Origin of the sequence: Rhizobium aethiopicum (genome assembly GCF_014197535.1) — a bacterium.
Taxonomy (GTDB): Bacteria; Pseudomonadota; Alphaproteobacteria; order Rhizobiales; family Rhizobiaceae; genus Rhizobium; species Rhizobium aethiopicum_A.
In genome coordinates this window covers 56078-104036 of the sequence record NZ_JACIFV010000024.1, presented here as the reverse complement: position 1 = coordinate 104036, position 47959 = coordinate 56078, and the positions used below count along the sequence as shown (strand labels likewise).

At 62.2% G+C, this 47959-nt stretch carries 50 protein-coding genes and 1 pseudogene (1 of these 51 only partly in view); 23 read left to right on the top strand and 28 right to left on the bottom strand.

Annotated elements, in window-relative coordinates; all coding sequences use genetic code 11:
• Positions 1–138: 138 nt before the first annotated feature.
• Complete coding sequence (locus GGD53_RS25310; RefSeq protein ID WP_184459493.1) at positions 139–600, bottom strand: DUF2231 domain-containing protein; 462 nt, start codon at positions 598–600, stop codon at positions 139–141.
• A 1-nt stretch (position 601) separates the two neighbouring features.
• Positions 602–808 carry an HVA1 family protein gene (locus GGD53_RS25305; protein ID WP_184459500.1) on the bottom strand — a complete coding sequence of 69 codons (207 nt, stop codon included), beginning with the start codon at positions 806–808 and terminating at the stop codon, positions 602–604.
• A gap of 376 nt (positions 809–1184) precedes the next feature.
• Between GGD53_RS25305 and GGD53_RS25300 the strand changes: the two genes are divergently transcribed.
• A complete protein-coding gene (locus tag GGD53_RS25300; RefSeq protein WP_184459492.1) occupies positions 1185–1742 on the top strand; it encodes a DUF2087 domain-containing protein in 558 nt (185 codons plus the stop codon).
• A gap of 48 nt (positions 1743–1790) precedes the next feature.
• On the opposite strand, the gene GGD53_RS25295 is transcribed toward GGD53_RS25300, so the two are convergent.
• Positions 1791–1985, bottom strand: coding sequence for a hypothetical protein (locus GGD53_RS25295; protein WP_210303338.1), 195 nt, complete (start codon positions 1983–1985; stop codon positions 1791–1793).
• A gap of 135 nt (positions 1986–2120) precedes the next feature.
• Between GGD53_RS25295 and GGD53_RS25290 the strand changes: the two genes are divergently transcribed.
• From GGD53_RS25290 to GGD53_RS25280, 3 genes are read left to right on the top strand one after another with little or no spacing between them, the layout of a single operon-like run.
• A complete protein-coding gene (locus tag GGD53_RS25290; protein ID WP_184459490.1) occupies positions 2121–3122 on the top strand; it encodes an ABC transporter ATP-binding protein in 1002 nt (333 codons plus the stop codon).
• Positions 3119–3919, top strand: a complete 801-nt coding sequence (locus GGD53_RS25285) for an ABC transporter permease (RefSeq protein ID WP_184459489.1) — start codon at positions 3119–3121, stop codon at positions 3917–3919. Before GGD53_RS25290 ends, GGD53_RS25285 begins: the two co-directional genes overlap by 4 nt.
• Before the next feature lie 2 nt (positions 3920–3921).
• On the top strand, positions 3922–4725 hold the full coding sequence (locus tag GGD53_RS25280) for an ABC transporter permease (protein ID WP_184459488.1): 804 nt from the start codon (positions 3922–3924) through the stop codon (positions 4723–4725).
• A gap of 9 nt (positions 4726–4734) precedes the next feature.
• Here the strand turns inward: GGD53_RS25280 and GGD53_RS25275 are convergent, their stop codons facing one another.
• Both GGD53_RS25275 and GGD53_RS25270 read right to left on the bottom strand, forming a co-directional pair.
• The gene (locus GGD53_RS25275) at positions 4735–5355 is read right to left on the bottom strand and encodes a glutathione S-transferase family protein (RefSeq protein ID WP_184459487.1); all 621 of its coding nucleotides are present in this window, start codon (positions 5353–5355) and stop codon (positions 4735–4737) included.
• Between the two features lie 306 nt (positions 5356–5661).
• Positions 5662–6018: a DUF4406 domain-containing protein gene (locus GGD53_RS25270; RefSeq protein ID WP_184459486.1), complete on the bottom strand. Its 357-nt coding sequence runs from the start codon at positions 6016–6018 to the stop codon at positions 5662–5664.
• A 130-nt stretch (positions 6019–6148) separates the two neighbouring features.
• Between GGD53_RS25270 and GGD53_RS25265 the strand changes: the two genes are divergently transcribed.
• Complete coding sequence (locus GGD53_RS25265) at positions 6149–6904, top strand: DeoR/GlpR family DNA-binding transcription regulator (protein WP_184459485.1); 756 nt, start codon at positions 6149–6151, stop codon at positions 6902–6904.
• Positions 6905–6962: 58 nt separating this feature from the next.
• Here the strand turns inward: GGD53_RS25265 and GGD53_RS25260 are convergent, their stop codons facing one another.
• Positions 6963–7970: an asparaginase gene (locus tag GGD53_RS25260; protein WP_184459499.1), complete on the bottom strand. Its 1008-nt coding sequence runs from the start codon at positions 7968–7970 to the stop codon at positions 6963–6965.
• A 292-nt stretch (positions 7971–8262) separates the two neighbouring features.
• Between GGD53_RS25260 and GGD53_RS25255 the strand changes: the two genes are divergently transcribed.
• On the top strand, positions 8263–9474 hold the full coding sequence (locus GGD53_RS25255; protein ID WP_184459484.1) for an MFS transporter: 1212 nt from the start codon (positions 8263–8265) through the stop codon (positions 9472–9474).
• A gap of 43 nt (positions 9475–9517) precedes the next feature.
• On the opposite strand, the gene GGD53_RS25250 is transcribed toward GGD53_RS25255, so the two are convergent.
• From GGD53_RS25250 to GGD53_RS25225, 6 genes and pseudogenes are all read right to left on the bottom strand, one after another.
• The gene (locus GGD53_RS25250; RefSeq protein WP_184459498.1) at positions 9518–10162 is read right to left on the bottom strand and encodes a metalloregulator ArsR/SmtB family transcription factor; all 645 of its coding nucleotides are present in this window, start codon (positions 10160–10162) and stop codon (positions 9518–9520) included.
• Positions 10163–10218: 56 nt separating this feature from the next.
• Complete coding sequence (locus GGD53_RS25245) at positions 10219–10998, bottom strand: class I SAM-dependent methyltransferase (protein WP_184459483.1); 780 nt, start codon at positions 10996–10998, stop codon at positions 10219–10221.
• 159 nt (positions 10999–11157) lie between these two features.
• Positions 11158–12153 (bottom strand): NAD(P)H-quinone oxidoreductase, encoded by a 996-nt coding sequence (locus GGD53_RS25240; protein ID WP_184459482.1) that lies wholly within the window; start codon positions 12151–12153, stop codon positions 11158–11160.
• 77 nt (positions 12154–12230) lie between these two features.
• A complete protein-coding gene (locus GGD53_RS25235) occupies positions 12231–14048 on the bottom strand; it encodes a GGDEF domain-containing protein (RefSeq protein ID WP_184459481.1) in 1818 nt (605 codons plus the stop codon).
• A 159-nt stretch (positions 14049–14207) separates the two neighbouring features.
• The gene (locus tag GGD53_RS25230; RefSeq protein ID WP_184459480.1) at positions 14208–14450 is read right to left on the bottom strand and encodes a ribbon-helix-helix domain-containing protein; all 243 of its coding nucleotides are present in this window, start codon (positions 14448–14450) and stop codon (positions 14208–14210) included.
• A gap of 195 nt (positions 14451–14645) precedes the next feature.
• Positions 14646–15189 (bottom strand): annotated as a pseudogene (locus GGD53_RS25225) (HdeD family acid-resistance protein).
• Positions 15190–15329: 140 nt separating this feature from the next.
• On the opposite strand from GGD53_RS25225, the gene betI reads away from it, so the two are divergent.
• The 4 genes from betI (at position 15330) to GGD53_RS25205 (ending at position 20699) form a co-directional block, all read left to right on the top strand.
• Entirely contained in the window at positions 15330–15926 is a 597-nt protein-coding gene (gene betI, locus GGD53_RS25220; protein WP_184459479.1) for a transcriptional regulator BetI, read from the top strand.
• A gap of 1 nt (position 15927) precedes the next feature.
• Positions 15928–17391 carry a betaine-aldehyde dehydrogenase gene (gene betB, locus GGD53_RS25215; RefSeq protein WP_184459478.1) on the top strand — a complete coding sequence of 488 codons (1464 nt, stop codon included), beginning with the start codon at positions 15928–15930 and terminating at the stop codon, positions 17389–17391.
• Positions 17392–17591: 200 nt separating this feature from the next.
• Entirely contained in the window at positions 17592–19244 is a 1653-nt protein-coding gene (gene betA / locus GGD53_RS25210; protein WP_184459477.1) for a choline dehydrogenase, read from the top strand.
• A gap of 114 nt (positions 19245–19358) precedes the next feature.
• Positions 19359–20699 carry a chloride channel protein gene (locus GGD53_RS25205; RefSeq protein WP_184459476.1) on the top strand — a complete coding sequence of 447 codons (1341 nt, stop codon included), beginning with the start codon at positions 19359–19361 and terminating at the stop codon, positions 20697–20699.
• Here GGD53_RS25205 and GGD53_RS25200 read toward each other — a convergent pair whose 3' ends face one another.
• Positions 20700–21146: an RrF2 family transcriptional regulator gene (locus tag GGD53_RS25200; RefSeq protein WP_184459475.1), complete on the bottom strand. Its 447-nt coding sequence runs from the start codon at positions 21144–21146 to the stop codon at positions 20700–20702.
• A gap of 420 nt (positions 21147–21566) precedes the next feature.
• Between GGD53_RS25200 and GGD53_RS25195 the strand changes: the two genes are divergently transcribed.
• The 7 genes from GGD53_RS25195 (at position 21567) to GGD53_RS25165 (ending at position 29752) form a co-directional block, all read left to right on the top strand.
• On the top strand, positions 21567–22307 hold the full coding sequence (locus GGD53_RS25195) for a phosphoadenylyl-sulfate reductase (protein WP_184459474.1): 741 nt from the start codon (positions 21567–21569) through the stop codon (positions 22305–22307).
• A gap of 131 nt (positions 22308–22438) precedes the next feature.
• Complete coding sequence (gene cysD / locus GGD53_RS25190; RefSeq protein ID WP_184459473.1) at positions 22439–23392, top strand: sulfate adenylyltransferase subunit CysD; 954 nt, start codon at positions 22439–22441, stop codon at positions 23390–23392.
• 1 nt (position 23393) lies between these two features.
• On the top strand, positions 23394–24890 hold the full coding sequence (gene cysN / locus GGD53_RS25185) for a sulfate adenylyltransferase subunit CysN (RefSeq protein WP_184459472.1): 1497 nt from the start codon (positions 23394–23396) through the stop codon (positions 24888–24890).
• A gap of 440 nt (positions 24891–25330) precedes the next feature.
• On the top strand, positions 25331–25603 hold the full coding sequence (locus GGD53_RS25180; RefSeq protein ID WP_184459471.1) for a hypothetical protein: 273 nt from the start codon (positions 25331–25333) through the stop codon (positions 25601–25603).
• 294 nt (positions 25604–25897) lie between these two features.
• Entirely contained in the window at positions 25898–26338 is a 441-nt protein-coding gene (locus tag GGD53_RS25175; RefSeq protein WP_184459470.1) for a hypothetical protein, read from the top strand.
• A gap of 339 nt (positions 26339–26677) precedes the next feature.
• The gene (locus GGD53_RS25170) at positions 26678–27319 is read left to right on the top strand and encodes a peroxiredoxin-like family protein (protein WP_184459469.1); all 642 of its coding nucleotides are present in this window, start codon (positions 26678–26680) and stop codon (positions 27317–27319) included.
• A 135-nt stretch (positions 27320–27454) separates the two neighbouring features.
• Positions 27455–29752, top strand: coding sequence for a PBP1A family penicillin-binding protein (locus GGD53_RS25165; protein ID WP_184459468.1), 2298 nt, complete (start codon positions 27455–27457; stop codon positions 29750–29752).
• 30 nt (positions 29753–29782) lie between these two features.
• Here GGD53_RS25165 and GGD53_RS25160 read toward each other — a convergent pair whose 3' ends face one another.
• Positions 29783–30649 (bottom strand): LysR family transcriptional regulator, encoded by an 867-nt coding sequence (locus tag GGD53_RS25160; protein ID WP_184459497.1) that lies wholly within the window; start codon positions 30647–30649, stop codon positions 29783–29785.
• A gap of 72 nt (positions 30650–30721) precedes the next feature.
• Here GGD53_RS25160 and GGD53_RS25155 point away from each other — a divergent pair, with 72 nt between their 5' ends.
• Together GGD53_RS25155 and GGD53_RS25150 are read left to right on the top strand one after the other, a co-directional pair.
• Complete coding sequence (locus GGD53_RS25155; protein ID WP_184459467.1) at positions 30722–31693, top strand: quinone oxidoreductase family protein; 972 nt, start codon at positions 30722–30724, stop codon at positions 31691–31693.
• Positions 31694–31977: 284 nt separating this feature from the next.
• Positions 31978–32931, top strand: coding sequence for an NmrA/HSCARG family protein (locus GGD53_RS25150; protein ID WP_184459466.1), 954 nt, complete (start codon positions 31978–31980; stop codon positions 32929–32931).
• Positions 32932–32990: 59 nt separating this feature from the next.
• Here GGD53_RS25150 and GGD53_RS25145 read toward each other — a convergent pair whose 3' ends face one another.
• Together GGD53_RS25145 and GGD53_RS25140 are read right to left on the bottom strand one after the other, a co-directional pair.
• Complete coding sequence (locus GGD53_RS25145) at positions 32991–33911, bottom strand: LysR family transcriptional regulator (RefSeq protein ID WP_184459465.1); 921 nt, start codon at positions 33909–33911, stop codon at positions 32991–32993.
• Positions 33912–34014: 103 nt separating this feature from the next.
• Positions 34015–35052, bottom strand: coding sequence for a LacI family DNA-binding transcriptional regulator (locus GGD53_RS25140; protein WP_184459464.1), 1038 nt, complete (start codon positions 35050–35052; stop codon positions 34015–34017).
• A 556-nt stretch (positions 35053–35608) separates the two neighbouring features.
• Here GGD53_RS25140 and GGD53_RS25135 point away from each other — a divergent pair.
• Together GGD53_RS25135 and GGD53_RS25130 are read left to right on the top strand one after the other, a co-directional pair.
• Complete coding sequence (locus tag GGD53_RS25135; protein ID WP_184459463.1) at positions 35609–37111, top strand: DegQ family serine endoprotease; 1503 nt, start codon at positions 35609–35611, stop codon at positions 37109–37111.
• Between the two features lie 615 nt (positions 37112–37726).
• Entirely contained in the window at positions 37727–37927 is a 201-nt protein-coding gene (locus tag GGD53_RS25130; protein ID WP_064801080.1) for a hypothetical protein, read from the top strand.
• A 162-nt stretch (positions 37928–38089) separates the two neighbouring features.
• Here the strand turns inward: GGD53_RS25130 and GGD53_RS25125 are convergent, their stop codons facing one another.
• The 7 genes from GGD53_RS25125 to GGD53_RS25095 all read right to left on the bottom strand — a co-directional run bounded on the left by GGD53_RS25125 (position 38090) and on the right by GGD53_RS25095 (position 41980).
• Entirely contained in the window at positions 38090–38275 is a 186-nt protein-coding gene (locus GGD53_RS25125; RefSeq protein WP_082240273.1) for a hypothetical protein, read from the bottom strand.
• A 163-nt stretch (positions 38276–38438) separates the two neighbouring features.
• Entirely contained in the window at positions 38439–38867 is a 429-nt protein-coding gene (locus GGD53_RS25120; RefSeq protein WP_184459462.1) for a DUF1515 domain-containing protein, read from the bottom strand.
• Positions 38868–38878: 11 nt separating this feature from the next.
• Entirely contained in the window at positions 38879–40735 is a 1857-nt protein-coding gene (locus GGD53_RS25115; RefSeq protein ID WP_184459461.1) for a hypothetical protein, read from the bottom strand.
• Entirely contained in the window at positions 40732–40959 is a 228-nt protein-coding gene (locus GGD53_RS25110; RefSeq protein ID WP_184459496.1) for a hypothetical protein, read from the bottom strand. Before GGD53_RS25110 ends, GGD53_RS25115 begins: the two co-directional genes overlap by 4 nt.
• Positions 40960–40963: 4 nt before the next feature.
• Positions 40964–41326: a hypothetical protein gene (locus GGD53_RS25105; protein ID WP_184459460.1), complete on the bottom strand. Its 363-nt coding sequence runs from the start codon at positions 41324–41326 to the stop codon at positions 40964–40966.
• Positions 41326–41787: a lysozyme gene (locus GGD53_RS25100; protein ID WP_184459459.1), complete on the bottom strand. Its 462-nt coding sequence runs from the start codon at positions 41785–41787 to the stop codon at positions 41326–41328. The genes GGD53_RS25105 and GGD53_RS25100 overlap by 1 nt, the downstream gene beginning before the upstream one ends.
• Positions 41765–41980 (bottom strand): hypothetical protein, encoded by a 216-nt coding sequence (locus GGD53_RS25095; RefSeq protein WP_184459458.1) that lies wholly within the window; start codon positions 41978–41980, stop codon positions 41765–41767. Before GGD53_RS25095 ends, GGD53_RS25100 begins: the two co-directional genes overlap by 23 nt.
• Before the next feature lie 98 nt (positions 41981–42078).
• On the opposite strand from GGD53_RS25095, the gene GGD53_RS25090 reads away from it, so the two are divergent.
• Positions 42079–43077 (top strand): acyltransferase family protein, encoded by a 999-nt coding sequence (locus tag GGD53_RS25090; protein ID WP_184459457.1) that lies wholly within the window; start codon positions 42079–42081, stop codon positions 43075–43077.
• 136 nt (positions 43078–43213) lie between these two features.
• On the opposite strand, the gene GGD53_RS25085 is transcribed toward GGD53_RS25090, so the two are convergent.
• Together GGD53_RS25085 and GGD53_RS25080 are read right to left on the bottom strand one after the other, a co-directional pair.
• Positions 43214–43774, bottom strand: coding sequence for an acyltransferase (locus GGD53_RS25085; protein ID WP_184459456.1), 561 nt, complete (start codon positions 43772–43774; stop codon positions 43214–43216).
• Positions 43775–43824: 50 nt separating this feature from the next.
• Entirely contained in the window at positions 43825–45183 is a 1359-nt protein-coding gene (locus tag GGD53_RS25080; protein ID WP_184459455.1) for a hypothetical protein, read from the bottom strand.
• Between the two features lie 31 nt (positions 45184–45214).
• On the opposite strand from GGD53_RS25080, the gene GGD53_RS25075 reads away from it, so the two are divergent.
• Positions 45215–45454: a hypothetical protein gene (locus GGD53_RS25075; protein WP_184459454.1), complete on the top strand. Its 240-nt coding sequence runs from the start codon at positions 45215–45217 to the stop codon at positions 45452–45454.
• Between the two features lie 2 nt (positions 45455–45456).
• On the opposite strand, the gene GGD53_RS25070 is transcribed toward GGD53_RS25075, so the two are convergent.
• The 3 genes in view from GGD53_RS25070 to GGD53_RS25060 are tightly spaced (at most 55 nt apart) and all read right to left on the bottom strand, a layout consistent with a single transcriptional unit that may run on beyond the window.
• Positions 45457–47490, bottom strand: a complete 2034-nt coding sequence (locus GGD53_RS25070) for a hypothetical protein (protein WP_184459453.1) — start codon at positions 47488–47490, stop codon at positions 45457–45459.
• A 55-nt stretch (positions 47491–47545) separates the two neighbouring features.
• Entirely contained in the window at positions 47546–47911 is a 366-nt protein-coding gene (locus tag GGD53_RS25065) for a hypothetical protein (protein ID WP_184459452.1), read from the bottom strand.
• Positions 47911–47959 carry the final stretch of a tail fiber domain-containing protein gene (locus tag GGD53_RS25060; protein ID WP_184459451.1) on the bottom strand. It continues 959 nt past the right edge of the window, so the window shows 49 of its 1008 coding nt (coding positions 960–1008); its start codon lies off the right edge, out of view; the stop codon is at positions 47911–47913. The genes GGD53_RS25065 and GGD53_RS25060 overlap by 1 nt, the downstream gene beginning before the upstream one ends.

Here is a 47959-nt window from a genome sequence, read left to right as displayed (position 1 = left end):
CATGCGGAAATTCATCATCATGATCAACACTATTCTCAAAAGACGAACCCCATGGAGCGAACCGCAACAACACGGTTGCTGAGGTGCCCCGCAGGTCGAAGGACGAGGCGGGCATGCTGCCGTTGAAGATGCCGTCGATTATCTCGTCGGATTGGCCGGATCCTCGCTAACGCCGACGCGGTGGCGATAGACCATTTCCCAGCCTTTCCAGCCGTTGAACAGAAGAAGGGCGGTGGCGATCAACGACAGCACCAATCCGGTCGGCACAATGAAGTCGCCACCTTCGGCCAATCGGCGCCAGAGGTTGACGGCCTCGATCAGGACGAGGACGACATTGCCGATCATATGGAACCAGGCGTCGCGCAGGTCGCGAATACGGCTGTCGCCGAGAAAGTCGGTCAATCCGGCAACTGCCGCCAGCGCCGCCATGACAAGGCCGGCGCCGAGCATCCAATTGGTCGCAACTGCCCAGGCCGGATCGCCCGATCTGGCGTAGACGATGTCGACAACAAGCGTGCCGACGAAGGCGGCGACGGGGAACGGGATCAACATCGGATGGATCGGATGACCGGCAATGCTCAAGGTGCTTTTCGGGTTCATCCTATTGTCCTCCGACCTTTTTCAATGCGTCTTGCCTATGGGCAGCGATATGATCGCTCTTGTCGCTTTTGATCTCGTACTGGGGCGATGCCTCGGTGGCGCGGCGGCGATGGCCCTTGTAATCGAAATCCCGGGTGTGGATCGCGATGATGCGGCCGGAGACCTGGCCGGCCTCCGAATTCCAGGTGACGTGATCTCCCGAGCAAATTTGGCCATGGCGCACAACTCGTCAGATGCCGCAGAGTATGCGTCAAACATCCAGACCGCCTGCTTTGTTCCCGTCACGGCCGACAAGCTGAAACCGGCAGCTGTAGAGAAGAGACCTACGTGCTTGGCCCGTGCGGTCAACGGCCCGCCCCCCGCAAAAGGCGATCGCCCGGCCGGAGCCACCGAGCGTGAAGACCGTTGAAATATCGAGGGCGCGGTGATAATTGCTGCGTCGGGTCTGCAGTTCACCCAGGCATCGCCGTTCTCCGGAACACGCTAAACCTGACAATGACCGAGATATGGACACCGATCCCGTGCCATGTCGGAAGGGCGATCACCGATAATCCATCCGGAACGGCACGACCAAAGGATAGGTCATGTCCAGAAAACTCATCCCGCTCCAGGTGAGCGATACGTCCGCGTTTGCCAAGTCGCTGCGCCTGCAGCTTTCCGCCCATGAGGGGCTTCCCTCCCACCTCCAATTCCTCAACATGCTGGCACGGGCTGCCGGTTACGGCAATTTCCAGAGCCTGCGGGCGCAAACTGATCTCGTTGACGGCGAGGCCCTCCCCCCGACAGCGGCGCCTGTCGCCGACCCCGCGGTTGACCGAAAGCATATCGACCGTGTTCAACGCAGTTTCGACCAACAGCTTCGCCTGATACGCTGGCCCTCGCGGCGCATGGATCAGATCACGGCGCTTTGGATTCTCTGGTCGTATATTCCCTCAGCGAGGGAGATGTCCGAAAAAGAAGTCAATGCCCTTCTTCGCGACAGGCACCTGTTTGGAGATCACGCTTTGCTGCGTCGGGAACTTTGCGACCTCGGCCTGATGCGCCGGACGCGCGACGGCAGCGTCTACCAGCGCGCCGAACGATCGATGCCGATCAATGCGGCGACGATCCTGCGTCAGCATTCCCAGCGCCAGGCACACTGACCGCCGTTGCGGAGGCGTCCGATCGAAGACGGCCTTCGAAACGGCGCCTCATTCCTCTTTCGTATCATCGTCGCCGGGCTGCCGCTTGCGGCGCGAACGGAGATTGCCGAAGCCCATATAGTGATCGGCATCCGAGGTGTTCCATCGGCCGGCAAGAACGATGATCGCGATGGCCGCGGCGACGATGAGCAAGGCATAGATTTTGTCCATGCCTTGAATGTAGCGCAGGCGAAGATCGGTCAAAGGTGGTGGCGATATAGGACGAAGTGATCGATCGAAACGCAACTTGCCCTTGCACGAATCCCACTTCGCGCTAGCCTGCGTTCGCAAGCCCCATCGCCGCCCGAGTCGGCTCGCTTCACATCCGAGGGAATAGACATGCCGGCTTTGATCGAAGCACGGGGCGTCAGCAAACGCTTCCGGCAGCACAGGAGATTTCCGGGTTTGCTCGGCGCCTTCAAGACGCTGGTGACGAGCGAATATATCGAGGTTCAGGCCGTTTCCGATATCGGCTTCGATATTACCGCCGGCGAGGCCGTCGGCTATCTCGGCCCGAACGGCGCCGGCAAATCGACGATGATCAAGATGATGACCGGCATTCTGGTGCCGAGTTCAGGCACGCTTTCGGTGCTCGGCCGCACGCCGCATCTCTCCCGCATGGACAATGCCCGCGAGATCGGCGCCGTCTTCGGCCAGCGCAGCCAGCTGTGGTGGGACCTGCCGCTGATCGACAGTTTCACCCTGCACCAGCGCATCTATGATATCCCGGCCGCCCGCTATGCGGACAATCTGCGCCAGTTCAGCGAGCTACTCGACCTCTCGCCCTTCCTCGACCGGGCAGTGCGCCAGCTCAGCCTTGGCCAGCGCATGCGCGCCGAGATCGTCATGTCGCTGCTGCACGATCCGAAGATCCTGTTTCTCGACGAACCGACGATCGGGCTCGACGTGGTCGCCAAGGATGCGGTGCGTCGGTTCCTCGCCGAGATCAACCGCGAACGCGGCGTCACCATCATCCTCACCACCCATGACCTGCAGGACATCGAGACCATCTGCCCGCGGCTGATCATGGTCGATCACTCCAGGCTGATCTTCGACGGCGAATTGCGCAGCCTGCGCGCCGCCCTCGGCTCGGCCCGGCGGCTGACGCTGGAATTTGCCAGCGACCCCGGCCCCTTGCGGCTCAGCACGGCGTCGCTTGTCAGCGACGAGGGGCTGCGCAAGGAATATCTGATCGAGCGCGAGGATGTGTCGCTGGTCAAAATCCTTTCGGAGGTCGGAAGCGACCGCGACCTCAAGGACGTGGCGCTGCACGAGCCCGACATCGAAGAGGTCATCCGCACCTTCTATCAGCGCCGCAACGCCAGGGCCCGGGCCTCATGAGCGCTTATCTCGCCTTCAGCCGCAGCGCCTTCCACGCGCAGCTCGCCTACCGCAACGAGGTCTGGGCCAATATTTTCGGCAAGCTGGTGCAGGTGGTGGCCCGCGTTGCCATCTGGCTCGCCGTCTATGCCGGCGCCGGCGCGACCGTGGTCGACGGCGTCTCGCTGCAGCAGATGGTGACCTATGCCCTGCTCGGCGGCGCTGTGATGGGCGCCACCCGCCCGGAAAGGGTTATCGGCGAGATCGGCCGGTCGCTCAAAACAGGCGATATCGCCGTCTGGCTGCTGAAACCGCTCTTCTATCCGCTCTATCTCTTCGCCAATGAATGCGGCAGCTTTTCCTACCGACTGGCGACGCAGGTGATCCCGACCGTCGCCTTCACCGCCTTGGTCTACGGCATGCTGGCGCCGGCAAGCCTGTTCCACGGCCTGATGTTCGCCGTCTTCTGGGCGCTGTCCTTCGTGCTGATCTTCCTGATGTCGGCGCTGTCCGGGCTGATCGCCTTCTGGCTGATGACGAGCTTCTCACTCGACTGGATCCTCGGCGCCCTGCTGCATCTGTTCTCCGGCCTGCTGGTGCCCTTCTGGTTCTCCCCCGAGCCCTTAGCGACGATCGCCCGCCACCTTCCCTTCGCCTGGGTCGTCTATTATCCCAATGCCGTCTATCTCGGCAGGCTTTCTGTTGCCGATACCTGGCTGCATCTCGGCCTCGGCCTCGGCTGGGCCGGACTGTTCCTGTTGGGCGTGCTCTGGCTGTGGCGCCAGGCGTCACGTCGCATCACCGTGCAGGGAGGCTGAGCATGCTCATCCATCACCTCCGCGTCATTCCGCTCCTGGTGCGCATGCATGTGCGTTCACAGATGGAGTATCGCGGCGCCTTCTGGCTCGACCGGCTTGCGCAGATCCTCTCCTACGGCAGCGTCTTTGCCACCATCGGCATCCTGCTTGCCCGCTTCCAGACGCTCGGCGGCTGGACCTGGCCGGAGCTGGCGCTGCTCTTCAGCTTCCAGCTGCTCGCCTATTCGCTCGGTGCGGCGATGAGCTTCGTGCAATTGCGCGATCTCGAAGAACTGGTGCGGCTCGGCACTTATGACACGCTGCTCGTCAAGCCGTTCAGCCCCTGGGCCTATCTCGTCTTTTCGGGCCTCAATGTCGGCTATGCCGGCCACATCATCCTGGCAGTGCCGCTGCTCTGCTGGGCCGTCCTGTCGGTCGACTTCATCTGGACGGCCCCGTCCGTGGCGTTCCTGCTTGCCGCGATCCTCAGCGCGACACTGCTGACCGCTGCGATGATCACCATGATCGGCGCGACGGCGCTGATGTGGGTGCGGTCGAACCACCTGTTTTCGATCTTCTTCGGCTTCTGGGAGCTGACGCGCTACCCGCTCAACATCTTCCCTGGCAGCGTCCAGATCATCCTGATCACCGCCGTGCCGCTGGCGCTGACCAGCTCGGTTCCGGTCGGCGCGCTGCTCGGCAAACCAATCCCGATCCTCGGCAATTGGGCCGGCCCGGTGGCGCTCGCCGCCGGCCCCATCTGGGTGCTGCTCGCCATCGCCCACTGGCGCTACGCCACCCGCAAATACCAGGGCGCGGGCGGGTGATGGGCATAGCTAGCCCCGGTCAAATGCCAGCGCCCGCTGGACGGCGGGGCGCTGCAGCATGCGGGCATGGTGGTCGCTGACCTTTGCGAAGCGGGCGGGATCGACGCCGTCGGCAGGCAGCCAGTCGGTCATGACGAAGAGGTAGGGATCGGCCAGCGAATAGGTCTCGCCCATCACCCACGGGCCTTTGAACATCGTCTCTTCGATCAGCGCGAAACAATCGGCCATATTCTGCGGCACCTTGGCTTTCATCGCCTCGAGTGCCGCCGGCTCGTCGGCCCAGCGCGAGCCGCGCGGGCGGTGGGCATGGTTCACATGCACAGTCGAGCAGAGATAGCTGTTGAAGGATTGCAGCCGCGCCATTTCGAAGGCATCGCCGAGCGGCGCGAGCTTCGCGGCGGGGGCGCTTTCAGCGATGAAGCCGAGGATCGCCGGCGTTTCCGTCAGCACGCCGCGATCCGTGACGAGGGCCGGCACCCGGCCCTTCGGATTGATCTTCAGATAGTCCGGCGAACGCTGCTCGCCATCGCGGAAGCTGAGCTTCCTTGTTTCGAAGGCAAGGCCGGATTCTTCGAGGGCAATCAGGCTTGCGAGCGCGCAGGTTCCGGACGCGTAATATAGTGTCAGCATGGTTGTCGACTCCCGTTCGGCACGTCTTATAGCGCGGGGATTGGTGCGCTGGAACTGGGGAGATTGCTCAGCCGGACAATGATCGGCGTGCCCTGCGGCCGCCCGGTCAAAACCCCTCCCCAACCCCTCCCCACAAGGGGGAGGGGCTAACGTGCCGCACCGCTTCGCATACCCTTCCATCGTAGCCAATCCGTCGAACGGTAGCAGCCAGTAAGACCTCCCCCCTTTAGTCACCGCCGGGGACCGCAGCTTAGCCCCTCCCCCTTGTGGGGAGGGTTGGGGAGGGGTTTTAGATGGGTCCGCCACTCACCCGCAACCCGGCACATCCTCCAGCCGGTGCCAGACCGGGATGCCGCGTTCTCTCGCGATGCGCACGTCATTGTCGGCGCCCTTGGACTCGCCGGGCAAGCGTAACACGCCCTCGCAGAGCTGCAGCAGCCGGCCGGCGACCGGATGGAAGATCTCCTCGTAGAGCGCGTCGCCGACCGATCTGCCGCCGGCGGCGTGCCAGATCGGCAGCGCCACCCATTCGCCGATCATCGGCACATGGCCGGCCTTGAACAAGGCGTGAGAGGGTTCTTCCAGCCGCTTCAGGTTGGCGGCCATTTTTTCCGGGTCGTCGCCCGTTCCAGACCGATAGGGCCCGGCGATCAAAATCAGCATGATTCACTCCATCAGGTCGCGAGATCCCGGCCTCATGCACGGGATTTCCCGAAAATGCACGACATTTCTTGAATGTCGAGTCATTTCGTGCAATATCATGCCATCTCGTGAATTTTCGTGCGGAGAGACAATGCTGACGACGCAGCGCAAGACCCTCATCCTCGACATTCTGCGCCGCGACGGCCAGGTGATCGCCAAGCGCGTCGCCGAGGATTTTTCGCTTTCGGAAGACACGATCCGGCGCGACCTCCGGGAAATGGCGGCGGAGGGGCTCTTGAAACGGGTGCATGGCGGGGCAATGCCGCTTTCGCCCGATCTGCCCGATTTCACCGCGCGGTGCAGCGTCTCGTCCGAGGTCAAGGCGCGGCTCGGAGCCGCGGCGGCGGCGATGGTCAGGCCGGGGCAGATGATCTTCCTCGACGGCGGCACGACGACCGCGGAGATCGCCAGGCACCTGCCACGCGACATAGCGTTGACAGTTGCCACTCACAGTCCGACGATCGCCGCCGAGCTCGAGCACCATCCGACGGCGGAGGTGATCCTGGCCGGCGGACGGCTCTACAAACATTCGATGGTGGCGACCGGCGCTGCGGCGATGGCGGCGATTTCGCAGCTGCGCCCCGATCTGTTCTTCCTCGGCGTCACCGCCGCCCACCCCGTGCACGGGCTTTCCACCGGCGATTTCGAGGAAGCGGCGATCAAGCGGCACATCGCCCGCTGCTCGGCCGAAACGCATGTGCTGCTGACGGAGGAGAAGTTCGACCTCGTCTCGCCCTGCCCGGTGCTCGGCATTGCCGAGGTGGCAGGACTGATCGTACCGACGGAGATGACGGCCGAGCGGCTGAAGCCTTATCGCGGTCTCAACGGTACAATCACTGCAGCGTAATCCTGCGCTGAAAAGTCGGGGCTCGATGGCGTACGAAAACCGTGCGCAGGTTTCTGCATCAGGCCGAGAAGACGGAGGTCGCGCTGATATCGCCGACATGGATGCCGTTCCAGTTGCGCATCGGCATTGCGGCAAAGGCCATCAGGGCGGCATGCAGGGTTTCTTCCGTCTCGAAGAAGCGGGCGAGCGTCGCCGCCACCATGGCTTCGGCGGCGCGGGTGGCACCATCCTCACATTTGAGCGCGATGGCGATGCCCTTTTCCGGGATCGCGGCGCAGAAGACACCCTCGGCGCCTGTCTTGACGAAGATGCGGCCGGGAGCGATCTGCATCAGTTTCGTGCAGGCGCGGCCGGAGCCGGCGACATAGAAGGGCTCGGCCATGCAGGCTTCTATCAGGCGACGGGATGCTTTGGCGCGCAGGGGCTCCAGACCGGTGCCGGTCGCCATCTTGGCAAAGCCGTGGGCCAGACTGCGCAGCGGCACGGCGTAGGTCGGGATGGAGCAGCCGTCGGTGCCGCAGCTCTCGGCGCCGAGCACGGCGCCGGTCAAGCTTTCCATCACTGCTCGGATCTCGATCTGCAGCGGGTGCTCGTAGCCGACGTAGCCCTTCGGATCGATATCGCGGTGGCAGCAGGCGCAGACGAAGCCGGCATGTTTTCCCGAGCAATTGTTGTGCAGCGCCGTCGGTGCGTCGAGCGTGCGGGCCTGATGGATCAGCACCTTTTGGTTCGTCGACCAGTGGGCGCCGCATTCCAGCGCTTCGACATTCCGGCCGGCGCGCGACAGCATCGAGGCGGCAAGCGCCACGTGTTCGTCCTCGCCATTATGCGAGGCACAGGCGAGCGCCAGCTCCTTGTCGCCGAAGCCATAGGCATCGGCCGCACCGCTTTCCACCAGCGGCAGTGCCTGCATCGCCTTGCAGGCCGAGCGCGGGAAGACGGCGGCGTCGATGTCGCCGAGTGAAAAGACAAGCCTGCCGTCGCCATCAACGACCACCACCGCGCCGCGATGACGGCTTTCCACAAGCAGGCCACGGGTGACTTCAACGGTGACAGGATTGTTCATCATGGGCTCTCATCCGGATGCTGACGGGATGCGGCAGGCATAACGCGTCACGCGGCGAAAGCCAACGGGTTTAGGTGGGCGCCAGAAGCGGGGCGACGACCGCGAGTTAGGCGCCTCCTCCGTCATTCCAGGCCTTGAGCCTGCAATCCAGCCGGAGCTCGACCTGGCAGCTCCGTCGGACGGCCATCACGTCATCCCATACTCATCACAGAAACTGACGCATGCGATCGAAAACTATCGTTTCTCTGGTGTGTGCGATCCGGCTAAGAGTGGTGCGTCAGGAACCGCCCCCATGTCATCCAGTTTCTCCCTCATCCTGCGCGACAACGGGATCCGCATTCCCGCCGTGACGCTCGTCGCGCTTGCCTTTACCTACGCCTCGACCGTGCCTTACCAGTCGATCATCGGGATCAACGAACTGGGCCTGAGCAACGGCGCCTATTCGGCGCTGGTGTTCTGCTCGGCGATCGTCAACGTCGCGACGAGCCTGACGCTCGGCATCTGGTCGGACAGGCTGAAGGAGCGCCGGCCGCTGGTGCTGGGGCTTTCGGTCGCCGGCATGCTCGGCTTCGGGTCGATCGCGATCATCCACAGCCCGGCAATCTTCATCTTTTCGACGCTGCTGCTGGTGCCGATGAGCGGCTCCACCTATTCGCTGCTGTTTGCCAGCCTGCGCGCTAGGACCAACCAGATGGAGCGTGGCGAGGGCGCGGCGGTGACGGCGACGGTGCGGGCGCTGTTTTCCGGCTCCTGGGCGCTAGCGCCGGGGCTGATCGGGCTTTATCTCGTCAACTCGCCATCGATGACGCCGGCCTATGGCATCGCGGCCCTTGCCAGCTGCACCTGCTTTTGCCTGTATTTCTTCTTCGCCCCCGGCAACGGCAGCGCCGGCCCTGCCCCGAACCCGGTCGGCTTCTTCGCATCGCTGAAACGGATCTTCACGCCGAACGTGCTGATCCGCGTCGTCATCATGTCGCTGCTGTTCGCACTGCAGCGGCTGAACGGCATGCTTCTGCCGCTGATCATCACCCGTGCGGCCGATGGAAACGTCGCCGATGTCGGTTTCATCGCCGGGCTGACGGCGCTTCTCGAGATGCCGTTCATGATGATGTGGGGCATGGCGCAGCGCCGCTTCCGCACCGCGCATGTGCTCGCCTTCGGCGCGCTGATCTATTGCGCCTATCTGCTGCTGCTCGGATTTGCTTCCGCGCCATGGCACATCTATGCGCTGCTGCTCGTCAATGCCTGCGGCGCGGCGGCAATCCTCAGCCTGCCGATTACCTATCTGCAGGACCTGATCGCCGACCGGCCGGGGCTCGGAACCTCGCTCATCTCGCTCAACACCTTCATCGGCACCGGCATCGCCGCCGGGCTCTTCGCCTTCGGCACATCGCTCACCGATTATTCCGGCACCGCCTTCGTCGGGGCCGGCGCCGGCCTGGCGGCGATTGGGGCGTTGCTTCATCTGGAAAGCAGCAGGCGGCAGGCGCGGCAGCCGGCCTGATCGCAGGCGGCGCAGGGGCACATGGCCGCCCCAACCGCCACGCCTAACGCGCCGTGATGCGGTAGGCGCAACGGCGGGCGCAGGCGAGGATATGTTCCCTGCGCTCGACGTCGGCGCTGAGGGCGGCGCGGAAGGTTTCGAGTTCGGAGCGGCAGAAGCCGGCGCAGGAGGTGGCCGCCGCGCAGATCGGACAGTGATTTTCAACCAGCATGAACGAGCCGTCCGCCTCCTGCCAACTGTCGGCCATATAACCCTCGCGGGTGCGGATCGCGGCCAGACCCTCAACGCGCGCGGCAAGGTCGCCGGCATTTTCGAGCTCGTGGCGATAGCGCTTCAGCGTCTCGGCCTCGCGGGCGGAGATGACAGTGTCGAGCGCTCCCGCCCCAAGCTGGTCGACGAGGGTGCCGAGGAGAGCGGCCGTCAGTTCGGCATGGCCGTCGGGGAAGCGGCGATTGCCGGACGCCGTCAGGTGCCAGAGCTGACGCGGCCTGCCCCTGCCGGCAGCGGCGACGGTGACCGGCTCCACCAGCCCTTCCTCCGCCATCTTCGCCAGCTGCTGGCGGGCGGCCTCGCCGGAAATGCCAAGCGCATCGCCAATCGCCGAGCCAAGCTGCGGGCCGTCGGTCTTGAGCAGGATCAGAATTCGGTTGGCCGGGGACTGACGATAACCCTGAGAGACAGGTGAAATTAAAAAGGCGCCTCGGTTTCGGGGCGCCTTTTCACGACTGAATGATTTCCGTGTTCTCAGGCGACGTTGCGCTCCGGTTCCGGCTCCTGCTGGACGACCTCCTGCTTCACGCCGAGATAGAGGACGGAGCCGCGGCCGATGCCATAGGTATCGCAGACCTCGGCCGTCAGGAAGTCGGTGACCGGAACCTGCTGGATCGCCAAACCGGCGCGCCGGATCACGTCGATGAAGCCGGACCTTGAGAAGATGCGCACATGGTCGTCCTGGCCGAAATGCGCCCAGCGGCCCTCCGGCGTCGTCACCTCGGGATTTTCATAGGTGTCTTCGATCGACAGGCAGATCGGCGCCATCAGGATAGCGACGCTGTCCTGCTTGAGAACACGCCGGATTTCTGCGGTGGCACGCACCGGATCGTCGACATGTTCGAGCACATGAGAGCAAAGCACGAAGTCGAAGCTCTCATCGGCATAGGGCAGGTTATGGATATCAGCCTTGTCGTCTGCCTCCGGCATATGCATGTCGCAGCTGCGGTAGAAGACGTGTGGGTGGCTCTTGAGCCAGAAGCTCAAGGCCCGGCCCGGCGCAATGTCGAGGAAGCGAACGGCCTTTGCCTGGTCAAGACGCTGGAATACCGGCGTCAGGAACAAAGCGTAGAGCCTGTCGCGATCGGTCGAATGACAATTGGGGCAGCTATAGGCCTGATGGTTGATCGTCTCGAATTCATCGATGCGATAGGGAAAGCCATGTTCGACGGCCTTGTCGATGTAGTAGCGCGGAAGCGGTACGAAATGCGGAATTCTGCTGCGGCAGATGGGGCAGGCGTGGAATAGAGCCATTGTATTCCTCGTAGGACCTTACAACGCGCAAGCAATGCCACATCAGGATGCGCAGTTTCGGGGCCGGGTTTCGATCAGACGACTGTTCAACGACCCGGAGACTCACAGACAGCCAGGATCAATTTCACCTTGCCCATGAATGCTGGTCCGAAGCTGACCTCAAACGGTGAGCATGACCTTGCCGACATGGCTGCCCTCTTCCAGCAGCCGATGCGCCTCGACGACATCCTCGAAGGCGAAGACCTTGTGGATCACGGGGGCGACGGTGCCGGCCTCCAGCAACGGCCAGACCTCGGAGAGCAGGTCGTCGCGGATGGCACGTTTCTCCTCGGCCGTGCGCGGGCGCATGGTGGAGCCGGTGACCGTCAGGCGCTTGACCATGATCGGCGAGAGATTGACCTTTTCGGCGACGGCCCCGCCGAGGAAGGCGATGATCGACAGGCAGCCGTCCTTTGCAAGCGAGGCGATGTTGCGCTCGAAATAGGCGGCACCGATCATATCGAGGATGATGTCGACGCCTTGGCCGGTCTCGGCCTTGATCACCGCGGCGAAGTCCTCGCTCCTGTAGTTGATCCCTCGTTTGGCGCCGAGCTTTTCGCAGGCCTCGCATTTTTCCGCCGAGCCGGCCGTGGCATAAACCTCGGCGCCGAAGGCGCGGGCGAGTTGGATCGCCGTCGTGCCGATGCCGCTCGTGCCGCCATGGATCAGCACGCTCTCGCCTTCCGTCAGCCCGGCCATCTGGAAGAGATTGGCCCAGACGGTGAAGAAGGTTTCGGGAAGCGCCGCGGCTTTCACAGCGTCATATCCCTTGGGAAAAGGCAGGATCTGGCCTGATGGCAGCAGGCAATATTCGGCATAGGCGCCGCCATTGGCGAGGCCGCAGACCTTGTCGCCGACGGCATAGCCGCTGACACCGGGCCCGACCCCGACGATTTCACCGGAGAGTTCCAGCCCGAGAATCGGGCTCGCATCCTTGGGCGGAGGATAGCTGCCCTGGCGCTGGGCAATGTCGGGACGGTTGACGCCGATCGCCTCGGCCCGCACGAGGACCTCGCCTTCGCCGGCCGCCGGCAGCGGACGCTTGCCGATCATCATCACATCAGGCCCGCCGAAGGACTTGAGATCGACGAAACGCATTTCCTGAGGCAGTGACATGGCGCGGCCCTCCTGATCCCGAAGGTTCGGAATAGATCAGCCCGACCGGCTTGGGAAGGCTGGAAGCGGCAAGGGCGTCAATTCGCCTCGCCCAGGAAATGGAAAGCGAGGCCCTCCTCGCTCTCCTTGGCGGCCGACTTGATGACGGCGATTTCGGCGCTGACGCGGTTGATATCGTCGATGACGAGGCCTTCCGGCAGTTCGAGAACGCCGATCGAGCAGCGCATCAGCGGGAACAGGGCCTCGGCGCCGGTGCGGTCGTGGCCGAGGATGCGGCCGGCGGCGCGGTGCTCGTCGGAATAAAGATCGAGCACGTCGTCGTGGAAATCGCTGATCAGCCGGTCGAGGATCTCGGTCAGCTCCTCCTTCGTCCAGCCGACGACGCCGATGAAGAAATCATCGCCGCCGACATGGCCGAGGAAATGGCGCTCGGCGAAGAAATAGCGGCGCATCAACGCGGCGAAGAGCGAGATCGCATGGTCGCCGAGATGGAAGCCGTAGGCATCGTTGAACGGCTTGAAATTGTCGAAATCGCAATAGCAGAAATGGCGGACCTCATCGCCGTCGCGGCCGGACTGGCGCATGAAGTCCCGGATGGCGCGATTGCCCGGCAGGCCGGTCAGAGGATTCTGGTCCTGGGCGGTCTTCAGCTGTTTCTCGTTGATGACCTTGATCAGCGAAGCGGCGGAGACGACGCCGGCATAACGCATATTGTCGGTCAGGATCAGGCAGTTGCTGCCCTCCATATTGGCGAAGATCGCCATCAGCTGCTCGGCATCGCTGTCGAGGCCGACGATCGGCGCCATCTCGACGAAATGCGAAATGGAGCGCTCGTACATCTTGTTCTTCAGGAGGTCACGGCCGAAGGGCTGATAGATATACTCTTTGAGATGCTGCTCGTGGATGATGCCGCGCGGCTCGTTGTTGGCGTTGAGGACAGGAAAAAAGGCCTGGCGCGGATTACGGCGGAAAAGTTCGAAGACGCTGTCGATGCTGTCATTCTCGTAAACCGTCGGCAGCAGCTCGATCTGCTTGCGGATGAGGATCTCGTCCAGCGACTGGCTGCCGCGCTTGCTCTTGCCGAGCTCCTGCAGATGCGGAAAGGACGGGGCGAGCTCGGATATATGCGTCGTCGGGCGGGAAATGAACCAGCCCTGGACGAGATCGACGCCATATTCGCGGCAGGCGATGAATTCCGCCTCGGTCTCGATGCCTTCGGCGATGACGCGCGTGCCCAGCACATGGGCGATATTGACGATGCTCTTCAACAGATGGCGCTTGCGCGGGCTGCGGTCGATCTCGGCGACGAAATGGCGGTCGATCTTCAGATAGTCCACGGCATGATCGCAGAGCAGCTTCATCTCGCCGTGACCGACGCCGAAATCGTCGATCGCCAGCTTGAAGCCGGCCTTGCGCAGCTTCGAAACCAGGGCGGCGAATTCGGGCACGCTGGTATTGTCGAAACGTTCGGAGAATTCGAAACAGATGGACGACGGCGGAATATTGGCTGTCCGCAAATGTTGGAGCAGGCTCTCGACCAGGCGCTCGCCATCGGGGATCAGCCGGACATCGAGATTGAGGAACAGCGTCGCGGTGGAGAAATTCGACAGCGTCGCGAACTTGGCGAGCGCGCGGCTGGCGACCATCTGTTCGAGCTGCAGCAGCTGGCCGGTCCGGTGCGCCTCGTCGAGAATGTCGGCCGGCGTGTCGTAGCCGATGCGTTCCTGACCGCGCATCAGGGACTCGTAACCGAACACCGTACCGGTGCCGGCTTCGACGATCGGCTGGAAGGCGTTCTCGACCACGAGCTTGGCAAGGGTTACGATCTGATCGCTGGCATAACGGCGGAGCACGCCGGGCTCGACGGCGGCAGCCAAAGATATTCCAGTCTTCATCGCGGGCAGTTCTCCACTGCGACTTGTTCTTCTTGCTCAGGAACTTGCCGCAGAAGGATCAACGAACCCTTTCGTCAATATGAAAGTTTTGTGAAAGACGCGGCTCGCGGGCACGCGTTCCGCGTTCATTCGAATTCGCCAATACAATCAGGCGCTTGTTCAGGCGGAGCGACGGCGCTGCGCCTCGTGATCGGCAAACATGTCGGCGACGCATCTGCCGCCGGAGGCGACGCTCTCGTCGTCGAGCAGGTCGGCCTTGATGTCGCCGAGCTTGCGGGCGGTATCCCAGAGACGAAGCGCCTCGCGGACGACCTCACTGCTCGAGGCGTAACCACCCGTGTCGACGGCGGCACGGATGCCCGCTGCCTGTTGCGGAGAGAGGGAAACGGTGACCATCGGCATGAACTTCCTCCCTTTTTTTCTTCCGGCAGTACCCTGCCTTTGGGGGACGCATGACCATTTTCGGCATCTCGGCGATTGCGCCGGTGCTGTGGTGCATTCGCATGGAAACCATCCGCATAACCCGGATTGGCCCTAATCCCTAAAGTCTAATCCCCCGTCATGTCCTTGTCAAAAAAGAAACGGCCTTCCACTGTTTCAGCTGCGGATGCCGAGGCCGAAGGCGATCATCGTCCAGCCCTGAACAATGAGATCGACGGCCAGGAACAGGCCGAGGACCCAGAGGCTGTTGACCGGCCAGCCGAGCGCCGAAACCGGCAAGCGCGGTGATGACGCCGCTTGCCACGATCCAGCCCCAGCCTTTGGCTGGCTTCATGCGCCTTCCGACCCAGGTGCGGAAGACGCCGGCGATGACGAGGGCGAGCGACAGAAACAGCGTCAGCGCCGCCGATGTCAGGATCGGATTGACGAAGGCTGCGATGCCGGCAAACACGTAGAGCAGGCCGCTCAGCGTCCAGAAGAGCACATGATCCCAGCCACGCACCTGAAAGGCATGAACGAGATAGGTCACGCCGCCGAACAGCATGAGCATGCCGACGTAATAGACCGAGACGACAGTGGCGAGCATCAGGTTGCCGAGCGCGATCAGACCGCAGACCAAGAGCAGCACGCCGAGGCCGACGAACCAGATCCATTTCGACTGCAGTTGCGATGTCGGCGTTTCGTCGAAGATATCCGCCATAAACGCACCTCCCCGTAGCTTGGAATATGTTGCAGCGATGACCCGGGGAAAGATGTGACCGTGCGCGAGACCGAGAAAGATTTTTATTGATTGATCAGTCAATCAAAAATAAGATGTCTGCGTTTCAGGGAGTGGCGGTGTTGCCAAAAGTCGGAATGGAGCCGGTGCGCCGCAAGGCGCTTGTCGATGCGGCGCTGCGGGTGATCGGCGATCACGGCTCGCTTGCCGTTACCATGTCCGACATCGCCCGCCAGGCCGGCGTGTCGCCTGCCCTCGCCCATCATTACTTCGGCAGCAAGGAGCAATTGCTGATCGAGACGATCCGCTCGCTGCTGAGACAGTTGCGCCAGGATGCGGTGGCGGCGCTGAAAGCCGCCAGGACGCCGCGCGAGCGGCTTTCGGCGGTGATCCGCGTCAGCTTCAACGCCGACCAGTTCGCACCGGAGACGATTGCCGCCTGGCTTGCCTTTTATGCCGAAGCGCAGCGTTCCGAGGAGACGCGGCGCTTTCTGGTGATCTATGCCAGCCGGCTGCGTTCGAACCTGCTTGCCGACCTCAAGGCGCTGCTGCCGGCCGACGCCGCAGAACGCATCGCCGAGGGCGCTGCGGCGATGATCGACGGGCTCTATATCAGGCAGAGTCTGAAATCGGCGCCGATCGGCATCGAAGCCTCGATCGCGCTGACGGAGGATTATCTGAACGCGCTTCTATCCACCACCTCCCCCAAGGACAAATGACATGAAAGCCCAGCCGAAAGCCTCGCACTTCATCGACGGCGAATATGTCGAGGATACCGACGGCACCGTCATCGAGAGCCTCTATCCCGCAACCGGCGAAGTGATCGCCCGGCTGCATGCGGCAACGCCCGCAATCGTCGAAAAGGCGATTGCCGCGGCCAAACGCGCCCAGCCGGAATGGGCGGCGATGAGCCCGATGGCGCGCGGCCGCATCCTCAAGCGCGCCGCCGAGATCATGCGCCAACGCAACCGCGAGCTTTCCGAACTGGAGACGCTCGATACCGGCAAGCCGATCCAGGAAACGATCGTCGCCGACCCGACCTCGGGTGCGGATGCCTTCGAATTTTTCGGCGGCGTCGCACCCGCCGGCCTCAACGGCGCCCATATCCCCCTCGGGCAGGATTTTGCCTATACCAAGCGCGTGCCGCTCGGCGTCTGCGTCGGCATCGGCGCCTGGAATTATCCGCAGCAGATCGCCTGCTGGAAGGCTGCCCCGGCGCTTGTCTGCGGCAATGCCATGGTGTTCAAGCCCTCCGAGAACACGCCGCTCGGCGCCTTGAAGATCGCCGAGATCCTGCATGAGGCGGGGCTGCCGAAGGGGCTCTTCAACGTCATTCAGGGCGACCGCGACACCGGGCCGCTGCTCGTCAACCATCCCGATGTCGCCAAGGTGTCGCTCACCGGCTCGGTGCCGACCGGCCGCAGGGTCGCGGCCGCCGCCGCCGGCAACCTCAAGCATGTGACGATGGAGCTCGGCGGCAAGTCGCCTTTGATCGTGTTCGACGACGCCGATCTCGATTCTGCGGTCGGCGGGGCGATGCTCGGCAACTTCTATTCCACGGGCCAGGTCTGCTCGAACGGCACGCGCGTCTTCGTGCAGAAGACTGTTAAGGCGGAATTCCTCAAGCGGCTGAAGGCGCGCACCGAGGCGATGCTGATCGGCGATCCGCTTGATGAGGCGACGCAGATCGGCCCAATGGCGTCCTGGGCGCAGCGCGAGAAGGTGATTGCCTATATCGAGAAGGGCAAGGCCGAGGGCGCAACGCTCGTTGCCGGCGGCGGCATTCCGAACAATATCGCGGGTGAAGGCTATTACGTGCAGCCGACCGTCTTTGCCGATGTCACCGACGACATGACCATCGCCCGCGAGGAGATCTTCGGGCCCGTGATGTCGGTGCTCGATTTCGACGCTGAGGACGAGGTGATCGCGCGCGCCAATGCCAGCGAATTCGGCCTCTCCGGCGGCGTCTTCACCGCCGACCTCACCCGCGCCCACCGCGTCGTCGGCCGGCTGGAGGCCGGCACGCTGTGGATCAACACCTATAATCTCTGCCCGGTGGAAATCCCCTTCGGCGGCTCGAAACAATCCGGCTTCGGCCGGGAGAATTCGCTGGCGGCGCTGGAGCATTATTCCGAGCTGAAGACGGTTTACGTCGGCATGGGGCCGGTGGCGGCGCCTTATTGAGGAGAGTGAAGACCCCTCCCCAACCCCTCCCCACAAGGGGGAGGGGCTTAGCGTGCCGCACCGTCGCACTTCGACCGCACCCGTCGCTACGTTGATGGCGGAGTGAGGCGGAGCGGCAGATTAAGCCCCTCCCCCTTGTGGGGAGGGGTTTGGGGCGGGGTTTTAATTCCCACGTTGCAAAAGAAATCTAAGGGAACGTCATGCAACAAGCAGATTTCGTCATCATCGGCTCCGGCTCGGCCGGCTCCGCCCTCGCCTACCGCCTCTCCGAAGACGGTAAGAACAGCGTTCTCGTCATCGAGGCGGGCGGCAGCGATTTCGGGCCGTTCATCCAGATGCCGGCAGCGCTTGCCTGGCCGATGAGCATGAAGCGCTACAATTGGGGCTATCTCTCCGAGCCGGAGCCGAACCTCAACAACCGGCGCATCACCGCGCCGCGCGGCAAGGTGATCGGCGGCTCGTCCTCGATCAACGGCATGGTCTATGTGCGTGGCCATGCCGAGGACTTCAACCGCTGGGAAGAGCTCGGCGCCGGCGGCTGGGCCTATGCCGACGTTCTCCCCTATTTCAAGCGGATGGAACATTCGCATGGCGGTGAGGAGGGTTGGCGCGGAACGGACGGGCCGCTGCACGTGCAGCGCGGCGGCTTCACCAATCCGCTCTTCCGGGCCTTCGTCGAGGCCGGCAAGCAGGCGGGCTTCGAGACGACGGAGGATTATAACGGCAGCAAGCAGGAAGGCTTCGGCCTGATGGAACAGACCATCTTTGCCGGCCGCCGCTGGTCTGCCGCCAACGCCTATCTGAAACCGGCGCTGAAGCGGGCAAATGTCGGCATCATCTACGGCCTGGCGCGCCGGATCGTCATCGAGAACGGCCGGGCGACCGGCGTCGAGATCGAACGCGGCGGTAGGACAGAGGTGGTGAAGACGAACCGCGAGGTGATCGTCGCGGCCTCCTCCTTCAACTCGCCGAAGCTTCTGATGCTGTCGGGCATCGGTCCGGCCGAGCATCTGAAGGAAATGGGCATCGAGGTGAAGGTCGACCGTCCTGGTGTCGGCGCCAACCTGCAGGACCATATGGAGTTCTATTTCCAGCAGGTCAGCACCAAGCCGGTATCGCTCTATTCCTGGCTGCCCTGGTTCTGGCAGGGGGTGGCAGGCGCGCAATGGCTCTTGTCCAAGGGCGGGCTCGGCGCTTCCAACCAGTTCGAAGCCTGCGCCTTCCTGCGCTCGGCACCCGGGCTGAAGCAGCCCGATATCCAGTATCATTTCCTCCCCGTTGCGATCAGCTATGACGGCAAGGCGGCGGCCAAGAGCCATGGCTTCCAGGTGCATGTCGGCTACAACCTGTCGAAATCGCGCGGCAGCGTAACGCTGCGCTCGCCCGACCCGAAGGCCGATCCTGTGCTGCGCTTCAACTATATGAGCCATCCGGAAGACTGGGAGAAGTTCCGCCACTGCGTACGGCTGACCCGCGAGATCTTCGGGCAGAAGGCCTTCGACGCCTATCGCGGCCCGGAGATCCAGCCGGGCGAAGGCGTCCAGAGCGACGATGAAATCGACGCCTTCCTGCGCGAACATCTGGAAAGCGCCTATCACCCCTGCGGCACCTGCAAGATGGGCGCCAAGGAAGACCCGATGGCGGTGGTCGATCCGCAGACGCGGGTGATCGGCGTCGACGGCTTACGTGTCGCCGACAGCTCGATCTTTCCGCATGTCACCTACGGCAACCTGAACGGCCCGTCGATCATGACCGGTGAGAAGGCGGCCGACCATATCCTCGGCAAGCAGCCGCTGGCGCGCTCGAACCAGGAGCCCTGGGTCAACCCGCGGGCGGCGGTCAGCGATCGATGATGAGTGGCGAAAGCTGTCAGGCCGCAATCACAGTAGCAATTTTCGGAAGAAAGAGGTGGCCCATTCCCTGCAAACCGGTTTAGGAAGAAGCCTGTCCAACATCCGCGCTCCGGCATGCCCGTGTTCCATCGCAAGTCCAGACTTCTCCGTAGATCGCGTGTCCTTTGGGGCTCCTTCTCCCTCTGGCGTCCGCGGCTGATCTTCTGGTTCGGCGCCTTTGCGATCGGCGTCATCAGCGTCGGCTTCGCCAGGCTTGCGGATCTGGCGCAGCGCGGCTTTGCCGGCGTGACCGCGGGGCAATGGAGCTTTCTGCTGCCGCTCCTCATCACCCCGCTCGGCTTCATGCTGTCGGCCTATCTCGCCGCGACATTCTTCCCGAACGCACAGGGCAGCGGCATTCCGCAGGCGATTGCCGCGCGGCATCTGCGTGATCCGGAGGACCGCACTCGGCTGCTGTCGCTGCGGCTCGTCTTCGGCAAGATCCTGCTGACCGTGGTGGGGCTCGCGAGCGGTGCATCGATTGGCCGTGAGGGGCCGACCGTGCAGGTGGGCGCATCGATCATGCTGGCCGTCGCCCGCTTCGGCGGCATGGCGCAGGCGCGCGGGCTGATCCTCGCCGGCTCGGCGGCCGGCATCGCCGCCGCCTTCAACACGCCGCTCGCCGGCATCGTCTTCGCCATCGAGGAAATGAGCCGGACCTATGAGTCCCGTGCGAACGGCCTGGTGTTGACGGCCGTCATCCTTTCGGGCCTTGCCGCGCTCGGACTTGCCGGCAGCTACAATTATTTCGGCTCCGCCGCGGTCGCACCCGCATCGGTACGCGACTGGGAACTGGTGCTGGTCTGCGGCATCGGCGGCGGCGCACTGGGTGCGGCTTTCAGCGGGCTTGCGCTGCATCTCGGTCAGCACGTTCGCCGGTGGGCGCATCCGCAGCCGCTGCGGCGGATGGTGATGCTGGCAGCGGCCTGCGGCCTTGTGGTCGCGGCGATCGGCATCCTCTCGGGCGGCATGACCTTCGGGACGGGCTACGTCCAGGCGAAAGGCGCCGTCGAGGGCAATCCCCTGCCCCTGCTGTTCTTCCTGGAAAAGCTTCTCGCGGGTTTTCTGTCGATGATGTCGGGCATTCCGGGCGGCATCTTCGCGCCGTCGCTCTCCGTCGGCGCCGGCTTCGGCAGCACGATCGGCCAGATCATGGGCAGCAGTATCGCGCTTGCGGCCATTCTCGGCATGGCCGGGTATTTCTCCGGCGTGGTGCAGGCGCCGATGACCGCTTTCGTCATCATTCTGGAAATGACAGGCGACCATCAGGCCGTCATTCCGATCATGGCGGTATCGATGATCGGCTACATCACCTCGCGCATCCTGTCGCGCGAGCCGCTCTATCACGGCCTGTCGCGCGTCTTCATCGCCGCGGCGATCCGGGCCCGGCGCGCCAAGGAAACGGCTGAGAGCTGATCAGGCGAGCAGCCGGGTGATTTCGGCGCCTTGCCTCGGGCCGACGGCATCGGCGATCGTCGTGGAGAACAGCACCTTGCGCGTGGCGTCGGCCACTTTGGCGAAGACGTGGCGGATTTCGCAGGTCTGTTCGCCGTCGCAATCGTCGCATTTGCGGTAGGCGGTGATCGACAGGCAGGGCAGCGGCGCAATCGGTCCGTCGATGATGCGCAGGATCTCGCCGAAGGTGATGGTGTGGGCGGGCTTGAGCAGGAGATAACCGCCCTGCTTGCCCCGGCGGCTGACGACGATGCCGTGATGTTTGAGATCGAGCAGGATCTGTTCGAGGAACTTCTTCGGGATCTTCTGCTGGGCGGCGATATCGGAAATCATCACCGGTTCGTCGGCATCGGCATCCGCCAGAGCCGTCAGCGCCCGCAGCGCGTATTTCGCCTTTTGCGTAATCATCTCAGACCGTCGACACACAGGCGGCGCGCATTTTTCGCGCCGCTTCACACGTATATTCGCCTCTATGGCACAACCAGCATGAACGGAATTTGAACGCGCCGGCAGAACGCCTTGAGGGACAAGCATTTTTGGCCTTGTTTTTCACGCTTGGCCAAGCCCTTGCAAACTACGCCAAATCAGCGCCTTCCGCACCTTTTTCAGCATCACTTCAGATTTCGGATTGACAGGCTGCGTGTAAGTCTACTAATTTGATAGACATTCAGGCTGCCACCGCGGATTCTCCCAGCGGGCGGCTGCTTTTCTGCATCGCGGCAGCTTCGGAGAGATATTTGCTCCTGTGGCCGCAGCTTTCGAAATCCCTTTTTCTGTCCGATCCAGGCCTGAACTGCGATACTCCGGTCAACTAAGGACAGGATTCGCATGACTGTTATCAATCCGAATGCAGAAGCCGAGGCGCTGAACGACAAGCTGGCAGGCCTCGACCTCGCCGGACGTCTGTCGTTGGTGGCAGGCCTTGGCGGCCGCGTGGTGTTCACCACCTCGCTCGGGATCGAAGACCAGGTGATCACCGCCGAAATCGGCACGCACCGCCTGCCGATCGACATTGCGACGCTGGAAACCGGCCGCCTGTTTGCCGAGACGCTTGATCTGATTACCGAGACGGAAGCCCAGTACGACATCCATGTCCAACGCTTCGGGCCTGAGAAGGCCGATATCGACGCCTATGCTGCGCAATACGGCCTCAACGGTTTCTACGAGAGCGTCGAAGCCAGACATGCCTGTTGCGGCGTGCGCAAGCTGAAGCCGCTTGCGCGTGCGCTCGAAGGTGCGACGATCTGGATCACCGGCCTTCGGCGCGGGCAATCGGCCAACCGCGCCGAAACGCCCTTTGCCGAATATGACGCCGAACGTCACCTCCTGAAGGTCAATCCGCTGGCCGACTGGGACATCGAGGCGATCAAGGCCTTCGTTTCGGAAAACGGCGTACCGATCAATCCGCTGCATGCCCGCGGCTATCCCTCGATCGGCTGCGAGCCCTGCACAAGGGCGATCAAGCCCGGCGAGCCGGAACGCGCCGGCCGCTGGTGGTGGGAGCAGGACGAGACGCGCGAATGCGGCCTGCATGTCGCCGAAGAGGCCTCAGCGATCGTCGCACAATAATCACCTTCCCGGCTTACCGGATCAGGGCACGGCGGTCGCCGCAGCCTTGGGGGAAGCGAGCTTCCCCGGGGAGAGCCACAATCGATAAAAGCTTGCGGGCAGCCGCAAGGACCGACAGTCTGGAGTAAGACATGCCCGATAGCCGTCCGGATACGGAACTCAGCAATCCCCAGAGCGCCAAGGCGCCGCTCGACCCGCATCTGAAGGCGCTGGAAAACGAATCCATCCACATCTTCCGCGAAGTCGCGGCCGAATTCGAGCGTCCCGTCATGCTCTATTCGATCGGTAAGGATTCCTCGGTGCTGCTGCACCTGGCGCGCAAGGCCTTCTATCCCGGCCGCGTGCCCTTCCCGCTGCTGCACGTGAACACCGGCTGGAAATTCCGCGAGATGATCGCCTTCCGCGACGAGACCGCGAAGAAGTACGATCTCGATCTGATCGAGCATATCAATCCGCGCGGTGCGGCCGAAAACATCACGCCCTTCACCCATGGATCGGCCGCCTTCACCGACATCATGAAGACCGAAGGCCTGCGCCAGGCGCTCGATGCCGGCCAGTTCGACGCCGCTTTCGGCGGCGCCCGGCGCGACGAGGAGGCGAGCCGCGCCAAGGAGCGCATCTATTCCTTCCGCACGCCGGACCATCGCTGGGATCCGCGCAACCAGCGGCCGGAGCTCTGGAACATCTATAACGGCATGATCCGCAAGGGCGAGAGCGTGCGCGCCTTCCCGCTGTCGAACTGGACCGAAGTCGACATCTGGCGCTACATCCAGGCCGAGGACATTCCGCTGGTGCCGCTCTACTACGCCAGGAAGCGACCGTTCGTCGAGCGCGACGGGATGATGATCCTCGCCGAAGACCCGCGCCTCGAACTTCTGCCCGGCGAAGTGCGTCAGGAAGGCATGATCCGCTTCCGCACGCTCGGCGACTTCCCGCTGACCGGCGCCATCCGCTCTGAGGCCACCACCCTCGAAGAGGTGATTGCCGAACTCGAAATCGCAACGGTGTCCGAACGCCAGGGCCGCGCCATCGACCGCGACCAGTCCGGCTCCATGGAAAAGAAGAAGCGTGAAGGATATTTCTGAGATGACCGTAGTGCAAACCGCCGTCTCGGCCGCAACCGCCGCCAGCCTGCCCGCCGCCGAGCCGCTGAAGGCCCAGCGCGACTCGCGCCCGCTGCGGCTGATCACCTGCGGCAGCGTCGATGACGGCAAGTCGACGCTGATCGGCCGCCTGCTCTGGGATACCAAGGCGGTCAAGGAAGACCAGGCCGCCACGCTGCAGCGCGATTCCACCGGCAAGCAGAACGATCTCGGCCTGCCCGACTTCGCACTGCTGCTCGACGGCCTGCAGGCCGAACGCGAACAGGGCATCACCATCGATGTCGCCTATCGCTATTTCTCGACCGACAAGCGCTCCTTCATCGTCGCCGACACGCCCGGTCACGAGCAATATACCCGCAACATGGCGACCGGCGCCTCGACTGCCGATCTCGCCATCCTGCTGGTCGATGCGCGGCTCGGCATCCTCGAACAGACGCGCCGCCACGCGACGATCGCCTCGCTGCTCGGCATCAGGCAGTTCGTGCTCGCCGTCAACAAGATCGACCTGACGGGCTACGACCGCGCCGGCTTCGACAAGATCAGCCACGAATTCCGCGAATTCGCGCTGTCGCTCGGCGTCAAGCAGATCACTGCCATCCCGATGTCGGCATTGAAGGGCGAGAACGTCGTCTACTCCGGCCAGGCCGCGATGCCCTGGTACAGCGGCCCGACGCTGGTGGAAACGCTGGAGCTTGCCACCGTGCGCTCGTCGCAGACGGTCGGCTTCCGCCTGTCGGTGCAGCGTGTGTCGCGTCCGGGCGAAAGCTTCCGCGGCTATCAGGGCACGGTTGCCGGCGGCTCGGTCAAGCCGGGCGACAGCGTCATGATCCTGCCGTCGGGCATGGTCGCCAACGTCTCCAAGATCGTCACCTTCGATCTCGTGCGCAACGCCGCGGTTGCCGGCGACGCGATCACGCTGGTGCTCGACCGGCAGGTCGACGTGGCGCGCGGCGATATGATCGTTTCGATCGACGCTCAGCCGCAGGTCGGCCTGGCCTTCGACGCGCAGATCGTCGCTCTGCAGCCCGAGGGCATCGAACCCGGCAAGCGCTACTGGCTGAAGAGCGGCAGCCGCCGCCAGCGCGTCCAGGTGCAGCCGCTCAGCCAGCTCGAACTGAAGACCGGCACGTGGAACGCCGCCCAGCGGCTCTACATGAACGCCATCGGCAAAGTCCGGCTCGTCTTCGACGAAGCGGCGATCTTCGATCCCTACGAGCAGAACCGGCAATCCGGCTCCTTCATCCTGATCGATCCGGAGACCAATAACACGGTCGCCGGCGGCATGGTGACCGGCAAACGCAGCGAACTTGGCGGCCTGCACAATGGTGACGCCCGTGTCATCCTCTCGCTGCCGGCCGACCTCGCCGAGCAGATCATGGCGAGCGAACTCTTCGCCAGCCGCAGCCATGAAGCCGAAGTGCGGCGGATGACGGCAGCCGAAGCGGCCGAACTCTGGTCGAGCGCTGCGAGCGATATCTGATAAGAGATAGGGGCTAGCAAGACTGGCCCCTCATGCGAGGCCGAACCCGCTGGCTAAGGGCTGGCGGATTCCTCGCGAAAGGCGCTGTCGCAAACTTCAGTGATGAAATCGATCCGATCCTCGGATGTTGCACGCCGGCTTTCGGCCCGAAGCGGCCTAACCCCTCGGGGGCTTAAGCCCTTGCCTTCTCCGCATTTTCCAAGCCACTTAGGCGCGACCCGCTGTCAGAGCTGAGTCCCAGAAATGGTCACGCCTGTAGGTCGTAGATCTTATGAGCCGCGACTGCGCAAACGAACTTGCCGCGACCGGGCGACCACGGCCCTTGGAAGCGACGTGGTTGTTCTGCAGGCGGTGGCTCACAAGGATGTGATGACGAACGGCGAATATCGGCGGTGGCCAGCGTGTTGTCGTCCAGGGCAGAAAACGAAGGAGTTCTTGCGATGAAGATCCATCCCTTGATTACCGCCGCGTTCTTGCTGATTTCCACCTGCGGCGTTGCCCAGGCGGACGACCACCTTTTCCAGGCGGAACAGCATGGATTGAAGTCCGGCAGCACGGCAGCTTCCACGACGCACGCCTTTACGACCAACAGTGCCGGTCACAGCGGTACATTGGCGCCCGGCCAGGGAAGTCCGTTCACCGGACACGACACCCAGACGCCGGCCACCGACACGGATGCCGCCAACGAGCACGCCAACGTGAAGCCCCGCTGAGGAGGCCAACGGTCACTCAGCGCGAATTGCAATTAGGCTCAGTCCGTTCGGTAGATCGATTTTGAAGGCGCATCGTTTGTGTTTCTTGCGCCTTCATTGTGCATAACGGTCCACTCCCACTCCCACCGAGAATATGTTTGCCTCGGCTTCGTTTTATGGCCACTTTTCTGCCAGTCGGATTCTGGCCGTGTGCTTGGAACTAATGACGGGCGAGACTGTTTCAGCTGTGACTTTGGCATGACGCTGACACGCCCTCCTGGCTGGGTAAGCCTCGATTTTGAGGAGACTTGCATCATGAAATTTTCATCCAGAATTCGTTCAGTCGCGGTTGCGGTTATCGCCGCAGCAGGAATGAGCTTCGCCGGCTCCGCGCATGCCGACAGCGGTACGATCAGCTTCTCAGTCTACAAGGCTGCCTTCTTTGTGGGTGGTTCTGGAGGCGAGGGTACGCTGACCTTCCATGGTCGCCGCTATCCCATCACTGTCGGCGGCATCTCGGGCGGCCTCGCCTTCGGGGCTTCTAAGACCAATTTTCATGGCACGGTTCGCCATATTCGCCGCGCTCGAGATGTGACGGGGGTCTACGGTGCGGCGGGCGGTGGCGGCGCGGTCGGCAAAGGTGCCCAGGTGATCGTCATGACCAATGACAAGGGCGCCCAACTCGAACTCTCAGGCAAACAGGTAGGCCTGCAAGTCAACGCCGATCTCAGCGGTATTGCCATCACGGTAAAGTAAGGGCCGTCGCACCGTTCGTCGTCCCGAAGCGGTCGCGATGCGCAGAGTTGCTAAAACTCTACAGAGAAATCGGGTGGGGGTCGCCGTTGACAGGCTTGCGGCCTTTCAGTGTGCGACAACTCACAGATTGGCCGCTAAACAAAAGCGTTTGCAGAAAATGGGTTTTTCAATTCACGTTTCGCTGATTACCGCTTGCCCGCGGGCTCATCTGAGCACATTCTTAAATTGGATCCTGGCGGTGCGGTAAGACGAGAGGTCAGGCCTGCAACGCTCAATCTCGACCTCGCAGTACTTGACGCGGCGCCTTTGCTCGACTGATCCCGAGCGAGGAGGTTGTCCATGTCCACGCCCTATGTCGACCACCCGCTACAACCGGGCGACCGGGTCCCGAACGTTGAGTTTGATGCAATCTCGCGCGAGGGGAAAATCGCACTTGACGATTTTCGTGGCCGCAGCCCGTTGTTGATCGGTTTGTTTCGGGGCCTGCATTGCCCGTTCTGCCGGCGCCACGTCGCCGCCATGGCATATCTCAACCCGGTACTGCGTGAGAAAGGCGTCCAATCCCTGGCTGTTGTAAACACCCCGGTCGAACGCGCGCGGCTCTATTTCCGTTACCATCCGATAGCCGATCTTCTTGCTGCTTCCGACCCGGTACGGGCTTCGCACCAAGCCTTCGGCTTACGCGAGGTCGGGATCGACACGCTCATGGCGATACGGATCGATCTTCCGGGCGAGTTGCCCGAGCCTATGGGCGTGAGGGCAATGGACCGAATTCTCAACGAGAAGGAAGGATATCAAATGACGGAAGCCGATGAGCAGATGATGACCGCCGATCACGGGCAGCTTGTCGGTCAGTTCCTCATCGACCGGGAGGGAATCGTACGCTGGAGCTTCACTGAAGCTCTGGAGCCCGGGCTACAAACATTCAAGGCACCGAATTCCCAGGAATTGATGTCGGTAGCTTCCCAAGTCGCACCTTGAGAGAAAAACTCGCTCGACGCCCACCGCCCGGGTGGTGCTCAGTGAGTTCCGGAACTGCTGCGACCTTTTGCGGTGGAACACTCCGCATCACGCGGATATATAGGTCATGCTGCGTTGGCTTTTTAGCGGTAACCGATGCCCAATTCTCCCGATTCCTCAGGTGAAAGCGTTAGCAGCTCGATCTCGGGTCGCAATCAGCCAGCAGATCCGGCGGCGCAAGCGGCTGCCTCGGATTCACCAGACATTACCCCAATCGACAACCCGCAACCAGCCCACGGATCCTTCGGCCAAACCAGACAGGCCGTGAGCAATCTATTCCGGGCGCTGCGTCACGATTTGCAGGCAAGTTCTGCCTTGGCGAAGAGCAGGACGGCCGCTTCGGGTTTGAGGCGGAAGCTACGGAGGTCGATGCGGCTGGCAGCCACATCAGCTCCAACAAGTTGGATGACCACTGCTCTAGCCAGAGCCGGAGGCGGAATTCGCGTTCGGCGTCTCAATCCGGCTGAAAGCAGCCAGCGCCGGTCGCTTCTGGCGGGCTGGCGAAAACTCGCTCTCGGGTTAACCCTTCTTGTCTGCCTCCTCGTCGGAAGTGTGCTGGTGTGGGCACTGAAAGACGTGCCCTGGAGCGAAATCCGGGATGGAACCTTGAAGCCGGTCGTGGTGCTGGAAACCGCCGACGGCGCGCCATTGGTAAGACAGGGGCCTTATCAGGGCCCATATGCGCGCTACGACCAGTTTCCGCCCCATCTGATTGATGCCGTCCTTTCGATCGAGGATCGCCGGTTCATGGATCATTTCGGCGTCGATCCCAGGGGTATCGGCAGGGCGTTTCTGCGGAACTTGGAGGCCGGCTCGGTGGTGGAGGGTGGCAGCACCATCACCCAGCAACTCATCAAGCTGCAATACCTCGACAGCGATCGAACGATAAAACGAAAGATCCAGGAGCTTGTCATCGCACTCTGGCTAGAGTGGAAGCTCGGCAAGCATGAAATCCTGACGCGCTATCTCAACAGCGTCTATCTTGGCGCCGGTGCGACCGGCATGCCTGCCGCCGCGCGCATCTATTTCAACAAGGATATCGGCGCCCTTGACCTGCCGGAGTCGGCGATGCTGGCGGGGCTGCTGCGGGCGCCCAGCCAATGGAATCCCATCGACAATTTCGAAGGCGCCCGACAGCGCACCATGGTCGTTCTCGACGCGATGGCGGCCAATGGCAAGATCACCGCGCCAGAGGCGGCGGAGGCCAAGACGAGCTTTGCCAAGCTGCATCCAACGACGCCGACCCCTCGCTCCGGGAGCTGGTTTGCAGACTGGATTTCGCCGCAAGCAAGCGAAATCGCCGGCTCCTCGCCAGGTTCGACGACGGTGCGCACGACGCTGGTGCCGCAGTTGCAACAGATCGCCGAAAGGATCGTGAAAAGGTCCTTGGACGGTGAAGGAAAAACCGTGGGAGCGTCGCAGGCCGCTTTGGTTGCGATGACGCCGGACGGCGCGGTCGTCGCGATGGTTGGAGGGCGTGATTACAAGGCGAGCCAGTTCAACCGCGCCGTCACTGCGATGCGCCAGCCGGGCTCCACCTTCAAGCTGTTCGTCTACTACGCAGCATTGAAGGCTGGGCTCACCTTGTCTGACCAGATTCTGGACGCGCCAATCGAAATCGACGGCTGGTCGCCGGAAAATTCCGGCGGCAACTATAGTGGCTGGGTGACGCTCGCCGAGGCGTTCGCGCGATCGCTCAATGCCGCGTCGGTGGCGCTTGCCCAAGAGGTCGGTCTGGACAATGTGATTGCCGCGGCGCGCGAACTCGGCGTCGATGCGCCACTGGCCGACACGCCGTCGTTGGCGCTCGGTACCTCCGAAGTCAATCTGCTCAATCTCACCAGCGCCTATGCGTCCGTCCAACTCGGCAAGGCCCCCGTCAAGCCATGGGGTATCATCGATTTCCAAGCCGCAGGGCAGCCCAAGGCCTTTCGCGTTGGCGCACAATCAAAGCCGAGTGTCGATCTTTCGCCTTACCAGTCCGATCTGCTCGGGCTCCTGCAGCTGGTGGTGGAGCGCGGCACTGGACGGGGAGCAGATCCCGGCACCTTTGCGGCCGGCAAGACCGGCACCAGCCAGAACAATCGTGATGCCTGGTTTGTCGGCTTCACGGACGCCTTGGTCGTCGGTGTCTGGGTCGGCAATGATGATGACGCGCCGATGAAGGGGGTAACGGGCGGCGCCCTGCCAGCCCATCTCTGGCGGGACTTCATCCGCGAGGCGACAACAGAACCGACGCTGAACGGCGTGCGATCGACCGAAGCAGTCGTCGATGGTCAAGGCGCACCGCAGTCCTGCAACATTAGCGCCTGCTCGCGCAGTTACCGCTCCTTCCGCCCATCCGATTGTACCTATCAGCCCTATTCCGGGGGCCGAAGGCTTTGCGAAAAGTGATCTGGTTCGGCAGAGACCCAGCCGCGGGGACTACTTGCCAAAAGCGTTTTTCAGCGCATCGACGATGACGCGGACCGAGGGGACGTCTTTGATATCGGCATGGACAACCAGCCAGACCTCTCTTGTCAACGGCTGTTCGGTCTCGATGCGCTGAAGACCGCTCGACTTCGCGACGGCGAAATCGGGGAGCATGACGACACCTGCACCAAGGCTTGCAGTTGCAGCCTGAAACTCCAGAACGGACGACCTCACGGCGATCGGCCGGCCGGCGGCCAGTTCGATCAGCCGCAATTGCTGCGGCGAGGCGTTCATGGTTTCGTCATAACCGATGAAGGTCCAGTCCGACGGTGGAACCGTTTCGTGATAGGTCTTCGATGCGTAGAGATGAAAGCTTGTCTCGCCGAGCTTGGCGATAGCGTAATCTCCGTCCTCCGGACGCGACATTCGCACGGCGATATCCGCCTCCCGCCTGTTCAGCGAGGCGAGGCGCTTTTCTCCGACAAGCGTAATCTCGACGCCGGGATGGTCTCGCCTGACGACTGCGATCGGTTTTGCAAGCAGCATGCTCGAGAGCGCGGGAGGGGCGCTGATCCTGACATGGCCGCGCAATTCGGTGGCGCTGCTGCGACCAAGCTGCTCGATCGCCGCTGTCTGGACGGCGGCGAGAGCGGCGTATCTCGCAACCTGCTCTCCGTCCGAAGTCAAGATGATGCGGCGTCCGCGGCGGTCTATGAGTTTGCGTCCGAGACTGGATTCGAGCGACGAAACGCGCCGACTGACGGTGGCATGTTCGACGCCGAGTTGTCTTGCTGCACCAAGCAAGGTTCCCGACTGCGCGAGCGCCAGGAAATGCCGAAGGTCATCCCAATCGAGCTTTGTGAAATCTCTCCCAGTCATTGTGCAGTAATAGGGAATTTTCACCCATTACGCCATCGCTTAATTTGTCCGGGCCAAAGGAGAGCACGAGCGATGACCGACCAGATTATATGGCTGAACGCCCCCGGCGACATCAACCAGTTCCATATTGAGCAGCACCGGTGTGACGATCCCGGCGATGGCGAGATCAGAATCCGTCATGAGGCGATCGGAACGAACTTTCTCGACATTTATCACCGGAAAGGCATCTACCCGATGCCGTCCTACCCCGCGGTGATCGGCGCCGAAGCGGCTGGAATTGTCGAGGCCGTTGGTCCGGGCGTCTCAATGTTCGAGAGAGGTGATCGCGTCGCCTATGCCGGGCCTCCGGTCGGCGCCTATCGCTCCGCGCGCAACATCGCCGCTGAAAGGGCGATCAAGCTGCCGGATACCGTTTCGGCTAAAACGGCAGCGAGTTCGCTCCTCAAAGGCATGACCGCCTACATGCTGTTGAAGAAGACCTATGATGTGCATGCCGGAAACCACGTTCTGATCCATGCGGCCGCGGGCGGGCTCGGCAGCATCCTCGTTCGCTGGGCCAAATCGCTCCAAGCCACCGTGATAGGGACGGTCGGCTCCTCCGAAAAAGCAGCCCTCGCCGCCTCGTGCGGCGCCGATCATCTGATCGTCGGACGCGGCGCCGATATCGTTTCGGACGTGAAGCGGTTGACGAACGGGCTCGGCGTCGACGTCGCCTATGACGGGATCGGCGGCGACACGCTTCTCAAAAGCCTACGCTCCGTCCGCCCATTCGGCATGGCCGTCACCATCGGTCAGGCCGCCGGCACCATTCCACCGGTGCCTGTCGAGGAACTTCGCCCGGGCAAGGCGCTCTGCCATCCGAGCATCATGGCCTGGTGCGCTGACGTCGGACAGTATCGCGAGGCTGCTCTCGCTGCCATCGGGGCAATGGAAACTGGGATCGTTTCGCAGATCGGTGCCGAATACCGTCTGGCCGACGTTGCGGAGGCGCACGAAGAGATGGAATCCGGGCGCGCGGCGGGCAGTATCCTGCTGATCCCTTGATGGCTCGAGAAAGAACACCGGCAGAGATCATGGAGCGACGGCGCTTCCGATCCGCGCGGCGGCTGTCGACGGGCTGATCCGCGCGGGCGATTCACAGCGACCAGCCGGAGCCATCTATCCAAAAAATGGCATTATCTTATCCATTCCGGCCATCTACAGCGAGAAAACCTGTTCCGATAGAGTGCAGCCAGTCGAGGGGGCGATCGGCACCAGACCGGCCCGCGCCCTGCTTCGCAACGCCGGACTGTCCGGCCGGCGTCGAGTGACGGGAAAGGATGAAAGACATGTCTACAGACAACAAGCCACTGATCGCAGTCACGGGTGCAACGAGCAAACAGGGGCGCAGCGTCGTTGCGACGCTTCTTGAAAGCCAGCGTTTCCGCGTCCGTGCGCTCACTCGAAGAAAGGATTCGCCCGAAGCTTTGCGTCTCGAGAAACTCGGCGCGGAAATCGTCGCCGTGCCCCTCGAACTCGGCCTTCAGAAGGAGTTCGTTGCGGCATTCAAAGGCGCGGACGGCGCGTTTCTGATGACGCCGCCGATCGCCCCGCCGGAGACGACCGAAGCTCCTCTCGGCCGGCAACTGGCGGATGCGGCCGTGGAGGCCGGCGTCGGGCACATTGTCTTCAGCACGCTGGAGGATGTCGACAAGATCACCGGTGGAACGAAATACGCGCCGCATTTTACCGACAAGGCGCGCGTTGCAGATTACATTCGCGGCGTGCCGATCTCTCATTCCTTCGTCATGCTGGCATTCTTCTATACAAACCTTATCGAGTATTATGCGCCGCGCATGGAAGGCGACACCCTGCTCTTGCCGATTTATCTTCCGGAAGATTTCCCAGCGCCTTTCGTCGATCCGCTGACGGCGACCGGGCCTGTTGTCCTCGAAATTTTCTCAAACCCCGAGCGCTATAACGGCAAAACGCTGCCGATCGTCGGCGATATCATCTCTCCGCGGGAGATGGTCGAAACTTTCCAACGCGTTACCGGCCTCAAGGCCGAGTATCGGAATGCTTTCACCAGGGATGGCCTGCTGCACTATTTTCCGGAATTTGCCGCCAACGAATTTTTTGTTCGTGAGCTTCTCGGGATGGTCGAATATGCGGTCGAATATGGCTATTTCGGCAAGGAGCACGATCTCGAATGGAGCCGACGGCTCAATCCCCAGACCCTCAACTGGGAGCAGTTTCTGCGGACGACGGGATGGCGCGGCGACAAACGGTCTTTCGGAGGTTGAAGCTGTCTCGCACAAGTGCGGCAGCGCTTGCGTGGCAACGACATACTTGAGGTAAATGCTTACGACGGCCGGATTCCCGGCAGCTTGGCAATCTCGGCGGCAAGAAAGTCGACGAGGAGCCGAACGCGGGCAATGGCGGCACGCTCAGGAACAATCAGCAAGCTCAGCGGAACCGGCGAAGGCCGATAGTCTCCAAGCACCACCTCCAGCCGGCCGTCGTCGAGCAGATCGTGAACCAGCCACAGATGTGTAGGACCAATGCCGCGTCCGGCAGCAAGGGCTTCGCGCGCCGCAAGCCCGTGATCGACACGCAGCCGGCCGCCGACCGGGATGACCAAGCTGGCGCCATCGGGAGAGGTAAGAAGGAGCTGATTGCTGCCGGCTACGTTGGACATCACGACGGTTTCGTAACGTAACAGATCGGCCGGGCGCTCCGGCCGTCCCCGGGCGGACAAATAGGCCGGAGCGCCGACCAGCAGCCGCTGGCTCTCTCCGACCGCATGAAGTTTCATCGAGCTGTCGGCGAGAGGTCCAAGGCGAAGCGCCACGTCAACGCCTTCGCGAACCAGATCGATGCGCTCGTCCGTCAGGTTGAGGTCGATGCGGATGTCCGGATGCTTGTCCTGGAAGTCGAAGATCATGCGCGTGACATGCATCACACCGAGCGCAGCCGTACAGGAAAGCCGAACAGCGCCCGCCGGAGCCTGACGGGCATCTCTGGCTTCCTCGGCAGCCTGTTCGACCAGGCGCAAGATCTGCAGGCAGTTGGTATAATAGCGACTGCCCTCCTCCGTCAGGGTGACGCGACGGGTGGTGCGGCTGAGCAGCGGCACACCGACAGCCTCCTCAAGCTCATTGAGGTGCCGCGTCACGGTGGATTGGCCGACGCCGAGCTCCTTTGCGACCATCGACAGGTTGCCGCGCTCGGCGACCCGCACGAAGGTGCGCATCCTGTCGAAGGACAATCCCGCGTTATCCATTTTTCAGCACAGTGGTGGCCATCCTGTCCATATACGGAATAATCCTCGCTGTGCCCAGACCTCAAGGCCCAACTCGACTTCCATTATGGCGGCACGTGCCAGATTATCGGGTCGAACCGCGCGGCACGATCGAAAAGCCGCAGTCGACCCTGTCTTCCTCGAGCGGCTCGTCGTGGATGGCGCGCAGCAGCATGTCAGCGACACGGCGGCCGATATCCTGGCGCGGTAGGTGCACCGTCGTCAGCGACGGCTCGATGAAGGGCGAAAATTCCAGATCGTTGAAGCCGCAGATGCCGACTTCCTCCGGCACGCGGATGCCGCGCGCTTTGCATTCGATCAGCACGCCGAAGGCCAGTTCGTCGCTCTGGGCAAAGACGGCATCGACATCGGGCACACGCTCGAGCAGGCGGGAAAACAGCTCCCTGCCGAGGGCGACGCGGCTCGGCGCATCCCCGCCGATGATGAGAGCCTCCTGGAAAAGGCCGGCTTCCCGCATCACCGCCTCATAACCGGCAATGCGCCGGCGCGAGCGGACATCGCCGCCGCGGCCGATGAAGGCAATCCTGCTATAGCCTCTCGACAACAGGAAGCGGGTCGGTTCGGCGCCGGCCGAATAATGATCGAGGCCGACGACCAGGCTTTGGGGTTCCTGGCTGAGATCGGTGACATGGGCGATGGGACAGGCGGCGCTCGCCATCAGCGGCAGAAGATCGCCGTAGGATTCAGCGCCGGCGATGACGACGCCGGCCGGCTTCTGCGTCAGGATGGATTTCAGCAGGCCGGCTTCGCCCTCGGAATGGTGCAGCGTGCTGGAATATTGCACGGTGAACTCCGTGCCGCGGAAACAATCCTCGATGCCGATCATCAGGGCGGCGAAGCCGTACTGGTGCAAGGCCGGGGTGATGACGCCGACAATGCCGTTATGGCGGCCGGCCAGCGCCCGGGCGGCAAGATTGGGGATATAGCCCATCTCCTCGACCGTGCGCAGGATCTCTTCGCGCAGATCCTCCGAGACGATTTCGGGGTTGCGCAGCGCGCGCGAAATGGTGATCGGACTGACGCCCACCTTCTTCGCCACATCGCTCAGCTTCACCTGCATCCCGCGCTCGGCTTTCCGTCTCCGCTCCACCGAATTCTTCATCGCCCCTCAGATGCCGCCGACGAGACTCGCCTGCGGCCGATTCCCCGGTCATTACTTCCTGACCAAGAAATAATTTAGAGTCTACTAACTTTTGTGTTCGCAGCCGGTTCCTGGGATACGATTCCATGCAGGCGCTGGACGGTTTGCTTTACGACACAGGTTGAAGCGACGCTCGGATCACCGCACCGCCCTGAAATGGCGCGTCACTCCTTGGAGACGGCCTCTCTCTCCCTGGCGCCCCCCCGGGCGATCGCAGGTTCCGAGATCTGTAATCCGGCCGGGAGCAGCGGTCGGCGCCACGCTTTGGCAGCGAAGATTAAACTTCAGTAATGTCTGACAAATCGGCAATATAAACATGATCAATATTTAATTTGTAAAGCCGTCCGGCGCGATCATATTAATCCCGAGCGCGAATTCTTCTTGCCCTCCCCGATCGTCGCCTCCCGACGATCCGCGCCGGCGAACACAGGAATTGGCGCACCTCATCCGACGCCAGGTCCGAGACACGGAACTACGACGCCATCACAAGCCAACGCTCTCGCAAGGGATCACCACCATGTCACGTATTCTCAGCAAACATCGCACAGCAGGACTTGTCGGGGCCGCCATTATCGCCGGCGCGGCATGCCTGCCCTACGCCATCAATTCGTCCAGCGCCTTTGCCGCACCATCGGACACGGGCGGCATTCTCGCCCCGAGCGGCTCCTTCGCCTCCGTCGTCGACGCCGACAAGCCTGCCGTCGTCACCATCACCACGACGATGAAGACGACGGATGTCAGCGCCGATCAGCAATCGCCGATGGACGAGCAGTTCCGCCAGTTCTTCGAGGACCAGGGTATTCCGCTGCCACGCCCGGCGCCGCAACAGCGCGGCTCCCAGCATGCGATGGCGCTCGGCTCCGGCTTCATCGTCAGCCCGGACGGCGTGATCGTCACCAACAACCATGTCATCGACAATGCGCTCGACATCAAGGTGACGCTCGACGACGGCACAGAACTTCCGGCCAAGCTGATCGGCACCGATCCGAAATCCGATGTCGCCGTGTTGAAGGTCGAGGCGGGCAAGCCGCTGCAGACCGTCGCCTGGGGCGATTCCGACAGGCTGAAGCTCGGCGACCAGATCCTGGCGATCGGCAATCCCTTCGGCATCGGCACCACGGTGACGGCGGGCATCGTTTCGGCGCGCGGCCGCGACCTGCACAGCGGGCCCTATGACGATTTCATCCAGATTGATGCGCCGATCAACCACGGCAATTCGGGCGGCCCGCTGGTCGATCGTGAGGGCAAGGTCGTCGGCATCAACACCGCCATCTATTCGCCGAACGGCGGCAGCGTCGGTGTCGGCTTCGCCATTCCCTCCGACGAGGCCAAGGAGATCGTCGCCAAGCTCGAGAAGGACGGTTCGATCAATCACGGCTATCTCGGCGTGCAGATCCAGCCGGTCACGAAAGACGTCGCCGATGCCGTCGGCCTCGACAAGACCGGCGGCGCGCTGGTGGCTGCCGTCTCCGCCGATACGCCGGCCGCCCATGCCGGACTGAAGCCCGGTGACATCGTCACATCGGTCGGCGGCGAGACCGTCAAGACGCCGAAGGACCTGTCGCGTCTCGTCGCCGATCTCTCGCCCGGCACGCAAAAGTCGCTCGGCGTCTGGCGCGACGGCAAGGAGATCGATCTCAACGTTACCGTCGGCGCCAATGCGGATGGCCAGAAGCAGGCTGCGGCGACAAGCCCGGAAGCGCAGGGCCAGTCCTCCGGCCAGCCGAGCCTCGGCATCGGCCTTGCCGAGCTGACGCCGGATGTGCGCCAGCAGCTCAACCTGCCGCGCTCGGTCAGCGGCGCGGTGGTCGCCAGCGTCAATCCGGACAAATCGGCCGCCGCCGCCGGCATCCAGTCGGGCGACGTCATCGTCTCGGTCAACGACCGGCCGGTGCACAATGCCCGCGATGTCAAGGCTGCAATCGCCGAAGCCGGCAAGGCCGGCCGCAAATCCGTGCTGCTGCTCGTCGAACGCGACGGGAATAAAACCTTCGTCGCCGTACCACTTGCCGCGGCCTGAGAGCCGAGTCCGGCAGCAACACCTTCATTGCCGTTCCCTTTGCCGCGGCCACAGCCCCTCATCCGCCTGCCGGCACCTTCTCCCCGTAAACGGGGCGAAGGGGACAAGCCGCGACCTCTCGGTCGCTCGCCAAAAGTCTCGTAAGGCACGTCCCCTCTCCCCGTCAGAACGGGGAGAGGGTTAGGGTGAGGGGCAAGCCATCGACACGGATCGGACAGCAGTGGCACAAGGCCGAGGATGACGTCGGGATCTATGGCTGTCCGGCTCCGGTACAGAGCTGCGACCAGCCCTCGTAGCGCATGGTAAATGCCGGCATTTCTGATGAAAAACCAACAGACCGCCGGTTTTTCGTGCCGGAAAGCGACACGGAAACAAGGTGTTGCGCCATTGCCTGACATTCCCGCCGACGGGCCGTCAACTCCCGCTGGACGAATTAACCCTACTGCCTTACCTTAATATCAGCATCAACTTGAATACATCCCGCCCTGTGACATCGTATTTTCATGATCGCTAATTTGTTCCGGCACGGCGCGCCGGAACGGTGACCCGCCTTTCCCGAAGGGGACCGGCTTCATGCATCAAGCAGCGCCGCAACATCAAACGGAGGGGTATGCCATGAATAACATTGTGGAATTTCGTGCCAAATGCCCGAATGACAAAGATCTGGCCGACTGCCGGGAAGCGCTTGAACCGCAGGTGATGAAGATCGTCGCCGAAGCTGTCGGCAGGGGCTATCCGCCAGCCGAAGCGGCCATGGTGGTCGCCGATATCGCCGACGACTATATTCTGATGCTATCGCGCGAGCTGCGGCATTGATGGCTCGGCGTGCGCGGACAGATCGGCACGCCGATAAGCCGGAAGCAAGGGTAGAGTGGACCGCGCAGCGCCTGCCGGGGTAGCAGGGGGTACAGGAGACGAGACCGACCGCGCGGCCCGGCGATCTAACGCCGGATAGTGCCGGAAGTTCCGGCTCCGGCGTTATCGCCATTTCGGCTGGGGCGGCGGCGCATTGGCCCGGATCTCATGCAGCGGCGCGTGAGACCCGAGCAGCTTTTTCAGCTTCTTCTCCTCCGCCGGGCCAATCCCGAACTTGCGGCAATGCTCGGCAACGTCATGCTCCCGGGGGCCGGGAACGCGAACTTGGCGGTTGCTCATGCTCTTCATGTCCGTTTCCTCCTTGAAGAGGATAACAAACAGGCGGCGGTTTTGTTCGTTAGTAAAGTCTAATTTTAAGTAAGGCGTCGGAGGCGGCAATATATCAGCCGCGCTGGCGCCGTTTTGCTGCATATGACTTGCCGGGCCGAACAGCGCAAAGATGGCGCACCGCTCAACTGATCTTCAGCCAATGCCTGAGCGCCGCCACCGCCCCATCACTGGCATAGGCAATGACCCCGCCCGTCGTCAGCCCGGCGAAGGCAATCAGCCCCGAGATGCCATAGCCGATCGATTTCATCCGTTTCCATTCTTCCAGCGCCGGGCCGACCGTCTCCTGGTTCTTCACGACGGTTTCCTTGAGCGTCACGATCTCGGCGCGGATCTGCGCATCGGCTCCGCCTGTCATCGCCACCCTGGTGTCGAGATGGGCGATCTGCCTTGCCTGTTCGTCGAGCCGCTTGTGGATCACGGCGCGGCTCTCATGGGCATTGGCTTTTTCGTCGCCCATTTCCTGGCGCAGTAGCGCGACGTTCTCCTCGATGCCGGTCAGCCTTCCCTCGACGCGCCCGAGGGCGCGCAGGATATCGTCGTTGGATGTCATATCGGGCCACCTCAGGAATTGAATTTCAGCTTCTCGGACTGGGCAATGCCGTTCGAAATCTGGTCGATCATGATCGGCTGCGGGTGGATGAAGGAGACCGGCGAAAGCTCGCCGACGGACGGCGCCGGACGCACCACTGAGCCCACAGGCATGACGACGGCGCTCACGCCTTGATAGGTGATGACGTTGCCGGCGATGCTGGCGACGACCTGCGTGCTCAGGCGCGCCAGGCCGTCCGGACCGGAATAGATGTGCAGCGTCTGTTCCGGCCTGAAGATGCTCGCATCGGCGACGACGATCTGGTTGTAGGTGGTAACGCCGTCAGTTCCAGCCTGCGCGGTCAAAGTCGTGCTCGCAAGCTCCAGCATGCCGGGCCAGACGCCGCCTCTCGAGGGGGAGACCCAGGCTGCGTAGGTATCGATTGCCGCGTCGCAACAAGCCGATGTCTGCGCAAGGATATCGTCGCGAAGCCGCCATTTGCCCGAAGCGTCCGTTCCGTCCGAGGGCCAGCTGTTGTTGGTTCCATAGACCTGATACTCGGCCCTGAGGCCGAGATCGTTGCAGGTGATGGTCCCGGTCGCCGGCGAAGTGCCGCCGGCGAAACTGTAGGTGAAGGTGTTGGCGTCGACGACCGATATTACATAGCTTCCATTGTAAGCGGTCGGCGTTGCTCCCGAGATACTGACGGTCTGGCCTGTCGCAAGTCCGTTGAGGCCGCTTGCGATGGTCGCCGTGGCGACCGTGCCGACCGAGGTCAGCGTGATGTTGCGTGTGACGGTCGTCCGCCCGAGCGGCGGGAAGGCAACGATTCTGACGCCGGCATATTCGGCGCGCAGGCGGGTGACCAGGGAGCGGTAATTGGTGGTGAAGAACTGCGTATAGGTCGAGGCCGTGTCGTTCTGCCCCATCTGGTTTGTTATGACCGTGAACGGCCATTTATTGCCGTTGAAGGCGATGATTTCGCGGATGATGTCTCGGCGCCTGGTCGCGATCGAGGAGCCGCTGCCGGTATATTCCCGGACGGAACCGGCACCCGGCATGCCGATCAGGCAATGGGGAATGCGGCCCGGGCCACCATCCCTATCGAGCCAGCGGCGCAGCCAGCCGAGATTGCCGCGCGTATCGGCTGCGGACGAATATTCCTGGCGCGCCTCGCCGATGCTGTCGACGAAAGCCAGCGCGACCGGCCTTCCATCCCAGTCGCCCTTGGCGACCATGAAATCGGCCCCCCAATATTGCGGCTGCGCCTGCGTGCCGTAGCCGGTATCGAGGCTGGCGGTGCTGTCGGCGAGCGGGCTATCCTTGAAGGCAAGCAGCGAGGCGAGATCGCCGGCGCCCCAGACGCGTTCGCCGCGATGTTTCTGCATGCGATAAACCGGCCAGATCTTCTCGCCGACGGCGGTGTGATAAAACAGCCAGATTTCGATTTCGCTTTCCGGCGCCACGTCAGGAATGGTCAGCTCGTCCGTCCAGGCGCCGTTCGTCTGGTCGGCGACGGTTACCGTGTCGAGCCCGGCGAAGGTGCACCGGTAGAAGACGCCGGCGACGCGGACGAACATGGCGTCGGCGACCACGGAATTGCCCGGCGTGCCGATCGTGCCGGTGACGACGGTTTCCTGCGGCGAATTTCCGCCTTCCGTCGAGGCGAAGCCGGAAAGATGGAAGCGGAAGGTCCGCGTCTTATATTGCGGCGTGTTGACGACGATCTTGGTGCAGACATAATTCGTGCCGGAGGCGGCGGTGACGATCGCGCCCGACGGCATGCGGTTGCGGGTGGCGAAGAACATGTAGCGGTCGGGGTCCCCGGCGCTGCCGCCCGCGCCGTTCAGCATCGGATTGGCAAGGGCGAGCGAAATGGCATTCATCATCGGCGTGTTCCGTATCGGCTGGTGAGGTCATCATAGAATTTGACGCTGCGCTCCTGGCGGGCGTTGGCGCGGTCGAGCGCCTGGCGCTCGCGGGCGAGGATCGCAATCAGCGGCTCGCCTTCAAGGACGGGCGCATGCGCTTCCTGCTTTCTGAGATCGTCTGGCAGCGGCGGCAGCACGATGCCCGCTGCCGCCTGCCCGCTCGCGACCGCCGCCTTGTTCAGGCGCTCAGTGGCGGAGCAGCCAGTCACGGTCAGCAGCAGTGACAGCGCAAGCGCGGTTCTTTTGCGAAAGCTCGAGTTCATAGGATCGGATCTCGTTTTCCAATGTGTTTCTGGCGTCCTGCTCGGCGGCCTTGGCGGCCTCCAGGCGCTTGCGGTGCTCCTCGCCGGCGCCGGCCGCTGCATCGCGCTGGCGCTCCATCTCGGCCGCCCTGGCTTCGGCCGCGGTCTTTTCGGACATAAGGACGTAGCCGGCGCGCGCTTGACGCGCCGCCGAGGGGTAGCCGATCGAGACCGCATAGAGGTGATAGAGCACGAGGCCTGCGGCGATGCCGGCACCCATCTTCAGCGCGTCGAGAAGGCCGAACATCAGATGCCCTCCAGGCAGAAGGCGCGCTCCTTCTGCCGGCGGCGCGTCAGGCCGGGAAAGGTGATGCCGGCGGCGCGGTTCCATTTAAGGAGAGCCTCACAGCCCTCGGCCGTCCGGCCCTGATTGATGAGCTTCACCGCGCTCGAGCCGCAGGCCGCCCTCACGCCGACATTATAGGCAAAGGAGGTCAGCGCCACGAAGCGGGCATCCGGAAGCGGGGCCGTCACGCACCGCTCTATGCCATTGGCATACTGCTGCAGCTCGAGCGAAAGCAGCGCCTTGCACTCTCCCACCGTCTTATAGTCACCCGGCTTCACACCGTTGGTGCTGCCGTAGCAGATCGTCCACGGCTGGCCTTGAGTGGCCGGATCCGGATAGGCGTGCTGCCGGAGCCCTTCGAAGCTTCCGACCAATGCAACGGCCATCGCGGCAGCGGCGCTACCTTTCTTGAGCCTGTTCATCTTTGAGATTCTCCTGATGAATGATGCGCGCGATCGGGGACATCAGAAGGATGGCGATCGACAGCCATTTCGGAATGAAGTCATCGAGGTACGGCACGACATACGGCAGCAGCTCGAACAAGCCTGCCAAATAGACGCACCACATGGACAGCGACCACGTGAGCACGCGGCGCTTGTTGCGGATCAATTTCATGGGATTTTTGCCTCAGCGTCGGCGGCTTATTAGAGTACTCACAAGTACACTAATAGTTGTCTCTTGATAAAGTGTTCGCGCCGAGGTTACTTGGCCGCATGCGTTCACTTCAAAATTCGGGTAAAGTCGAAGGTATCGATACCGTCAGAGCGGTTGCCGCCCTGTCTGTTGTATTCGCGCATCTTCTTGGCCCCTCGATGCCCGGACTTTCGAAATACCTGTTCACAGGCCATCCGGCGGTGATTGCCTTCTTTGTGGTTTCCGGCTTCTGCATCCATTACCCGTACCGGACCCGCATGCTTCAAGTCGGGCCATTTCTTGCCGGCCGCTTTATTCGGATAGTGCCGCCAGCCGCCGCAGCGTTCATCTTGGCGCAATCGCTGGGGATGCGAGCCTATAATCCGATCGACGGCTATATTCTCTGGTCCGTCGTTTGCGAGGCCGTTTACTACTGCCTGTATCCGCTTATCCTAGCCACCTCTCGCCGGATCGGATGGCCCCTGCTCATCGCGGCATCTGTCCTGGCCTCATATGGTGTGGCGATAGGCGTTGGCTCTGACCAATACGGAAACGCCAAAGCCTACGGGCCACAACTCAATTGGGTCGTCGGGCTCCCCGCATGGCTCCTCGGCTGCTACCTCGCCGAAAATCTCCATCGTCTGAAGCTGCCAGGCAATGTCTGGAGCTGGCGCGCCGGGACTGCCGCAACTGCGTCCGCTCTTTATTGGGCGACGATGAACTCCGCCGCTGGCTTTTACCTCACCATGGTGCCGTTCTCGGCACTCGCCGGTTGTTGGATTTTGGCGGAGATCAGGAACGCCTCTGAAAAAGGCCCTATCCATGCCTTGGAGGCCATCGGTGGCGCCTGTTTTTCAATTTATCTCGTCCACGTGATTGCGGCCGGGGCGATTGGATGGTTCGTAACGACGCCGATCGTCGTTTGCGCCCTGTCGCTGGCGCTCGTCTATCCGTTCTACCGATGGATCGAAAAGCCGTGCCATGCCGCCGCTCGCCGTGCCAAAGCAACGATGGAGCAGTTGGAGGCAAGACGCCGCTTGGAAGAACGGGATGGGATCGCCATACGCGACGGTGCGTAGCCCCTCAAAGGTGCTGACGGCAGCGATTCCTGCGGCAGCGATCGCGTTACCTACTTCGGGTGGCCTACCATTGGCTAAGTCTCCAATGCTTGAAGCAGCACCGCCCCGATACTACGCCACGTACTATCACATCTGATTAGACGCGGTATTTAACGACTTTCGCCGGCGAGCCAACGGCGATTGCATAGTCGGGAATATCGGTCGTAACGACGGAGTTTGCTCCGATCACGGCTCCCGTCCCTATCGTAACGTTCATCAATATTTTGGCGCCCGCACCAATCCAGACATCATCACCAATTTCGACAAAGCCGATTTCGGCCTTTTGAAGCCTGATTGGAACGTCTCGTCTGATACCGTGGCTGTGATCGATGATCTGGACATCTGAGCCGATCAGGACATCATTGCCAATTGATATCCGGTTTTTCGCCGTGATGATGTTGCGCCGGCCGATTACGGTGTTGTTGCCGATGAAGACTTTGGGCTCTGGCATTGTAAGTTGGAAGAACGACTGGTCTTGGATGGTGACGTTATCGCCAACCTCAAGGACGGCATGACCGACCAGGCGAAACTCGGCGCTGGGCTTCACCACGAGATTTTCGCCAGCCGCTGTGAAGTAGCGGAAGCGCTTATAAGCAGTGACGAGCCGCTGGATTACGCCGCCTCGATTACGATACGATGCTTTGTCGACCTGTGCCATTTCTACTCCTGGCGTGATGGCAGCATGTCAAACACAGGTGTGGAGCTTATTCAAGAGCCCCTTCCGCAGGGGAAATGGAAACCATCGGTCCAGATCCAGATGCTGCCGGTAGAGCCGCCCAATACCATGCGAATTTGCCGACTTGTATTTGTATATATCTCCTGTGATCCCACTGCGTAACCGCTCGCTACCTGGATAGAGCCGACGTTGGCGCCGTCATTGCCGAGGCCGGCAACAAGCGCACCTTGTGCAGGATCGGATAGCAGAGCCGCGTTAGTCGTTGCCGACGATGTGAACTCGAAACGCAGCTTCGCTTTGACTTTCACCCCATTTGGCACTGTTAGCGCCAGAAGGGTCGAGGTCGTAGAGATAGCGGCACTGACCGCATCCTTGGCCGGCGTCACGAAGGTATATTCGTCACGTGGATACAGAACAAACGGCCGAATGTTCGAACTTCCGTCCGTCAGCACAACGCCGATGCATCTCACAATGGTATAGCCGGTGAGCAGTGTCGTGGTGATGCCGCCGATGGTTGACGAGGTCGAGAAAACCACGTCGAAAGACAGGTCGGCGTCCTTGCGCAACGCATAGGCGAAGTATGTCGCATTTGCCGCGACGGCGCCGGCATCGAGGCCGCCCGCGCCCGTTCCGGCTGTAAATGTTCCCGTCACCCTTTTGGTGAATGACGCCGCGCTGGAAACGAAGCTCGACCCTGACCTGGCCGAGCCGGAGGTGAAGTCGATATGGGTGTTCGGGCTGTTACCGTTATTGGAAAGGATGAGGCCGACAACGAAATCGCCTACGGCCGAACTGTCGGCTTTACTCTGGATCCTGGCGGAAAGCTTATCGGTGAAGAGGGCGGCACCCGAACATATGATGTTGACGCTATAGCCGTTCTTGAGGACAAGCGTGGCCGCGCCATCGATCGTCTCCGAGCCGGTGGGATCAATCGTCACGTCGCCACCATCGGCAATGACGCAATAGTGCCAGTTTGCGCCGAGCGTTGCCGCTGCGCTGAGGGTGAGCGTCGCTGCTGCGGTGAAGCGATGAACCGCGTTTTCGTCTGACGCAAGCGCCGTGTAATCGCCTGACTTCGCCGCATAAACCGACGCCTTATCGAACCCGACGTCGGCGCCGTTCTGCGTGAACCCTAAGAGCCCGCCGCCCTTCAGATAAAGGCCTGTCTGAGGGTTGGTGGCGAAGCCGATGCCGGGCGCCGAAACCGTACCGCTTGCCACTTTGAGTGGCGCGGTCATCGGCGCCGAGCCGTCGCGCGGCAGCGAGTTGGTGATTTCGTTGCCGAGGTCGGTGGTCAGCGCGTTCCAAGGTGCCGGGTCAATGACCTGGCCGACAGATGGTGTCGTTCCGGCGGGTTTCGAATAGACGCCGGTTGAGGGGTTTCTGGGCATTTATCTTGCTCCGAAAGGAAAAGCCCCGCGATTGCGAGGCCTCAAAACGTATAATATCGGTTGCGGCATACAAATCGATGACCAGCTGAAAACCCTTCGCAGTGTTCCTGCTGCCAATCCGCGGATGGAAGCAGGCGCGCGCGCGAACGGTGAGGGGATTTACTTCAGCGTCATCAACTACCTTTTGGGGGGCGCGCTTGCTTTGATGGTCAGACTCGCAACATTGCTGCTGGTCGCCATACCGATGCAGATCGCCTTTGAGGGCGGCTGACATCATTTATTCTTCTCGTTTGATAAAAGCGGATAGGCTGCCCTTCCCCCACCCTGGACGAATGCGTTGATCAGCGCCATGCGTTGTTGGTCGACGATGTGGTCGCGTCCTAGGCGCATGAGCGCCTCCATTAACGCATCACGCTGCTCACCTCGAAGCACACTCAACGGAGCGACTTCGTCGGCAACGCGAGCTGCGTGGGCGCTTGCATTCGCCTCAAGGAAAGATCGCGCAAGACGTCGAGCCGTGGTTAGGCCGAGATCGGTCCAACTTTTTTCCGTCGGAACTTCTTGTGGCTTGGAAACCTTGCCGAGATACTGCTCGAACCCGGCCTCCCCTGCCGTGTCAGCTGCGCCGGTTACGCCATTTTTCGTGTTGGCAAAAAGGGCTTCGCGATCTAGGGCATTGAGTGAGGCATCAGCCTTCTCGGGTCCGAACATCATGCCAAGCTTTTCGCCGTTCCAGTCGCCTTTGCCGCGAATAATCTTGAGTAGCGCGTTTATATCACCACCTTCGGTTCCAGCCGCACGATAGATCTCGCCAAGGGCCCCCTGGCGAATGCGCGTTGATTCAGCAGAGGGACCAATCAGCATACCCTGCGGTTCGGCACCCGCCACCAATTTCTCCTGAAGCTCTGCGGGGCGCATGGCGCGTGGTCCATCGGCGAGAACAGACTGCCCCTGCAGTAAGCCCTCCCTTTGTCGGCCTAACTCCCCAAACTGCGCGTCAAGCTCCTTCACGCCGGGGGCAGATCGAGCAAGCCTTTCATCGATCATCCCACGAACGCCGCCGAGTGTCTCAATGACTTCGGGATCTTTAGCCGTCGTCAGAATTCGATCGATTGCGCGGCGTGTTTCGTACGCAATGGCTGAGTCGGAAGAGACGGTGTCTTTCCCAAAGTCATTGAGCATGTTTCTAACGTTAAGAAGGTCGGTCTGTTCGCTACCGCGCCGATACGGAATCAATCTATCGAGATGCTCCGCAATGGGCGTAAAGTCGTAGGGCGGCTGTTCCACGACCGCGGGCCGGTACTGACTGTTCACTTGCGCCTGGCTTGCTTTCAGGTCGCTGTCGATCATGGACGGAACCGGATCGGGTCCAAGACTTGTCTCGAAGTCCGACTTAAGGCGACTACCTGCCAGGGAGCCGCGCTCATTCAGAGGTCCCACGACCTTGTTGCGTGTCGATTCCCGGACTGCACCGCTCTTGGCGGCGCCGCGCCATTCTGGCGAGACGTCTGCTGGCATCGCTTCAGATCCGAGCTTGTCGAAACGGTCACGATTCGCGGCGAGCTTATCCGCATCAGAAACGTTCTTCGCGAGCCAATTACGAGCATCCCTTGTCAGGTCTGCAAGTATATCCCGCGCCGGCTTTGAAGCTACTTCTTCTCCAAGGAGCGCGCGGGTGAGAGCCTTTGCGCCCTGTGCACTTGCTTTCACACCGGCTCCTATGACTTCCCCCGCTAAGGGACCAGCTAATCCAAGCAGGCCCCCCTCAATAGCGCCCCGGCGAGTTTTTTCAGGATCGCCGGCACTCCTCACGTGAGCATCCGCGGCACCAATGCCGCTGCCGGTCAAGCCTGAAACCAGCGAGCGCGCCACCATACTGCCCCCGCCAGCACCGAATAATTCTGGTGCAGCGACGACGGCCGGAATAGTTCCACCAACCGCACCGGCCACCTGCCCTATCGTGTTGACATTAGGATGCGCAATCTTGGCCTCCCGATCGCGGGCATTCACAACCCTGAGCTGATCCTCATAAGCCCCCCCGTGTATGAGGGGACGGAGATGAGCCGCTGCCTTTTTCACGCCCTCGAGGAGATATGGGCCGGCAATGGGAATGCCATCGACGACGCCACTCAGGCCGGTTAGGGCCTGGCCATAGAGTCCCTCGGTTTTAAGAGCCGCCAACCCCTCCTCATAAGTTAGATGACGCCCGGAAGGTAGCTGCGGCGTCGGATTTTGTAGTTGCTTCGTCTGCACCCCGGCCCGTGCGCGGGCAAGGGCTTGCAACTGCTCAGGTGTCAATTCTGTCATAGTTACGCTCCGCTGGCGTCATCGCGCCCATAATTGACCAGGACCCCTGCCGGGGTCAGAAAATTCTTGGAAGGGCGACATTTCCTGGTAGCTTCCTTTTCGGGATCGACGAGTAGGGTGCCGTCTCTTTCGATACACCGAACAACGACGGCAGGAGGCCAGGAGCCTTTGCCGGCGGAGTTGAAGGCGCGCCTGTCGACACAGCGGGAGCTTCAGCTGTAGCCGCCTTCTGCTCCTGATCCGCTTGCCTGATCGCCAACCCACCCATCAGGGCCTGCGCCAGCCGCGCCGCGCCCTGCCACGGAGATTGCACCGGGCTCGCATCCATGCCCTGCTGCAGCATGGCGTAGGCCAGCCGCTTGCGCTGGTCTTTGACATCGATCTGCGTCTTGCCGGTATCGCCGGCGAAAATATATGCCATCAGCCCACTGCCCTTTCGTAGTTGACACGGTCGAAGCCGTCTGCATGT

Coding starts and splice junctions, on each gene's coding strand:
- GGD53_RS25240 (WP_184459482.1), bottom strand. CDS start 12,153: ATGTCACTGCCTCAGGAAATGCGTTTCGTCGATCTCAAGTCCTTCGGC.
- GGD53_RS25120 (WP_184459462.1), bottom strand. CDS start 38,867: ATGACATCCAACGACGATATCCTGCGCGCCCTCGGGCGCGTCGAGGGA.
- betA (WP_184459477.1), top strand. CDS start 17,592: ATGCAACAAGCAGATTTCGTCATCATCGGCTCCGGCTCGGCCGGCTCC.
- GGD53_RS25125 (WP_082240273.1), bottom strand. CDS start 38,275: ATGAAGAGCATGAGCAACCGCCAAGTTCGCGTTCCCGGCCCCCGGGAG.
- GGD53_RS25180 (WP_184459471.1), top strand. CDS start 25,331: ATGAAGATCCATCCCTTGATTACCGCCGCGTTCTTGCTGATTTCCACC.
- GGD53_RS25165 (WP_184459468.1), top strand. CDS start 27,455: ATGCCCAATTCTCCCGATTCCTCAGGTGAAAGCGTTAGCAGCTCGATC.
- GGD53_RS25200 (WP_184459475.1), bottom strand. CDS start 21,146: ATGATTACGCAAAAGGCGAAATACGCGCTGCGGGCGCTGACGGCTCTG.
- GGD53_RS25170 (WP_184459469.1), top strand. CDS start 26,678: ATGTCCACGCCCTATGTCGACCACCCGCTACAACCGGGCGACCGGGTC.
- GGD53_RS25100 (WP_184459459.1), bottom strand. CDS start 41,787: ATGAACAGGCTCAAGAAAGGTAGCGCCGCTGCCGCGATGGCCGTTGCA.
- GGD53_RS25065 (WP_184459452.1), bottom strand. CDS start 47,911: ATGGCATATATTTTCGCCGGCGATACCGGCAAGACGCAGATCGATGTC.
- GGD53_RS25255 (WP_184459484.1), top strand. CDS start 8,263: ATGTCATCCAGTTTCTCCCTCATCCTGCGCGACAACGGGATCCGCATT.
- GGD53_RS25270 (WP_184459486.1), bottom strand. CDS start 6,018: ATGCTGATTTTGATCGCCGGGCCCTATCGGTCTGGAACGGGCGACGAC.
- cysN (WP_184459472.1), top strand. CDS start 23,394: ATGACCGTAGTGCAAACCGCCGTCTCGGCCGCAACCGCCGCCAGCCTG.
- GGD53_RS25070 (WP_184459453.1), bottom strand. CDS start 47,490: ATGACAGAATTGACACCTGAGCAGTTGCAAGCCCTTGCCCGCGCACGG.
- GGD53_RS25145 (WP_184459465.1), bottom strand. CDS start 33,911: ATGGATAACGCGGGATTGTCCTTCGACAGGATGCGCACCTTCGTGCGG.
- GGD53_RS25140 (WP_184459464.1), bottom strand. CDS start 35,052: ATGAAGAATTCGGTGGAGCGGAGACGGAAAGCCGAGCGCGGGATGCAG.
- GGD53_RS25310 (WP_184459493.1), bottom strand. CDS start 600: ATGAACCCGAAAAGCACCTTGAGCATTGCCGGTCATCCGATCCATCCG.
- GGD53_RS25155 (WP_184459467.1), top strand. CDS start 30,722: ATGACCGACCAGATTATATGGCTGAACGCCCCCGGCGACATCAACCAG.
- GGD53_RS25175 (WP_184459470.1), top strand. CDS start 25,898: ATGAAATTTTCATCCAGAATTCGTTCAGTCGCGGTTGCGGTTATCGCC.
- GGD53_RS25115 (WP_184459461.1), bottom strand. CDS start 40,735: ATGATGAATGCCATTTCGCTCGCCCTTGCCAATCCGATGCTGAACGGC.
- GGD53_RS25245 (WP_184459483.1), bottom strand. CDS start 10,998: ATGGCTCTATTCCACGCCTGCCCCATCTGCCGCAGCAGAATTCCGCAT.
- GGD53_RS25265 (WP_184459485.1), top strand. CDS start 6,149: ATGCTGACGACGCAGCGCAAGACCCTCATCCTCGACATTCTGCGCCGC.
- GGD53_RS25300 (WP_184459492.1), top strand. CDS start 1,185: ATGTCCAGAAAACTCATCCCGCTCCAGGTGAGCGATACGTCCGCGTTT.
- GGD53_RS25085 (WP_184459456.1), bottom strand. CDS start 43,774: ATGGCACAGGTCGACAAAGCATCGTATCGTAATCGAGGCGGCGTAATC.
- GGD53_RS25205 (WP_184459476.1), top strand. CDS start 19,359: ATGCCCGTGTTCCATCGCAAGTCCAGACTTCTCCGTAGATCGCGTGTC.
- cysD (WP_184459473.1), top strand. CDS start 22,439: ATGCCCGATAGCCGTCCGGATACGGAACTCAGCAATCCCCAGAGCGCC.
- betB (WP_184459478.1), top strand. CDS start 15,928: ATGAAAGCCCAGCCGAAAGCCTCGCACTTCATCGACGGCGAATATGTC.
- GGD53_RS25160 (WP_184459497.1), bottom strand. CDS start 30,649: ATGACTGGGAGAGATTTCACAAAGCTCGATTGGGATGACCTTCGGCAT.
- GGD53_RS25080 (WP_184459455.1), bottom strand. CDS start 45,183: ATGCCCAGAAACCCCTCAACCGGCGTCTATTCGAAACCCGCCGGAACG.
- GGD53_RS25150 (WP_184459466.1), top strand. CDS start 31,978: ATGTCTACAGACAACAAGCCACTGATCGCAGTCACGGGTGCAACGAGC.
- GGD53_RS25095 (WP_184459458.1), bottom strand. CDS start 41,980: ATGAAATTGATCCGCAACAAGCGCCGCGTGCTCACGTGGTCGCTGTCC.
- GGD53_RS25195 (WP_184459474.1), top strand. CDS start 21,567: ATGACTGTTATCAATCCGAATGCAGAAGCCGAGGCGCTGAACGACAAG.
- GGD53_RS25260 (WP_184459499.1), bottom strand. CDS start 7,970: ATGAACAATCCTGTCACCGTTGAAGTCACCCGTGGCCTGCTTGTGGAA.
- GGD53_RS25130 (WP_064801080.1), top strand. CDS start 37,727: ATGAATAACATTGTGGAATTTCGTGCCAAATGCCCGAATGACAAAGAT.
- GGD53_RS25230 (WP_184459480.1), bottom strand. CDS start 14,450: ATGCCGATGGTCACCGTTTCCCTCTCTCCGCAACAGGCAGCGGGCATC.
- GGD53_RS25285 (WP_184459489.1), top strand. CDS start 3,119: ATGAGCGCTTATCTCGCCTTCAGCCGCAGCGCCTTCCACGCGCAGCTC.
- GGD53_RS25135 (WP_184459463.1), top strand. CDS start 35,609: ATGTCACGTATTCTCAGCAAACATCGCACAGCAGGACTTGTCGGGGCC.
- GGD53_RS25275 (WP_184459487.1), bottom strand. CDS start 5,355: ATGCTGACACTATATTACGCGTCCGGAACCTGCGCGCTCGCAAGCCTG.
- GGD53_RS25090 (WP_184459457.1), top strand. CDS start 42,079: ATGCGTTCACTTCAAAATTCGGGTAAAGTCGAAGGTATCGATACCGTC.
- GGD53_RS25290 (WP_184459490.1), top strand. CDS start 2,121: ATGCCGGCTTTGATCGAAGCACGGGGCGTCAGCAAACGCTTCCGGCAG.
- GGD53_RS25105 (WP_184459460.1), bottom strand. CDS start 41,326: ATGTTCGGCCTTCTCGACGCGCTGAAGATGGGTGCCGGCATCGCCGCA.
- GGD53_RS25235 (WP_184459481.1), bottom strand. CDS start 14,048: ATGAAGACTGGAATATCTTTGGCTGCCGCCGTCGAGCCCGGCGTGCTC.
- GGD53_RS25280 (WP_184459488.1), top strand. CDS start 3,922: ATGCTCATCCATCACCTCCGCGTCATTCCGCTCCTGGTGCGCATGCAT.